This window comes from Castellaniella sp. (assembly GCF_047971665.1).
Classification (GTDB): domain Bacteria; phylum Pseudomonadota; class Gammaproteobacteria; order Burkholderiales; family Burkholderiaceae_B; genus Castellaniella.
On sequence record NZ_JBKEAA010000028.1, the window covers coordinates 1 to 55963 of the forward strand.

The 55963-nt window shown below is 65.6% G+C and carries 47 protein-coding genes, 1 tRNA gene and 1 pseudogene; 33 read left to right on the forward strand and 16 right to left on the reverse strand.

Features of this window, described 5'->3' with window-relative positions; translation table 11 throughout:
• Positions 1-800 (reverse strand): IS256 family transposase (locus ACK5JE_RS11350; protein ID WP_416801864.1); only part of this gene is annotated, 800 nt, incomplete at its 3' end.
• Positions 801-897: 97 nt separating this feature from the next.
• Positions 898-982: transfer RNA gene (locus ACK5JE_RS11355), tRNA-Leu, on the reverse strand.
• Positions 983-1094: 112 nt separating this feature from the next.
• Here ACK5JE_RS11355 and tig point away from each other — a divergent pair.
• From tig to lon, 4 genes are all read left to right on the forward strand, one after another.
• Positions 1095-2405, forward strand: coding sequence for a trigger factor (gene tig, locus ACK5JE_RS11360; RefSeq protein WP_416801821.1), 1311 nt, complete (start codon positions 1095-1097; stop codon positions 2403-2405).
• Position 2406: 1 nt separating this feature from the next.
• Positions 2407-3066 carry an ATP-dependent Clp endopeptidase proteolytic subunit ClpP gene (gene clpP / locus ACK5JE_RS11365; RefSeq protein ID WP_416801822.1) on the forward strand — a complete coding sequence of 220 codons (660 nt, stop codon included), beginning with the start codon at positions 2407-2409 and terminating at the stop codon, positions 3064-3066.
• Positions 3067-3076: 10 nt separating this feature from the next.
• Positions 3077-4369: an ATP-dependent Clp protease ATP-binding subunit ClpX gene (gene clpX, locus ACK5JE_RS11370; protein ID WP_416801823.1), complete on the forward strand. Its 1293-nt coding sequence runs from the start codon at positions 3077-3079 to the stop codon at positions 4367-4369.
• 195 nt (positions 4370-4564) lie between these two features.
• On the forward strand, positions 4565-7018 hold the full coding sequence (gene lon / locus ACK5JE_RS11375; protein WP_416801824.1) for an endopeptidase La: 2454 nt from the start codon (positions 4565-4567) through the stop codon (positions 7016-7018).
• Between the two features lie 134 nt (positions 7019-7152).
• Here the strand turns inward: lon and lexA are convergent, their stop codons facing one another.
• The gene (gene lexA, locus ACK5JE_RS11380; RefSeq protein ID WP_416801825.1) at positions 7153-7902 is read right to left on the reverse strand and encodes a transcriptional repressor LexA; all 750 of its coding nucleotides are present in this window, start codon (positions 7900-7902) and stop codon (positions 7153-7155) included.
• Between the two features lie 186 nt (positions 7903-8088).
• Complete coding sequence (locus tag ACK5JE_RS11385) at positions 8089-9288, reverse strand: aromatic amino acid transaminase (protein WP_416801826.1); 1200 nt, start codon at positions 9286-9288, stop codon at positions 8089-8091.
• 93 nt (positions 9289-9381) lie between these two features.
• Between ACK5JE_RS11385 and uvrB the strand changes: the two genes are divergently transcribed.
• The 6 genes from uvrB (at position 9382) to iscA (ending at position 14875) form a co-directional block, all read left to right on the forward strand.
• Positions 9382-11469: an excinuclease ABC subunit UvrB gene (uvrB, locus tag ACK5JE_RS11390; RefSeq protein ID WP_416801827.1), complete on the forward strand. Its 2088-nt coding sequence runs from the start codon at positions 9382-9384 to the stop codon at positions 11467-11469.
• A gap of 215 nt (positions 11470-11684) precedes the next feature.
• Positions 11685-12176 carry a low molecular weight protein-tyrosine-phosphatase gene (locus ACK5JE_RS11395; protein WP_416801865.1) on the forward strand — a complete coding sequence of 164 codons (492 nt, stop codon included), beginning with the start codon at positions 11685-11687 and terminating at the stop codon, positions 12174-12176.
• Between the two features lie 229 nt (positions 12177-12405).
• Positions 12406-12927 (forward strand): Fe-S cluster assembly transcriptional regulator IscR, encoded by a 522-nt coding sequence (iscR, locus tag ACK5JE_RS11400; RefSeq protein ID WP_416801828.1) that lies wholly within the window; start codon positions 12406-12408, stop codon positions 12925-12927.
• A gap of 15 nt (positions 12928-12942) precedes the next feature.
• Positions 12943-14154 (forward strand): IscS subfamily cysteine desulfurase, encoded by a 1212-nt coding sequence (locus ACK5JE_RS11405; protein WP_416801829.1) that lies wholly within the window; start codon positions 12943-12945, stop codon positions 14152-14154.
• Positions 14154-14543, forward strand: coding sequence for an iron-sulfur cluster assembly scaffold protein (locus ACK5JE_RS11410; RefSeq protein ID WP_416801830.1), 390 nt, complete (start codon positions 14154-14156; stop codon positions 14541-14543). Before ACK5JE_RS11405 ends, ACK5JE_RS11410 begins: the two co-directional genes overlap by 1 nt.
• Positions 14544-14551: 8 nt before the next feature.
• Positions 14552-14875 carry an iron-sulfur cluster assembly protein IscA gene (gene iscA / locus ACK5JE_RS11415; protein ID WP_416801831.1) on the forward strand — a complete coding sequence of 108 codons (324 nt, stop codon included), beginning with the start codon at positions 14552-14554 and terminating at the stop codon, positions 14873-14875.
• 111 nt (positions 14876-14986) lie between these two features.
• Here the strand turns inward: iscA and lysS are convergent, their stop codons facing one another.
• Both lysS and prfB read right to left on the reverse strand, forming a co-directional pair.
• Entirely contained in the window at positions 14987-16504 is a 1518-nt protein-coding gene (gene lysS / locus ACK5JE_RS11420; protein ID WP_416801832.1) for a lysine--tRNA ligase, read from the reverse strand.
• An 83-nt stretch (positions 16505-16587) separates the two neighbouring features.
• Positions 16588-17692 (reverse strand): peptide chain release factor 2 gene (gene prfB / locus ACK5JE_RS11425; protein ID WP_416801833.1). Its coding sequence is split into 2 segments (ribosomal slippage): positions 16588-17610 and positions 17612-17692, totalling 1104 coding nucleotides; the frame shifts between segments, so codons are not numbered across the junction.
• A 155-nt stretch (positions 17693-17847) separates the two neighbouring features.
• On the opposite strand from prfB, the gene ACK5JE_RS11430 reads away from it, so the two are divergent.
• Positions 17848-18939, forward strand: coding sequence for a tellurite resistance/C4-dicarboxylate transporter family protein (locus ACK5JE_RS11430; protein WP_416801866.1), 1092 nt, complete (start codon positions 17848-17850; stop codon positions 18937-18939).
• A 54-nt stretch (positions 18940-18993) separates the two neighbouring features.
• On the opposite strand, the gene ACK5JE_RS11435 is transcribed toward ACK5JE_RS11430, so the two are convergent.
• The 4 genes from ACK5JE_RS11435 to ACK5JE_RS11450 form a co-directional block, all read right to left on the reverse strand.
• Positions 18994-20271: a TRAP transporter large permease gene (locus ACK5JE_RS11435; protein ID WP_416801834.1), complete on the reverse strand. Its 1278-nt coding sequence runs from the start codon at positions 20269-20271 to the stop codon at positions 18994-18996.
• Positions 20268-20810: a TRAP transporter small permease gene (locus ACK5JE_RS11440; protein WP_416801835.1), complete on the reverse strand. Its 543-nt coding sequence runs from the start codon at positions 20808-20810 to the stop codon at positions 20268-20270. The genes ACK5JE_RS11435 and ACK5JE_RS11440 overlap by 4 nt, the downstream gene beginning before the upstream one ends.
• Positions 20811-20886: 76 nt before the next feature.
• Positions 20887-21891: a TRAP transporter substrate-binding protein gene (locus tag ACK5JE_RS11445; protein ID WP_416801836.1), complete on the reverse strand. Its 1005-nt coding sequence runs from the start codon at positions 21889-21891 to the stop codon at positions 20887-20889.
• Between the two features lie 256 nt (positions 21892-22147).
• Positions 22148-22621, reverse strand: a complete 474-nt coding sequence (locus ACK5JE_RS11450; protein WP_416801837.1) for a hemerythrin domain-containing protein — start codon at positions 22619-22621, stop codon at positions 22148-22150.
• Positions 22622-22833: 212 nt separating this feature from the next.
• Between ACK5JE_RS11450 and ACK5JE_RS11455 the strand changes: the two genes are divergently transcribed.
• The 4 genes from ACK5JE_RS11455 (at position 22834) to ACK5JE_RS11470 (ending at position 26362) form a co-directional block, all read left to right on the forward strand.
• The gene (locus ACK5JE_RS11455; protein WP_416801838.1) at positions 22834-23607 is read left to right on the forward strand and encodes an ABC transporter ATP-binding protein; all 774 of its coding nucleotides are present in this window, start codon (positions 22834-22836) and stop codon (positions 23605-23607) included.
• Positions 23604-24599 (forward strand): ABC transporter substrate-binding protein, encoded by a 996-nt coding sequence (locus tag ACK5JE_RS11460; protein WP_416801839.1) that lies wholly within the window; start codon positions 23604-23606, stop codon positions 24597-24599. Before ACK5JE_RS11455 ends, ACK5JE_RS11460 begins: the two co-directional genes overlap by 4 nt.
• Positions 24600-24735: 136 nt before the next feature.
• Positions 24736-25509: an ABC transporter permease gene (locus ACK5JE_RS11465; RefSeq protein ID WP_416801840.1), complete on the forward strand. Its 774-nt coding sequence runs from the start codon at positions 24736-24738 to the stop codon at positions 25507-25509.
• A gap of 85 nt (positions 25510-25594) precedes the next feature.
• Entirely contained in the window at positions 25595-26362 is a 768-nt protein-coding gene (locus tag ACK5JE_RS11470) for an ABC transporter substrate-binding protein (protein WP_416801841.1), read from the forward strand.
• Positions 26363-26415: 53 nt separating this feature from the next.
• Here the strand turns inward: ACK5JE_RS11470 and infA are convergent, their stop codons facing one another.
• Positions 26416-26682 (reverse strand): translation initiation factor IF-1, encoded by a 267-nt coding sequence (gene infA / locus ACK5JE_RS11475; protein ID WP_416801842.1) that lies wholly within the window; start codon positions 26680-26682, stop codon positions 26416-26418.
• A 391-nt stretch (positions 26683-27073) separates the two neighbouring features.
• Here infA and ACK5JE_RS11480 point away from each other — a divergent pair, with 391 nt between their 5' ends.
• The 3 genes from ACK5JE_RS11480 (at position 27074) to ACK5JE_RS11490 (ending at position 29444) form a co-directional block, all read left to right on the forward strand.
• Entirely contained in the window at positions 27074-27448 is a 375-nt protein-coding gene (locus ACK5JE_RS11480; RefSeq protein WP_416801843.1) for a hypothetical protein, read from the forward strand.
• Positions 27449-27514: 66 nt separating this feature from the next.
• Positions 27515-28423: a DMT family transporter gene (locus ACK5JE_RS11485; protein ID WP_416801844.1), complete on the forward strand. Its 909-nt coding sequence runs from the start codon at positions 27515-27517 to the stop codon at positions 28421-28423.
• Positions 28424-28484: 61 nt separating this feature from the next.
• A complete protein-coding gene (locus tag ACK5JE_RS11490; RefSeq protein WP_416801845.1) occupies positions 28485-29444 on the forward strand; it encodes a DMT family transporter in 960 nt (319 codons plus the stop codon).
• Between the two features lie 124 nt (positions 29445-29568).
• Here the strand turns inward: ACK5JE_RS11490 and recJ are convergent, their stop codons facing one another.
• Both recJ and ACK5JE_RS11500 read right to left on the reverse strand, forming a co-directional pair.
• Entirely contained in the window at positions 29569-31272 is a 1704-nt protein-coding gene (gene recJ, locus ACK5JE_RS11495; RefSeq protein WP_416801846.1) for a single-stranded-DNA-specific exonuclease RecJ, read from the reverse strand.
• On the reverse strand, positions 31257-32168 hold the full coding sequence (locus ACK5JE_RS11500; RefSeq protein WP_416801847.1) for a hypothetical protein: 912 nt from the start codon (positions 32166-32168) through the stop codon (positions 31257-31259). Before ACK5JE_RS11500 ends, recJ begins: the two co-directional genes overlap by 16 nt.
• Positions 32169-32209: 41 nt before the next feature.
• Between ACK5JE_RS11500 and ACK5JE_RS11505 the strand changes: the two genes are divergently transcribed.
• The 4 genes from ACK5JE_RS11505 (at position 32210) to ACK5JE_RS11520 (ending at position 37715) form a co-directional block, all read left to right on the forward strand.
• Entirely contained in the window at positions 32210-33481 is a 1272-nt protein-coding gene (locus tag ACK5JE_RS11505; protein WP_416801848.1) for a lipoprotein-releasing ABC transporter permease subunit, read from the forward strand.
• Complete coding sequence (locus ACK5JE_RS11510) at positions 33474-34205, forward strand: ABC transporter ATP-binding protein (protein WP_416801849.1); 732 nt, start codon at positions 33474-33476, stop codon at positions 34203-34205. Before ACK5JE_RS11505 ends, ACK5JE_RS11510 begins: the two co-directional genes overlap by 8 nt.
• 19 nt (positions 34206-34224) lie before the next feature.
• On the forward strand, positions 34225-35064 hold the full coding sequence (locus ACK5JE_RS11515; protein WP_416801850.1) for a TatD family hydrolase: 840 nt from the start codon (positions 34225-34227) through the stop codon (positions 35062-35064).
• An 89-nt stretch (positions 35065-35153) separates the two neighbouring features.
• Entirely contained in the window at positions 35154-37715 is a 2562-nt protein-coding gene (locus ACK5JE_RS11520; RefSeq protein ID WP_416801851.1) for a ComEC/Rec2 family competence protein, read from the forward strand.
• Between the two features lie 53 nt (positions 37716-37768).
• On the opposite strand, the pseudogene ACK5JE_RS11525 reads toward ACK5JE_RS11520, so the two are convergent.
• Both ACK5JE_RS11525 and ACK5JE_RS11530 read right to left on the reverse strand, forming a co-directional pair.
• Positions 37769-37975, reverse strand: a pseudogene (locus ACK5JE_RS11525) (hypothetical protein); the annotation flags it as partial.
• Positions 37942-38493 carry a sigma 54-interacting transcriptional regulator gene (locus ACK5JE_RS11530; protein WP_416801852.1) on the reverse strand — a complete coding sequence of 184 codons (552 nt, stop codon included), beginning with the start codon at positions 38491-38493 and terminating at the stop codon, positions 37942-37944. The pseudogene ACK5JE_RS11525 and the gene ACK5JE_RS11530, both read right to left, overlap by 34 nt.
• Positions 38494-38529: 36 nt before the next feature.
• Between ACK5JE_RS11530 and ACK5JE_RS11535 the strand changes: the two genes are divergently transcribed.
• The 10 genes from ACK5JE_RS11535 (at position 38530) to ACK5JE_RS11580 (ending at position 52953) form a co-directional block, all read left to right on the forward strand.
• Complete coding sequence (locus ACK5JE_RS11535) at positions 38530-39762, forward strand: 3-methyl-2-oxobutanoate dehydrogenase (2-methylpropanoyl-transferring) subunit alpha (protein ID WP_416801853.1); 1233 nt, start codon at positions 38530-38532, stop codon at positions 39760-39762.
• Positions 39763-39764: 2 nt separating this feature from the next.
• The gene (locus tag ACK5JE_RS11540; protein WP_416801854.1) at positions 39765-40802 is read left to right on the forward strand and encodes an alpha-ketoacid dehydrogenase subunit beta; all 1038 of its coding nucleotides are present in this window, start codon (positions 39765-39767) and stop codon (positions 40800-40802) included.
• Complete coding sequence (locus tag ACK5JE_RS11545) at positions 40802-42142, forward strand: dihydrolipoamide acetyltransferase family protein (RefSeq protein ID WP_416801855.1); 1341 nt, start codon at positions 40802-40804, stop codon at positions 42140-42142. The genes ACK5JE_RS11540 and ACK5JE_RS11545 overlap by 1 nt, the downstream gene beginning before the upstream one ends.
• A 5-nt stretch (positions 42143-42147) precedes the next feature.
• Positions 42148-43557: a dihydrolipoyl dehydrogenase gene (gene lpdA, locus ACK5JE_RS11550; protein ID WP_416801856.1), complete on the forward strand. Its 1410-nt coding sequence runs from the start codon at positions 42148-42150 to the stop codon at positions 43555-43557.
• 57 nt (positions 43558-43614) lie between these two features.
• Positions 43615-44574, forward strand: a complete 960-nt coding sequence (locus ACK5JE_RS11555) for an alpha/beta fold hydrolase (protein ID WP_416801857.1) — start codon at positions 43615-43617, stop codon at positions 44572-44574.
• A gap of 72 nt (positions 44575-44646) precedes the next feature.
• Entirely contained in the window at positions 44647-45477 is an 831-nt protein-coding gene (locus tag ACK5JE_RS11560; RefSeq protein WP_416801867.1) for a PHP domain-containing protein, read from the forward strand.
• A 34-nt stretch (positions 45478-45511) separates the two neighbouring features.
• The gene (greB, locus tag ACK5JE_RS11565) at positions 45512-46066 is read left to right on the forward strand and encodes a transcription elongation factor GreB (RefSeq protein ID WP_416801858.1); all 555 of its coding nucleotides are present in this window, start codon (positions 45512-45514) and stop codon (positions 46064-46066) included.
• Between the two features lie 65 nt (positions 46067-46131).
• Positions 46132-50181 carry a phosphoribosylformylglycinamidine synthase gene (gene purL, locus ACK5JE_RS11570; RefSeq protein WP_416801859.1) on the forward strand — a complete coding sequence of 1350 codons (4050 nt, stop codon included), beginning with the start codon at positions 46132-46134 and terminating at the stop codon, positions 50179-50181.
• Between the two features lie 155 nt (positions 50182-50336).
• Positions 50337-51797, forward strand: coding sequence for an IMP dehydrogenase (gene guaB, locus ACK5JE_RS11575; RefSeq protein WP_416801860.1), 1461 nt, complete (start codon positions 50337-50339; stop codon positions 51795-51797).
• 4 nt (positions 51798-51801) lie between these two features.
• Complete coding sequence (locus ACK5JE_RS11580; protein ID WP_416801861.1) at positions 51802-52953, forward strand: M20 aminoacylase family protein; 1152 nt, start codon at positions 51802-51804, stop codon at positions 52951-52953.
• 19 nt (positions 52954-52972) lie between these two features.
• On the opposite strand, the gene ACK5JE_RS11585 is transcribed toward ACK5JE_RS11580, so the two are convergent.
• The gene (locus tag ACK5JE_RS11585) at positions 52973-54253 is read right to left on the reverse strand and encodes a YbfB/YjiJ family MFS transporter (protein ID WP_416801862.1); all 1281 of its coding nucleotides are present in this window, start codon (positions 54251-54253) and stop codon (positions 52973-52975) included.
• Positions 54254-54371: 118 nt separating this feature from the next.
• Between ACK5JE_RS11585 and guaA the strand changes: the two genes are divergently transcribed.
• Positions 54372-55963 (forward strand): glutamine-hydrolyzing GMP synthase (guaA, locus tag ACK5JE_RS11590; RefSeq protein WP_416801863.1); only part of this gene is annotated, 1592 nt, incomplete at its 3' end.

Sequence of the window (55963 nt, forward strand, 5' to 3'; positions counted from 1 at the left end):
GGGAAGACCGCGTTGATGGCATCGGGCAGGCCCTTCAAGCCATCGACCACGGCAATCAGGATGTCCTGGCAGCCCCGGTTCTTGAGCTCATTGAAGACCTTCATCCAAAACTTGGCCCCCTCGGTTTGCTCGATCCACAGCCCCAGCACGTCACGCTCCCCATCAGCGTCGATCCCCAGGGCCAGGTAGACCGCCTTGTTGACCACCAGCCCGTCGGTGCGGATCTTCACGCGCAGGGCATCGAAGAACACCACCGGGTACATGCGCTCCAGGGGTCGGTTCTGCCAGGCCACCGTCTCGGCCATGACCTCGTCGGTGACCTCGCTGATAAGTTCGGGCGAGACATCCGTGCCATAGGTCTCAGCCAGGAATGCCTGGATCTCGCGCACGCTCATGCCTCGGGCGTACAGGGCGATGATGCGCTCATCGAACCCGGCGAAATGGCGCTCATGCTTGGGAATCAAGACCGGCTCGAAGGTACCGTCCCGGTCGCGGGGCAAGTGCACACGCATCGAGCCGTGTCTGGTCAACAGCGTTTTGGCGCTCACGCCGTTGCGCTCATCGGCCTGTTGGGCGGGCTTGTCTTCGCCGGCCCGGTAGCCCAGGTGGGCGTTCATCTCGCCAGCCATGGCCCGCTCGATGACCGCCTTGCCGAAGGCATCAATCAAGTCCTCGACCTCCATGGCCGACATCGGGCCTTCGACCAGGCCGTCCAAGAGGTGTTCAGGCAGCTTCGGGAACCGGGCTGTGCGGGCGGCCGCCTGGGCCGCAATCGATGGTTTCTTGTGTTTCACGGGCATATCCATGGTCGTTTCCTCTCATGTTATGCCTCGCCCACAAAATTCCGGACACTCTCGCGGGACCTTGAATCGATTCGCGCAGCAGCTTTCAGGGCCGTGGTGCGAACGGAGAGACTTGAACTCTCATGCCTTTCGGCGCCAGAACCTAAATCTGGTGCGTCTACCAATTCCGCCACGTTCGCCAAGCAAGCTGCGCATTATAACGTGAGTCGGCATGCGGCCCTGGGTGCCTACGAGGTGTCGTACTTTCCGCTAAAATAGCCCGTTTACCATCCATTATTCAATAGGTTCCGAATGCAGCCCGTGGTTGAAAAATTGTCCGGCCTGGAGCGCCGTGTTGATCTGACCGTCTCGGTCGCCGACATCGAAAAGGAAGTCCAGACGCAACTCAAGCGCGTCGCCAGGACCGCAAAGGTACAGGGCTTCCGGCCCGGCAAGGCGCCCCTGTCGGTCATCGAACGCAGCCATGGCCCGTCGGTTCGCTATGACGTCATCAACGCCCAGATCGGCAAATCCCTGGACAAGGTGATCGAGGAGGCCAAGCTGCGCGTGGCCGGCTCCCCCAGCCTGGAACCCAAGGTCGAAGGCGTCGAGGATGGCGTGATGGCGTTTTCCGCCACGTTCGAGGTCTATCCCGAGATCCAGCTGCCGGACCTGTCGTCCCTGAAAGTCACCCGCAACACCGTCGAGGTGGGTGATGCCCAGGTCCAGCAGACCATCGATATCCTGCGGCGTCAGCGTACGATCTTCAAGCCGGCCGCAGATCGCGCCGCCCAGAGCGGCGACCGTGTCACCCTGGATTTCGTGGGCACCATCGATGGCGTCGCCTTCGAGGGCGGCACCGCTCAGGATTTCCCCTTTGTGCTGGGCCAGGGCCGTATGTTGCCCGAATTCGAAGCCGCAGCCACCGGCCTGAAGGCCGGTGAGACCAAGGTCTTCCCGCTGGCGTTCCCCGAGGACTACGGCAGCCCCGCCGTGGCCGGCAGACAGGCCGAGTTCACCATCACTGTCAAAGAGGTCGCCGAGCCCGAACTGCCCGAGCTCGATGCCGATTTCGCCCGTGCGCTGGGCCAGGCCGAAGGCAACGTCGAGGCGCTGCTGGCCGATGTGCGCACCAATGTCGAACGCGAGGCCCTGGCCCGCGCCAAGAACCGCACCAAGGCCAGCGTCATGGACGCCCTGGCGGCTTCCTGCGACTTCGATCTGCCCAAGGCCCTGGTCGACAACGAAATCGCCAATCGCACGGCCGCCGCGCGCGAGGAACTGAAACAGCGCGGTCTGCCCAACGCCGACAGCATTCCCATCCCCGAGGACACCTTCCGTGCGGAGGCCGAGCGCCGCGTGCGGCTGGGGCTGCTGGTGGGCGAATTCATTCAGTCCGCCGACCTCAAGGCCAAGCCGGAGCAGGTTCGCGCCCGCATCGAGGATTTCGCCAAGAACTACGAGCAGCCCGCCCAGGTCGTGGCCTACTATCTGTCCGATCGCGAGCGCCGTGCCGAGATCGAGTCGCTGGTTCTGGAAGACAACCTCGTCGATCATGTCCTGGCCTCCGCGCAGGTGACCGACGAATCCGTCGATTTCGACACTTTGATGGGTACGCGCTGACATGTCCAGGTTTGCCGATTTCTACGCATCGATGTACGGTGGGGACTCGGTCGTCCCCACCGGACTGGGCTATGTGCCCATCGTGATCGAACAGTCCGGCCGCGGGGAACGATCCTACGACATCTATTCGCGCCTGCTGCGCGAACGGGTGATCTTTTTCGTCGGTCCCGTCAACGACCAGTCGGCCAATCTGGTCGTGGCGCAGCTGCTGTTCCTGGAATCGGAAAACCCCGACAAGGACATCTCGCTGTACATCAATTCCCCCGGCGGCTCGGTTTACGCCGGCATGGCCATTTTTGACACCATGCAGTTCGTCAAGCCCGAGGTCTCCACGCTGTGCACCGGTCTGGCGGCCAGCATGGGGGCGTTCCTGCTGGCTGCGGGAGCCAGGGGCAAGCGCTACGCGCTGCCCAACTCGCGCATCATGATTCACCAGCCCTCGGGCGGCGCGCAGGGCCAGGCCTCGGACATCCAGATCCAGGCCAAGGAAATCCTCAGCCTGCGCGAACGCCTGAACGGCATCCTGGCCGAACGCACGGGCCAGGACATCGCGCGCATCGCCGTGGACACCGAGCGTGACAACTTCATGTCCGCGGACGACGCGCGGGAATACGGATTGATCGACAAGGTATTGGTTTCGCGCACCGACGAAGCCAAGTGATTGGATAGCCATGACCGAAAAAAAAGGTTCCAGCGACAACAAGACGCTGCATTGTTCCTTCTGCAACAAAAGTCAGCATGAAGTCCACAAGCTGATCGCAGGGCCTTCCGTCTTCATCTGCGATGAGTGCATCGGCCTGTGCAACGACATCATCCGCGAAGAGTCCCAGGATGCGGCGCGGACTGCGGTGCGCAAGGAATTGCCCACGCCGCAGGAAATCAAGACCTTCCTCGATGGTTATGTCATTGGCCAGGAGGCACCCAAGCGCAATCTGGCGGTGGCGGTCTACAACCACTACAAGCGCATCCGCTATCAGGACGTCAAGGACGGCGATGTCGAACTGTCCAAGAGCAACATTCTGCTGATCGGCCCGACGGGTTCGGGCAAGACGCTGCTGGCCCAGACCCTGGCGCGCATGCTGGATGTGCCCTTCGTGATGGCCGATGCCACCACGCTGACCGAAGCCGGCTATGTCGGCGAGGACGTCGAGAACATCATCCAGAAGCTGCTGCAGAACTGCAACTACGAGGTCGAAAAGGCCCAGCGCGCCATCGTCTACATCGATGAAATCGACAAGATCGCGCGCAAGTCCGACAATCCGTCCATCACCCGGGATGTTTCGGGCGAGGGCGTGCAGCAGGCGCTGCTCAAGCTCATCGAGGGCACCGTCGCCTCGGTGCCGCCGCAGGGCGGGCGCAAGCATCCGAACCAGGATTTCGTCCAGGTCGACACCACCAATATCCTGTTCATCGTGGGCGGTGCCTTCGATGGTCTCGAAAAGATCATTCGCGACCGCAGCGAGCGCTCCGGCATCGGGTTTTCCGCGACCGTGCGGGCGCGTTCCGAGCGCGGCGTGGGCGAGCTGTTCGCCGATGTCGAGCCCGAGGATCTGATCAAGTTCGGCCTGATCCCGGAACTCGTCGGCCGGCTGCCGGTGGTCGCCACGCTCGAGGAACTGACCGAGGACACGCTGGTGCGCATCCTCACCGAGCCGCGCAATGCCGTGGTCAAACAGTTCCAGAAGCTGTTCGAGATGGAAGACGTCGAACTGGACGTGACCCCCGAGGCGCTGGCGGCGATCGCCCGCCGGGCGCTCAAGCGCCGCACGGGCGCCCGGGGGCTGCGCTCCATCGTCGAGCAGGCGCTGCTGAGCACGATGTACGAACTGCCCTCGCGCCTGGATATCAACCGCGTCGTCCTGGAAAAGGACGCGGTCGAGGGGCAGAGCGCGCCGACGCTGGTCGAGGGGCCCCGGCCCGAGCGCCAGACGGAAGAAAAGCCCCTGCGTTCCGCCGCCGCCTGACGCCGCCTCGGGGGCATTGCCCCTCCTGGCGGATGGGAAATGCCGGGTTGGCGACGCGCGGGGTTCCCGTATACTGGCGAGGTGACCCGGCTCTTGAAAAGTCTCCGTCCGGCACCATATTCATCAGCAGGCACTACACGAAAAAGGAAGCCTGCGCTTCCTTTTTCTCAGATTCAATAGCTTGAGGAATCAACCATGTCTGCTAGCCAGATTCTGTCCCGGGAACCTGTGGAACTGCCCCTGCTGCCGTTGCGCGACGTCGTGGTCTTTCCCCATATGGTCATCCCTCTGTTCGTCGGGCGGCCGCGCTCCATCAAGGCGCTTGAGCTCGCCATGGAGGCGGGCAGCAGTGTCATGCTGGTCGCCCAGAAATCCGCCGGCAAGGACGAACCCACGCCCGACGATCTGTACGAGATCGGTTGCGCGGCCAATATCCTGCAGATGCTGAAATTGCCCGACGGCACCGTCAAGGTCCTGGTCGAAGGTCTGCAGCGCGCCCGCATCCATGAGGTCACCGACGCCGAATCGCATTTTTCGGCGCAGGTTTCCGGCATTGACGAGGACAAGTCAGATCAGGCCGAAGCCGAGGCGTTGCGCCGCGCGGTCATGGCCCAGTTCGAACAGTACGTCAAACTGAACAAGAAAATCCCGCAGGAAATCCTGACCTCGCTGTCCGGGATCGAGGATGCCGGTCGTCTGGCCGACACCATCGCCGCGCACCTGCCCCTGAAGATCGAGCAAAAACAATCCCTGCTCGACATGTCCGGCGCGGCGCGCCGCCTGGAGGCGTTGCTGGCCCAGCTGGAATCGGAAATCGAGATCCTGCAGGTCGAGAAGCGCATCCGCGGCCGCGTCAAGAAACAGATGGAGAAGAGCCAGCGGGACTACTACCTGAACGAACAGGTCAAGGCCATCCAGAAGGAGCTGGGCGAGGGCGAGGAAGGTGCCGACATCGAAGAGCTCGAGCGCCGGATCGCGGCCGCGCACCTGCCCAAGGAGGCCCGCAAAAAGGCCGACGCCGAGTTGAAAAAGCTCAAGCTGATGTCGCCCATGTCGGCCGAAGCCACCGTGGTGCGCAACTACATCGACACGCTGCTGAGCCTGCCCTGGCGCAAGAAAAGCCGCGTCAACAATGCATTGCAGAACGCCGAGGAAGTGCTCGACGCGGACCACTACGGTCTTGAAAAGGTCAAGGAGCGCATCGTCGAATACCTGGCGGTGCAGCAGCGCGTGGACAAGCTCAAGGCGCCGATCCTGTGCCTGGTCGGCCCTCCGGGCGTGGGCAAGACGTCGCTGGGCCAGTCCGTGGCGCGCGCGACCAATCGCAAGTTCGTGCGCATGGCGCTGGGCGGCGTGCATGACGAGGCCGAGATCCGGGGCCATCGGCGCACCTACATCGGTTCCATGCCGGGCAAGATCCTGCAGAACATGGCCAAGGTCGGCGTGCGCAATCCGCTGTTCCTGCTTGATGAGCTCGACAAGCTGGGCGCCGATTTTCGCGGTGATCCGTCCTCGGCGCTGCTGGAAGTGCTCGATCCCGAACAGAACCATACCTTTCAGGATCACTACATCGAGGTCGATTTCGATCTGTCGGACGTCATGTTCGTGGCGACCAGCAACACGCTGAACATTCCGCCGGCGCTGCTGGACCGGATGGAGGTCATCCGTCTGTCGGGCTACACCGAAGACGAAAAGGTCCATATCGCCTTCGATCACCTGCTGCCCAAGCTGATGAAGAACAACGGCGTCCAGGACGGCGAACTGAGCATTTCCGAGGACGCAGTCCGCGACATCGTGCGTTATTACACGCGCGAGGCCGGGGTGCGGGCGCTGGAACGCGAGATCTCCAAGATCTGCCGCAAGACCGTCAAGCGCTTGCTGAGCAACCCGCCCGAAAAAGGCAAGAAAACCAACGACCAGGCGTCGATCGTGGTCTCCGCCGCCAATCTGAATGATTTCCTGGGGGTGCGCCGCTACAATTTCGGCATGGCCGAAAAGGAAGACAAGGTCGGTCAGGTGACGGGGCTGGCCTGGACGGAGGTCGGCGGCGATCTGCTGACCATCGAGGCGGCCGACATGCCGGGCAAGGGCGTGGTTCAGCGCACGGGTTCATTGGGCGACGTGATGAAGGAATCGGTCGAAGCCGCCCGCACGGTGGTGCGCGCCCGCGCCCGCCAGTGGGGTATTGCCGATCAGGCCTTCGAGAAGCGTGACCTGCACGTGCATTTCCCGGAAGGCGCCACCCCCAAGGATGGTCCCTCTGCGGGGGCCGCCATCACCACGGCCATGGTGTCCGCGCTGACCGGCATTCCGGTGCGCGCCGATGTGGCCATGACGGGCGAGATCACTCTGCGCGGCGAGGTACTGGAAATCGGCGGCCTCAAGGAAAAACTGCTGGCCGCGCATCGCGGCGGGATCAAGACTGTGATGATTCCCGAGGAAAACGTCAAGGATCTGGCGGAAATTCCGGACAACGTGAAAAACCACCTGGAAATCATTCCGGTGCGCTGGATCGACCGGGTGCTGGAAGTCGCCTTGCAGCACATGCCGGTCCCGCTGTCGGACGAAGAAGTCGCCCGTCTGGCGGGCGAGGCAGTGGCCGCCAGCAAGCCGACTGAGACCGGCAGCGGCGGGGTGCTCAAGCACTGATACAGGGGTTTTGCCGGCCCGCCGCTGTCCGTGCGGCCCCAGGGGTTTCCTGTTCAGGAAGCCCCTGTTTTTTGGGAGGAACATTCAGGCGCGCGCGAGAGCGGCCGGTCAGGGCGGCGGGAGGTGCCGCGAGTTCAGTGCAGCGCGCCGGTGCGGATCAGGCCGACGGCAATGCCCTCGATGGCAAAGTCGTCGCCCGGCCCCACGATGATCGGTCTGAAGTCGGGATTCTCGGGCAGCAGGCGGATCGTCTGGCCCTGATGATCCAGGCGTTTGACGGTGACGTCGTCGCCCAGCCGGGCAACCACGATCTGGCCATGGCGGGCGAGGGGCGTGCTGCGCACGGCCAGCAGGTCGCCATCCAGGATGCCGGCATCGCGCATGCTGCTGCCGCGCACGCGCAGCAGGTAGTCGGGCGCGGCCTCGAACAGATGCGGCGCCAGGGGAATCTCGCGTTCGACATGCTCGGCGGCCAGCACGGGGCTGCCGGCGGCGACACGGCCCACCAGCGGCACCAGATGGCTGTCGGAGGGGGCGATCCAGAGGGGCGCCCCGGGAAGCGGGCCGGGCGCGAGGGCCGGAGCGAAACCGGCCTGGGGGGATGTCGCGGATCGATCCGGCCTGGCGGGTGTCTGGGTCGGTGTGGCGCCGTTGACGGGGGGCTGATCCGGGTGAATGAGCTGGATGCCGCGCGAGGTGGCCGCCGACAGGCGGATGTAACCTTTGCGTTCGAGCGCGCGCAGATGGTCTTCGGCCGCGTTGGCGGAACGAAAGCCCAGTTCACGGGCAATCTCGGCGCGGGTTGGAGGGCGCCCCGTCTGCCGGATGGCTTGACCGATGAGATCCAGGATCTGGGACTGCCGGACGGTAAGTTTCAGTGCCATGTCGTGTCACTGGATGAAAACACAGTCTTCATTGTGACAGAGGGTTGCCACTGGCGCAAGCATGCCGCGCCTCGCATGCCGCGCCTCGAGGTCTGCCTTTGACCCGGATTCGTCGGCCCTGATTCGTCGGCCCTGATTCGTTGGCCCGGGCGCCGCCAGTGGAGACGGTCCTCGGGCCCGATGCGCTCAAATGACGCGGGCGATGGACTGGGCGACGTAATCGATGTTGCCGCTGTTGATCGCGGCCACGCAGATGCGGCCACTGCCGACGGCGTAGATGCCGAAATCCTCGCGCAGGCGATCCACCTGGGCCTTGGTCAGACCGGAGTACGAGAACATGCCGCGCTGGGTCTTGACGAAGCTGAAGTCCTGATCCACGCCCTGCGCCTGGATCTTTTCGACCAGTTGATGGCGCATGGCGCGGATACGGTCGCGCATGCCGGCCAGCTCGTCGATCCATTGCACGTACAGTTCAGGCGTGTTCAGCACGGTCGAGACCAGCGCGCCGCCATGGGTGGGCGGGTTGGAGTAGTTGGTGCGGATGAGGCGCTTGAGCTGGCTGAGCACCCGTGTGCCTTCCTCGTCGTCGCTGGTCACCAGCGTCAGGGCGCCGACGCGCTCGCCGTACAGCGAAAAGGACTTGGAGAACGAGGAGCTGATAAACATGGTCATGCCCAGTTCTGCGAACAGGCGCACCACGAAGGCGTCTTCTTCGGTGCCCGAGCCAAAGCCCTGGTAGGCGATGTCCAGGAAGGGCACCAGCTGGCCGGCCTGCAGCGTGCGGGCGATTTCCCGCCATTGTTCCGGGCTGGGATCGACACCAGTCGGATTGTGGCAGCAGGCGTGCAGCACCACGATGGTGCCCGCGGGCAGGGTGCGCAGCGAGGCCAGCATGCCTTCGAAATTCAGGCCGTGCGTGGCGGCGTCATAGTAGTCGTAGCTGACGACCCGGAAGCCGGCGTCGGTGAACAGGGCCTGGTGATTGGCCCAGCTGGGGTTGCTGATGGCGACCTGGGCATCGGGCAGGACCCGCTTGAGGAAATCGGCGCCGACTTTCAGGGCGCCGGTGCCGCCCAGGGTCTGAACCGTCAGCGAGCGGTGCTCGGCGATGAGCGGCGAGTCGGCACCCAGCAGCAGGGCGCACGCGCCGGTGTTGTAGCCGGGGATGCCGTCGATGGGCAGGTAATTGCGAGGCTCGGCCTGTTCGAACAGACGGGTCTCGGCCTGGCGGACGGCCTTGAGCAGGGGAATCCGGCCTGCGTCGTCATAGTAGACGCCGACACCGAGATTGACCTTGGTGGGCCGGGTATCGGCCTTGAATTGTTCGTTCAGGCCCAGGATGGGGTCGCGCGGGGCGAGTTCGACGGATGCGAAGATGGAGGACATGGTTACCGGGAGGACGAGAGAGAGGAGTCTTGGTCACGGGGGCCAACAGTGTGATAATAAGGGGTTTACCCGAACAGTGTCCAGTTAAGCGTCATGCTCCGCCAGGCCAGATCCACGGTCGGTTCTCCGGCCGATTCCGCATCCGCCGTCCCGGTTGTTTCCGAGGACGGGCCGGGGTTCGTCCAGTATCCGGACAGCCCTTTCCAGCTCTTTCAGCCCTATCCGCCGGCCGGGGATCAGCCCGCCGCGATCGACGGGCTGGAAGCGGGGGTGGGCGACGGGCTCATGTGCCAGACCCTGCTGGGCGTGACCGGTTCCGGCAAGACCTACACGATGGCCAATCTGATTGCCCGCACCGGCCGGCCGGCCATCGTGCTGGCACCCAACAAGACCCTGGCGGCCCAGCTCTATGCCGAGATGCGCGAGTTTTTCCCCCGCAACGCGGTGGAATACTTCGTCTCCTACTACGACTACTACCAGCCCGAGGCCTATGTGCCGTCGCGCGACCTGTTCATCGAAAAGGACTCGTCCATCAACGAGCACATCGAACAGATGCGTCTGTCGGCCACCAAGAGCCTGCTGGAACGCGCCGACACCATCATCGTGGGCACGGTCTCCTGCATCTACGGGATCGGCAATCCGGGCGACTACCATGCGATGGTGCTGACCTTGCGCAAGGGCGATCGGGTCGGCCGCCAGGAGGTTCTGGCGCGGCTGGTGTCCATGCAGTACGAGCGCAACGACATGGAATTCTCCCGGGGCACGTTCCGCGCACGCGGCGAGATCATCGATGTCTTTCCGGCCGAGCATGCCGAGCACGCGCTGCGCATCACGCTGTTCGATGACGAGATCGAGTCCCTGGAGCTGTTCGATCCCCTGACGGGCAAGCCGGTCCAGAGTCTGGTGCGGTTCACGATTTTCCCCAGTTCCCACTATGTGACGCCACGCGAGACCGTGCTGCGCGCCATCGAAACCATCAAGGAGGAACTGCGCGAGCGGCTGGCCGAGCTGACCGATGCGGGCCGGCTGGTCGAGGCCCAGCGGCTGGAACAACGCACCCGCTTCGATCTGGAAATGCTCCAGGAACTGGGGTTCTGCAAGGGGATCGAGAACTATTCCCGGCACTTGTCGGGCGCGCTGCCGGGCGAGCCGCCGCCGACCTTGATCGACTACCTGCCCGCCAACGCACTGATGTTCATCGACGAGAGCCATGTCACGATCGGCCAGCTGGGCGGCATGTATCGGGGCGATCGCTCCCGCAAGGAAACCCTGGTGCAATTCGGCTTTCGTCTGCCCTCGGCGCTGGACAATCGTCCCCTGCGGCTCGAGGAGTTCGAGGCGCGCATGCCGCAATGCGTTTTCGTCTCGGCCACGCCGGGACCCTACGAGGCCCAGCATGCCGATCAGGTCGTCGAGCAGGTCGTGCGCCCGACCGGCCTGGTGGACCCCGAAGTCGAACTGCGGCCGGCCGTCACCCAGGTCGATGACCTGTTGGGAGAGGCCAAGCTGCGGATTGCGCGCCAGGAGCGTGTGCTGGTCACCACGCTGACCAAGCGCATGGCCGAGGATCTGACCGAGTACCTGGCCGAAAACGGCCTCAAGGTCCGCTATCTGCATTCGGACATCGACACGGTCGAGCGGGTCGAGATCATTCGCGATCTGCGGTTGGGGACGTTCGACGTCCTGGTCGGGATCAATCTGCTGCGCGAGGGCCTGGATATCCCTGAAGTCTCCCTGGTGGCGATCCTGGATGCCGACAAGGAGGGCTTCCTGCGCTCGGAACGCAGCCTGATCCAGACGATCGGCAGGGCGGCGCGCAATCTGAACGGTCGCGCCATCCTGTATGCCGATCAGGTGACCGACTCCATGCGCCGGGCCATGGACGAGACGGCCCGCCGTCGGGAAAGACAGCAGGCATTCAATGCCGAGCATGGCATCACGGCGCGGGGGGTCAGCAAGGCCGTGCGTGACCTGATCGACGGTGTGGCCGTCTCGGCGGCATCGGCATCGGGCCGTGCCGAGTACGACGAGGCCGCCCTGCGCGACGAGAAATCCCTGGCGCGGGAAATCCGCCGCCTGGAGCAGCGCATGAACGAGCATGCCCGCAACCTGGAATTCGAACAGGCGGCCTCGGTGCGCGATGCCTTGCGCGCGCTGAAGGCACGGGTTCTCATGGAATGATCCGGCGTGGCCTGCCCGTCCCTTGGGGCGGGCCGGGCAGGCCGCCTGGCTGGGCCTCGCGGCAGGCCGGGCGGATCGCCTGGATTCGAAGCGCGGCAGGGGCGGGGCGCCCGGGCGCCGGTCTGACCGGAGGGGTGTTTCACACCTCAGGTTTTTTTGGGATTTTCCTCAGAAAATACTTGCCAATTTCCGGGTTTTCCCGCACACTTTCATTCATCATGCATAAGGTCCTTTTTGTCTGTACGGGCAACATCTGCCGTTCCCCCACCGCTCAGGGCGTTTTCCAGCATCTCGTCGACGAAGCCGGCTTGTCCGACTCGATCGGGGTCGACTCCGCCGCGACCCACCACTTCCATGTGGGCGAGGCCCCGGATGCGCGTGCGCAGGCCGCAGCGCACAAGCGCGGTTACGATCTTTCGGCGCTCGTGGCCCGCAAGATCCGCGCCGATGACTTCCGCGATGCCGATCTGATCCTGGCCATGGACTGGGAAAACCTGTCCGCGCTGCAGCAGCAGTGCCCCAAGGTCTATCAGCACAAGCTCATGCTGCTGATGCGCTTCTCGAACGAGTTCGAGGAGGCCACCGTGCCGGATCCCTATTACGGCGGTCCCGAGGGCTTCAATAAGGTGCTGGACTACATCGAGGACTCCTGCCAGGGAGTGCTCGAGCTGGTGCGCAAGCGCGCGCTGCAGTATCAGGCTGCCTGATCCTTTTCTTTCTCCGAACCAGGGGCGCCTGCCATGCGGGCGCCCCTGGTTTTTTTGCGCACGCGAGACCAATACCCTTGTTGTCCTGTCGGAATTGACAACCATCAAGTTTTATCAGTGCATAGAGGGGGCCACCAGCGATTTGGTCCGGCTGGAAGCGTATACTTGACTTAAATACTCGGGTATCCATTCTGCCCGGAAATTCTCCGCACCCACAGAGGACTTCATCATGCGTTTGACGACCAAGGGACGTTTCGCCGTGACGGCAATGATCGATCTGGCCTTGCGCCATCACAGTGGCCCGGTCACGCTGGCGGCGATCAGTTCGCGCCAGAATATTTCACTGTCCTATCTGGAACAGCTGTTCGGCAAACTGCGCCGGCATGAGCTGGTCGACAGCGTGCGCGGCCCGGGAGGCGGTTATACCCTGGCCCGCCAGGTACGCGACATTTCGGTCGCCGATATCATCTTTGCGGTGGACGAACCGCTGGACGCGACCAGTTGCGGGGGCAAGGAAGACTGCAACATCGGCCGCAACGGCCAGAGCGGCAAATGCATGACGCATGACCTGTGGGCGACTTTGAGTCGTAAAATGCTGGAATATCTGGACTCGGTTTCCTTGCAGGACCTGGTCGATCAGCAGCGGCTGCGCGAATGGCAGGAATCCGGCCATATGCGCAATGGCCGCGCGACGATCCCGATTACGCAGGTGTCGGCCGACACCCCCGTCCAGGAGTCTCTATCGGCCTGATTTTCCGGAGTTTCAATGTCACAGGGCCCGCTCCCGATCTATCTGGACTATTCCTCCACCACCCCCGTCGATGAGCGGGTTCTCCAGGCCATGCTGCCCTGGCTGACCGAGCGTTTCGGCAATCCCGCCTCCAACAGCCATGCCTGGGGCTGGGATGCGGAGGAGGCCGTCGAACAGGCCCGGCGGCAGGTCGCGGCCCTGATTCATGCCGACTCGAACGAAATCGTCTGGACCTCCGGCGCCACCGAGTCCGATAATCTGGCAATCAAGGGCGCCGCGCATTTTCATGCCGGCCGGGGCAAGCACATCGTCACGGTCCGCACCGAGCACAAGGCGGTGCTGGATCCCTGTCTGGAACTCGAACGCCAGGGCTTCGAGGTGACCCGGCTGGCGGTGGATGCCCAAGGCCTGGTCGGCACGGATGCGCTGGCCGCCGTCCTGCGCGCCGACACGATTCTGGTGTCGGTGATGCTGGTCAACAACGAGATCGGTGTCATCCAGGACATCGCCGCGCTGGCGGCGCTGTGCCGTGCGCGCAATATCCTGTTTCATACGGATGCAGCCCAGGCGACAGGCAAACTGCCGATCGATGTGGGTGCGCTGGATGTGGACCTGATGTCCCTGTCGGCGCACAAGACCTACGGCCCCAAGGGGATCGGAGCACTGTACGTACGGCGCAAGCCGCGCGCGCGCCTGGACGCGCAGATCCACGGGGGAGGACATGAACGTGGTCTGCGTTCGGGCACGTTGCCCACTCACCAGATCGTCGGCATGGGGGCAGCCTTTGCCCTGGCCGGCGAGCTGATGGAGACCGAGATTCCCCGGATCCGCGCCTTGCGAGACCGGTTGTGGGACGGCCTGCGCGACCTGCCGGACGTCTGCCTCAACGGCGATACGGACCAGCGTGTGGCCAATACGCTGAACATCAGCGTGGCGCATGTCGAGGGCGAGGCGCTGCTGATGTCCGTGCCCGAGCTGGCCCTGTCCTCGGGATCGGCCTGCACCTCGGCCAGCCTGGAGCCGTCGCATGTGTTGCGGGCGCTGGGACGCAGCGATACGCTGGCGCACAGCTCGTTGCGCCTGACCCTGGGGCGTTACAGCACCCAGGACGAGGTGGACCGGGCCGTGCAATTGCTGCGGGTCCAGATCGCGCGCTTGCGCGAACTGTCCCCGCTCTGGGAGATGCGCCAGCAGGGGACCCTGGGCGTCTGGGCGGAGCAGTGCTGATGGCCGGGCCGTCTTATGGGCCTCAGGTCCTCGAGCATTACCTGCATCCGCGCAATGTCGGCTCTTTCGATACCGAAGACCCTTGCGTGGGGACGGCGCTGGTCGGATCGCCGGAACTCGGTCAGATCCTGAAACTGCAGATCCGGCTGGATGGCGTTACCATAGAATCCGCCTGCTTTCGCGCATTCGGCTGCGGCGAGGCCATCGCGGCGGGATCGCTGGCAACCGAATGGCTGCGGGGGCGGGATCTGAATCAGGCGCTGGCCATCGGCAGCCAGGACATCGTCCAGGCGCTGGGCCTGCCAACCGACAAGCTGCATTGCGCGCTGCTGGCCCAGGATGCCATCCGGGCCGCCGTGAACGACTACACCGACAAACATCATTCCTGAGGCACATCATGGGAATCACGCTGACACAACAGGCCGCCGAGCACATCCGGCGCCATCTGGACAAACGCGGCAAGGGTCTGGGCCTGCGCCTGGGGGTCAAGCCCTCGGGGTGCTCGGGCATGTCCTACCATCTGGAATATGTCGATGATCCCGGCGCGGAGGACCTGGTTTTCGAGCAGTTCGGCGCGCGCGTGTACGTGGCGCCCGACAGCCTGCCCTATTTGCAGGGCACGGAACTGGACTACGCCCGGGAGGGCCTGAACGAGGGCTTCCGCTTCAATAATCCCAACGAAAAGGCAGCCTGCGGCTGCGGGGAGTCGTTCTCCATCTGAGGCGCGGCTTTTTTCTGCGGCCACGCGGGGCTGAGGAATCTCCCCGCGTGGCCGCTTGTCATGGGCTGAACGCCTCGCGCGCGCGGCCGTTCGCTATTGGAACGGCGCGGATCAGTCCTCGCGCCGCAGGTGCGGGAACAGGATCACGTCGCGGATGTTGGGGCTGTCGGTCAGCATCATCACCAGACGGTCGATGCCGATGCCGCAACCGCCCGTGGGCGGCATGCCGTATTCCAGGGCGCGCACGTAATCCGCATCGTAGTACATGGCCTCCTCGTCGCCGGCGTCCTTGGCGGCCACTTGCGCCTGAAAGCGGGCGGCCTGGTCTTCCGGATCGTTCAGTTCGGAAAAACCGTTGGCGATCTCGCGCCCGCAGGCGAACAGTTCGAAGCGCTCGGTGATGCCGGCCTGCGTGTCGGAGGCTCGCGCCAGCGGGGAGACTTCGACCGGGTAGTCGATGATGAAGGTGGGGTGCCAGAGCCTGGCCTCGGCGGTTTCCTCGAATAGCGCCAGCTGCAACGCCCCCAGACCGGCATGGGCCAGGACCGGGCCGTCGATGTCCGCGCCCAGGCGGCGCAGCTCGCTTCGCAGCCAGGCCTCGTCCTCGAGTTGCGTGGCGGCGTAGCCGGGGGTGTGCTTGAGGATGGTCTCGGCGATGGTCAGCCGGTCGAAGGCGCGTTCCAGGTCCAGGGCCTGGCCCTGGTAGACCAGGCTGGCGGTGCCGCAGGCGCGCCGGGCTGTCTCGCGGATCAGGGTTTCGGTGTAGTCCATCAGCCAGCGATAGTCCGTGTACGCCGCATAGAATTCCATCATCGTGAATTCCGGGTTGTGGCGCGGGCTGACGCCCTCATTGCGGAAATTGCGGTTGATCTCGAAAACCCGCTCGAAACCGCCGACGATCAGGCGCTTGAGATACAGTTCCGGCGCGATGCGCAGGTACATGTCCATGTCCAGCGCATTGTGGTGCGTGATGAACGGCTTGGCCGCCGCGCCGCCGGGGATGGGGTGCAGCATCGGCGTCTCGACTTCGAGGAAGCCGGCTTCCGCCATGACCTGGCGGATCGCGGTGACGATGCGGCTGCGCGCCAGAAAGGTCTCGCGCGTGCCCTCGGTCATGATCAGGTCGACGTACCGCTGGCGGTAGCGCAGTTCTTGGTCGGCCACCCCATGAAATTTGTCGGGCAGGGGGCGCAAGGACTTGGACAGCAGGCGCAGGGACTGCACACGCAGCGACAGCTCGCCCTTGCGCGTCTTGAACACCTCGCCTTCGGCGCCGATGATGTCGCCGATGTCCCAGGACTTGAAGGCGGCATAGGCTTCGTCGCCCAGGACGCCGCGGTCCAGGTACAGCTGCAGCCGGCCGGTGGCGTCCTGCAGGGTGGCGAAACTGGCCTTGCCCATGATGCGCTTGAGCATCATGCGCCCCGCAATGCGGGCATGCCGTCCCAGGGTTTGCAGGGCCTCCTCGTCCAGCGCTCCGCAATCCCGGTGCACCTCGGCGGCATGCGTATCGGGCCGGAAATCATTGGGAAAGGCGGGGCCGGCCTGGCGCAGCGCGTCCAGCTTGGCGCGCCGCTCGGCGATCAGGCGGTTCTCGTCGGGGGTTTGGAGGTCGGTCTGCGAAGTCATGTCGTGCAATCAGTGGTGAGGGGCGAGGGCGGTCTGATGGGCAGGCGGCCCGCAGCGGGCCGCCTGCCGGGGGCGAACAGGCGCTATACGCCCTGCTTGAGGCTGGCCGTGATGAAGGGGTCCAGGTCGCCGTCCAGGACTTTCTGGGTATTGGAAATCTCCACGCCGGTGCGCAGGTCCTTGATGCGGCTCTGGTCCAGCACATAGGAGCGGATCTGGTGTCCCCAGCCGACATCGCTCTTGGCGTCTTCCAGTTTTTGCTGCTCCGCCATGCGCTTGCGCATCTCCAGTTCGTACAGGCGAGATTTCAGCATCTGCATGGCTTCGGCGCGGTTGCGGTGCTGGGAACGGTCGTTCTGGCATTGCACGACGATGCCGGTGGGCTGGTGCGTGATGCGCACGGCCGAGTCGGTCTTGTTGATGTGCTGTCCGCCGGCGCCGCTGGCGCGGTAGGTGTCGATGCGCAGGTCCGCCGGATTGATGTCGATCTCGAAGGAATCGTCGATTTCCGGATAGACGAAGACGCTGGCAAAGGACGTGTGCCGGCCATTGGAGGAATCGAAGGGGCTCTTGCGCACCAGCCGGTGCACGCCGGTCTCGGTGCGCAGCAGGCCGTAGGCGTATTCGCCCTCGAACTTGATGGTGGCCGACTTGATGCCGGCGACTTCGCCCTCGGATTCTTCCAGGACCTCGGCCTTGAAATCCTTGCGCTCACCGTAGTGCAGGTACTGGCGCAACAGCATGGATGCCCAGTCCTGGGCCTCGGTGCCGCCCGCGCCGGCCTGGATGTCGACGAAGCAGTTCAGCGGGTCGGCCGGGTTGGCGAACATGCGGCGGAATTCGAGGGCCTCCAGGCGTTCGCCCAGCGCGGCGCAATCCTGTTCGATGGCGCGCAGGGTGGCGTCATCGTCATCGGCGCTGGCCAGCTCGAACAGGTCGCGGGCGTCGTTCAGGCCGCGCTCCAGTTCGGTCAGCGTGCCGACGACGGTTTCCAGGGATTTTTTTTCGCGGCCCAGGTCCTGGGCGTGCGGCGGATCGTTCCAGACGTCCGGGTTTTCCAGTTCGGCGTTGACGACGAGCAGGCGTTCGGCCTTGGCATCGTAGTCAAAGATACCTCCGCAACAGACCCTGGCGCTCGGCGTAGTCGTCGATGCGGGCAATGATCTGGTTCTGGTGTTCGGCTTCCATGGATGTATCCTGTATCGGTCGCGTGGCGTGACGCACGGATTGAAAAACGGGTAATCTGCCATTTTAGCGCGCTCTGAATCAGAGCGCCCGAGAACGGTGTACCACCCAAAGGAGGCCCCGCCATGCAAGCACCGGACCCGGACCGCCGTGTGCCCATCCCCGCCGCCGCGCGCGCGTTAAAGCCTGTGGAGGGGGCGTCGCCGCCCTGGTGGCATGAACTCCTGCGCGAGCTGTCTCCAGCCTATTTTGGCCTGGTGATGGCGACCGGAATCGTTTCGCTGGCGTCGAACATGATGGACTACCCGCAGCTCGCGCGGGCGCTGTTCGTCCTCAACGTGATCCAGTATGCGGTGTTGTGGCTGGTCTATCTGCTGCGCGCCTGTCTGTTTCCCCGGCGTTTTTTTGGCGACATGATCGATCATGCCCGGGGGCCCGGCTATTTCACGGTGGTGGCCGCCACGGGGATCCTGGCGAGCCAGTCCATCCTGCTGCATGAGGGGCTGCTGATGGGCTTTGGCCTGTGGTGGCTTGCCGTGATCCTGTGCGTGGGCCTGACGTATACGATCTTTACGACCTTCACGGTCAAAAAGGAAAAACCCCCCCTGGACAAAGGCATCAGCGGCGCCTGGCTGCTGGCGGTGGTGGCAACCCAGGCGCTGGCGGTCTCGGGGGCGTTGCTGGCCGCCCGGATCGGACAGCCGTTCCGGCTCGAATTGAACCTGGTGGCGCTGTCGATGTGGCTGTGGGGCGGAATGCTGTACATCTGGATGATGTCGCTGATTTTCTACCGCTATACTTTTTTCCCGTTCTCTCCGGGCGATCTGTCGCCGCCGTACTGGATCAACATGGGCGCCATGGCGATCTCCACGCTGGCCGGGTCGCTGCTGATCCAGAACGCGCCCCATGCGCCTTATCTCGTGTCGCTGCTGCCCTTTCTCAGGGGCTTTACCGTGTTCTATTGGGCGACCGGAACCTGGTGGATCCCGATGCTGCTGGTGCTGGGGATCTGGCGCCACGTCTTCCAGCGTTTTCCGTTCAGCTACGATCCGTTGTATTGGGGGGCGATCTTCCCCCTGGGGATGTACGCGGCCAGCACCTGGCAGATGAACCGCGCGATGGGCTTTGATTTTCTGGGCTTTTTGCCGGTGACGTTTTTGTATGTCGCCTGGTTCGGCTGGCTGGTGACGTTCATCGCCATGGTGCGCCGCCTGCTGCGTCTGGTGCGAAGGCGTGGCGCCCCGGCCTGAGCGGGATGATGGTTTGCGGTGAATGCCCGGCCCCGAAGGTCCGGGCTCGCCCGATCAGCTGAGCAGGTTCGGCAGCCAGAGGCTGACGGCGGGGACGTAGGTGATGAAGACCAGGTAGGTCACCAGCAGCATCAGCCAGGGGAAGGCGGCGCGGATGACCTGTCCGATGCTCATCCTGGTGATGCCGGCCGTCACGAACAGGTTCAGGCCCACCGGGGGCGTCACCATGCCGATTTCCAGGTTGACCACCATGATCACGCCCAGATGCACCGGGTCGATCCCCATTTGCATGGCGATGGGGAACAGGATCGGGGCCAGGATCAGGATGATGCCGGTCGGCTCCATGAAGGCGCCGGCCACCAGCAGCAGGATGTTGACCACGATCAGGAACTGCCAGTCGCTCATGTTCCAGGCGATGATCTGCTCGGCGATCGCCTGCGGAATGCGCTCGGTGGTCAGCACGTGCGCGAACAGCAGGGCGTTGGCGATGATGAACATCAGCATGATGGTCACCTTGGCCGCGTCGATCAGGACCTCGGGCACCTGTTTCATGCCGATATCGCGGTAGATGAAGACTGCGATGGCAAAGGCGTAGACGGCGGCCACGGCGGCGGCTTCGGTCGGGGTGAAAATCCCGCCGTAGATGCCGCCCAGAATGATGACGATCAGCAGCAGTCCCCAGATCGAGTCGCGGCCGGCCGTCATGACCTCGCCCAGGCTGGCGCGTGGCTGGCGCGGCATGTTGCGCATGCGGGCGACGAGATAGATCGCCGTCATCAGCACCAGGCCGAGCAGCAGCCCGGGGACGACCCCGGCCATGAACAGCGCGCCCACGGAAGTCTCCGTGACGGCGCCGTAGACCACCATGACGATGGACGGCGGAATCAGGATGCCCAGGGTGCCGGCATTGCAGATCACCCCGGCGGCAAAGGACTCCGTGTAGCCCGCGCGCACCATGCCGGCGATCACGATCGAACCGACGGCGACCACGGTGGCGGGCGAGGAGCCCGAAACCGCGGCGAACAGCACGCAGGCCATTACCGAGGCGATCGCCAGGCCGCCATGCAGATGGCCGACGGCGGCGATGGCGAAGCGGATCATCCGCCGGGCCACGCCGCCGGTGGTCATGAAGGCGCCGGCCAGCACGAAGAAGGGAATCGCCATCAGGGTGAAGTGCTCGGAGGTCTCGTAGAGCTTGAGCGACAGCGAAGCCAGCGAGTCCTGGCCGAAGGCCATGATGGTCAGCAGCGAGGACAGACCCAGGGCGACCGCCACGGGCATGCCCAGGAACATGAAGACGAACAGCAGGACGAAGAGGGCGATGGTAGTCATGCGGCGTCTCCCTTGGAATCGTCATCGCTGCGGTATTTCATGGCGTCGGCGACCTCATCGCCCAGCAGGGAGGCCTGGCCTCCCTGCAGCAGACGCCACAGGACCTCGCCCAGGCGCCAGATGAGCAGGATGTAGCCCAGCGGCAGCACGATGCGCGGCACCCATTGGGGAATGGGGATGTCCTGGGCCATGATGCCGATGGTGTAGATCTTGCTCACGTAGACCCAGCCGCCGTAGACGACGATGGCCGCGTAGAGGATGCACAGCAGCGTGCTGACGATGGCGAATTTGTGGGCAATCCGGGCAGGCAGGATGCGCACCAGGGCGTCCACCCCAATGTGCGCGCCGACCCGGACCCCGTAGGAGATGCCCAGGAAAATCAGGGCGCCGAAGAGATACATGGTCAATTCCAGCGCCCAGGTGAAGCTGTAATTGAAAATATAGCGGGCCACGACCTGCGCGAATGTCACCACGGTCATGGCGGCCAGGAGAAAGGCGATCAGACCTTCCTCGATGTGTTCCAGCCAGGATCTTGTCATGGCGGGGCCTCCTGTTCAGGATATGAAACGGCCGCTGGGAGGCGGCCGTTTTCAGGCGATCGGAAGTTCCGTGCCTTTATTGTTGGTTCGAAGCGACCGCCGCGTCGACGATGTCCTTGCCGATCTGATCCTGGAATTTGTCCCAGACCGGACGCAGTGCGGCGCGCCAGGCAGCGACGTCTTCCTTGGTCAGCGTCTGGATTTTCGCCTTGCCGGCCTCGGAGATCAGCTTGCGGTCGCGGTCGTTGATCTGGGCGGCCAGATTGTTGGCGTATTCCGTCGCGCCGGCCATGGCTTTTTGCAGGCCCGCGCGCACGTCGTCAGGCAGACCGTCCCACCAGCCGGCGTTGGTGATCACCATGTAGTCCAGGGCGCCGTGGTTGGTGACGGCGATGGTCTTCTGGACCTCGTAGAATTTTTGCGAGTAGATGTTGGACCAGGGGTTTTCCGCGCCGTCGACCACGCCGGTCTGCAGGGCCTGGTAGACCTCGGAGAAAGCGAGTTTCTGGGGGTTGGCGCCCAACTGGCGGAACTGGGCCTCCAGCACGTCGGACGACTGGATGCGGAATTTCAGGCCCTTGATGTCCTCGGGGCGGGTGAGCTTGTCCTGGTTGGTGGACAGCTGCTTGAGGCCGTTATGCCAGTAGGCCAGGCCCTTGATGCCCTTGGATTTCATGGAATCCAGGAGTTCCTGACCCTTGGGGCCGCTCTGGAAGCGATCCAGGGCCGCCATGTCGTCGAACATGAAGGGCAGGTCGAAGATCTGCAGTTTTTTGGTGTAGCGGTCGAACTTGGCCAGCGACGGGGCGATGATCTGGACGTCGCCCAGCAGCAGGGCTTCCATTTCCTTGCCGTCGCCAAAGAGCTGCGAATTGGAGAACACCTGGACCTCGACCTTGCCGGGCAGGGCGGCCTCGGCCAGCTCCTTGAATTTGAGCGCGCCCTGACCCTTGGGCGTGGTCTCGGCCACGACGTGGCTGAACTTGATGACGATCGGGGCCGCATGGGCGGTGGCAGCAGCCAGACCCAGCGTCAGAGACAGGCCGACGGCGGCAGCAAGACGGGTGGTCGTGAATTTCATGAGGGGGTCTCCGGAGTTGAAGTCACCATGAAGAGAGAATGCATGGTGCGCGGCTGACGATCAGCTGACTGTCCATCCGCTGAAACAGCGGGAGTATAGGCAAAAAACGGTGATCGCGTCGACACGGATAAACCATTAGAAATCGTCGTTCCGCTCGGGCGGGCCCACGATGGATGGATGCGTGATCGGGCAGGCCAGCGATCGGAGGGGACAGCGATCGGGGGGCAGCGATCGGGGGGCGCACCGTTCGGCGGCGTCAGCGATCGAGTCGGGCGCAGTCGCCGGCCAGTCCGTCCAGCGCCGCGTCATCCAGCAGGCGGGCCGCCATCGGCAGCAGTTCTGTATCGGCGCGTTCCAGCCAGGCCAGATAATCACCGGCCCAGGCGGCCAGCGCCTCCCGGGCGTCTGGCACGGCGGATGTGGGCGCGCAGGCCAGGGCGGGCCGGATGATCTGCCGCCAGCGCCGGTCCAGGTCGGCGCGGTCGCGCGCTAGCCCGCCGGTCATGCCCTGGAGGCACACGGCATCGGAGCCCGCCATGGATTCGATCAGCGCGGGAAACAGCTGCTGTTCGAGGATGTCGTGCGCGATGCGGGCCGGCCCCTCGATCCAGTCGGCAAAGGGCGGCGCCAGCGGGGTGTCATCGCGGGCGACCGCCTGGAGGTGGCGGCGGGTCTCTGCGTGGACGGCCAGCAGCCGGGCGATCGGATCAGAGAGGGACGGGCGGGGCATGTGCATTCCACAGCATGGAGATGACCTATCGTAGCGCCGCGACCCGGACTCGATCCAATGCCGGTCCGGTTTCATGGCGGCCTGCGATGATTTTATATTTCTCATGGCAATAAAGAAATGGTGAACAAATCGTTGTTGCGCATTAAGCACGGTCGTTAAAGTATTGAACATCTTGTCGAATCAGCCTTCTTTCAGCGGGTTTCCTTCTCTCTATGAATCTTTCTTTCAGACAGGTAGAAAAGCATTTCGGCGACCTGCGGGTGGTCGAACGCTTCGAGCGCGATATCGCCCCGGGCGAACTGGTCGCCCTGGTCGGGCCGTCGGGCTGTGGCAAGTCCACCTTGCTGCACATGGCCGCGGGGCTGGAAAAACCCTCGTTCGGCCAGGTGCTGGTCGACGGCCAGCCGGTGCGCAAACCCGATCCCAGCCGCATGCTGATGTTCCAGGAAAACGCGCTGTATCCCTGGTTGACCCTGGCGCAGAACGTGGCCATGGCGCTGGAATTGCAGAAAGTCGGCCGGGCCGAGGCGCGGCGCCAGGCGCGGTTGTGGCTGGACAAGGTGCGACTCAAGGGATTCGAGGATTATTTTCCGCATCAGGTGTCCGGCGGCATGCGTCAGCGCTGCGCGCTGGCGCGCGCCTTCATCACGCATCCCGAGGTGCTGCTGCTGGACGAGCCCTTCGGGGCGCTCGACGCGCTGACCCGCATGACCCTGCAGGACGCGTTGCGCACGCTGATCCGTGAGACCCGGCCCACGGTGCTGCTGGTGACCCACGATGTGGACGAGGCCCTGTTTCTGGCTGACCGCATCCTGGTCTTCAGCGCCCGGCCTTCTCGCGTCCTCAAGGAATTCCATCTGTCGGACGCCGAAAAGACCCATGATCTGTCGAATTTTGCCGCCATGCGCCGGGAAATCCTCGGCCTGCTGGGCATCGTCGACGACACCGAACCCTTACCTTCCATCCCCGAGGAACTTGCAGCATGAAATTCAGCCGTTTCCTGATTCCCGTTCTTGCCGCCCTGACACTGGCGTCCCAGGCACAGGCCGCCGATCCCCTGAAAATCGGCTACATCCGTGTGATGGACGATGCCCAGGCCATCGCCGCCTACGAGGGCAAGTTCTACGAAAAGCAGGGGCTGGACGTGCAACTGGTCGAGTTCAAGTCGGGGACCGACCTGATCAAGGCCATTGTCGGCGGTCAGCTCGATACTGGTGTGCTGGGCTTCACCAATGCCGCTTCCTGGTCCTCGCGCGGCGCGGATCTCAAGGTCGTGGGCGGGGCGCAACGCGGTTTTCATGCCCTGGTGGTGCGTGAGGACGCCGGCATCAAGGATGTGGCCGACCTCAAGGGCCATACGCTGGCTTCTCAAAAAGAGGGCAGCACTGCCGATACCGTCTTGCGTGGTGTGGTGCTGAAGAACGCCGGCGTGGCGCCCGAGGACGTCTCGATTCTGGGGGTGAGCCCGCAGGTGGCGGTCCAGTCTCTGGTCGGCAAGCGCGTGGATGCCGCCTTCCTGTTCGAGCCCCAGGCCAGCATCGCCCAGCTGATCGCGCCCGTGAAGCAGATCTACGAGGTCGGCGAGGTCTGGCCGTTCCCCTGCATGGTGACGATCACCTCGGGTGAGACCCTGAAAAACAAAAAGGAACTGGTCTGGAAATCACTCGATGCCCAGCGCGAGGCTATCGAACTGTTGCAGAAAAAACCCGACGAAGCCGCCCGGCTGATCGCCGGCTATTTCATCGCCGAGCCGACGCTCAAGACCCTGGCGCATGGCGAAGTGCCGCGCGAGCAGGTCATCAGCAAGGCGATCCAGACCCAGACCTTCAGCGCGGCGCTGACGCCGCAGGACCTGAAGCGCATGCAGGAAGTGGCCGACATCATGCAGGCCCGCGGCTCGCTCAAGACCAAGGACGGCCAGCCCTACGACGTGAAATCGATCGTCGATCTGGACTGGCAGCACGCCCGCAATCTTTGATGTGCGGGGCGAGGGGGTGCGATAATGGCGCCCCGCTCCCGGGGCCTTGCGCGCGGATCGCGGTTTGCCGCAGCGCGCGCAGAGGCTGAAATCCTGATGGCCGAGCTTGTGCTCGGCCATGCCGTGTCTGGAACTCATGAGTAAAAAACGACGTATTTCTCCCGCGGCCCGCAAGCTGGCCATGCTGATCGCCATCGCCGCCATTCTGCTGTTCTGGCAGATGGCCGCCTGGACCTTGCCGGATTTCCTGATGCCGGGAGTGCCCAAGGTGCTGGCGCGGGTGTGGAACGACATTCAGACCGCCGAATTCCGCGCCATCCTGGCCGGCAGCATGGGGCGGCTGGGCGTGGGCTACGGTTTCGCGCTGCTGTTCGGGATCGGGTTTGGCCTGGCCGGCGGGCTGCTGGTGTTTTTCCGCGAAGTGCTGAAGTCCGCCATCATCGTGCTGCAATCGATTCCGTCCATCGCCTGGGTGCCGCTGTTCCTGATTCTGATGGGTTTCGGCAATGTGCCCATCATCGTGGTCATCGCGCTGGCGGCGTTCTTTCCGGCCGCCCTGTCCGTCATGAACGCGACCGAGAGCGTGTTGCAGACCCATGTGTCGGCGGCGCGCGTCATGGGGGCCAATCCCTGGGACATGCTGCGGCGCGTGTATCTGCCCGCCGTCATGCCCGAACTGATCACCGGCGCCCAGCTGGCCTTTGGCAACGCCTGGCGGGCGCTGATTTCGGCTGAGATGCTGATCGGCTTCGGACAAGGGCTGGGGCGATCGCTGGCCTATGCGGGCGAGACCGCCGACATGGTGGGGGTGATGGCCAATATCCTGACCATCGCCATCCTGGCCACGCTGATCGATCAGGTCTTTCTGGAAAACATCAAGCGCAAAGTGCTGCGCTATCAATATGTGTGAGTCCCGGCTGGCAGCCTGGACGCGCAGCGTCATGAGAGCGCCCGCGCATTCATGCTTCTCATGCCTTCGGGTCGGTGTGGCGGTCATGCTGGCCGCCGGGACGCTGATCCTCCCGCGTGCCGGCGCGGCGGAATCGGTGGGTACCGTGACGGGACAGGCTTCGAGTGGTGACTGGCGCCTGGGTGTGGCCGACGTGCCCGCGCCGCAAGCGCCGGGCGCCAAGGTCCGCACCCCGGCCAGGATCGAGACGCTGGCCGGGCAGATGGGACAGGGCGCTGCGCCCCTGCAGGCGGTGGCGGCCGAATGGGCGGCGCAGCGGGTCGCCGAGGGCGCGCTGGATGCCTGGGTAGGGGTGTGGCCGGCCGGGCGCGCGCTGCCGCGGGAGGTGCGCCGGGCGGAACTGGACTGGTCCGCTGCGCCCATGGCGATCATGCGCACCGATACCGACATTCATGCGTGGTCGGATCTGAGCGGGCGGACGGTGTGCCTGAGCGCCGACAGCCGCTCACCGGGCGAATTGTCAGCGCGTTTCGGTGCGCTCGAACAGATCTATGCCTCGGCGACCGATGCCTTGCTGGCACTGAGGATTGGCCAGTGCGATGCCGCCGTGCAGGACGAGGATTTCATGAAGCAACTGCTGATGTTTCCGGAGTGGCGGAAATTCTCGGCGCAGTTGCAACCTTATCGGTCGCAGCGGCTGATGCGCCTGACACGAGAGGATCTGTCTGAGCCCCGCCGGGCCGCAGTGCGTCAGGCGACGTCACCGGACCGGCTGCATGAGCTGGCACGGCAACAAACCCGAGACATCGCCTTCGAGGTCTACCTGGACCAGACGGTGCCGGACTGTCATTGATGAGGTGATGAAGCACATCGGGCGGGCGCCGTGGCGCCGCCGGATGGGAAGGGTCAGTGCGAACGGCGCCGAGGCGCCGAGGCGTTGTTGCCCGGGCCCCGGTTCAGATGACGGAAGGTGATGCGTCCCTTGCTGAGGTCATAGGGCGACATTTCGAGGGTGACCTGATCGCCCGCCAGAATGCGGATATGGTGCTTGCGCATCTTGCCGCCGGTGTAGGCGATGACCGGGTGCCCGTTGTCCAGGGTCACGCGAAAACGGGAATCCGGCAGGACTTCCGTCACGGATCCATGCATTTCGAGCAATTCTTCTTTGGCCATTGTGGTGCGCTCCGGTAAGTGAAACAAAGAATCAGCGGGCACACGACGCTTTGTGGCGCGGCATGCGGGCGAGGTCGCGGGGACGATCAGAATCCAGGCAGGAGCGCAACGCTCCCGAAGGGAAGACGGGACAAATCCCGCTCGGACTGGCAAAAAAGCCGCCAGAATTGAAAACCGCTGATTATCAAGCACTTATATGATAATGCTTGAGACATCTTATGTCAAGAATCAGCCCTGTCCAACAGAATCAGCCCTGTCCAATATCAGATGAGTCTGAGCGGGATTCCGTGATTCCGACGCTCGATCCGGCCGTATCAGGCGCGAGGCGCGTGCGCGTATGGGCAGACGCTTTATCGAGGCTCCCCTGGAAATCCTGTATTGGGCTGACGACATGAGCGATCTGGCAGCCGGGCGTCGTGATGAATGGAAATGGCGTGCGCAGATCACGTTGCCAGTCTGGGTGGATTCAGAGCGCTTTGAGGCATCGGTTTCCGAAATGCGTCCTGAACTGGGTGATGAACCCGTCTTGCGCCGGGAGGCGGTGACTGAAGGAAAATGCGTTCAATTCCTTCATATCGGTAAAATCAGCGACCTGCCCATGATCTTGGAAAATTTCTACTCCAGTCATTTGTCTCAAGCAGGTCTTGAGCCAGCGGGCGCCTACCGCGAAATCTATCTTGATGACTGGAATCGCGCTGCGCCTGAGAAGCGCAAGGTCATTGTGCGACAGCCCGTACGAGAGTCTGCCGGCAGGCCTCGAGCTTGAGCCTCAGGGGCGTGGTGTGGCCCGGTGCGATTAGAATCTGCGCTGAACTCCGTTTTCTGATTGCACATGAACGAACGTCTGAATCCCGGCACATTGGCCCTGCTGCTGATCCCGCCCATGCTGTGGGCGGGCAATGCCGTCATCGGCCGGGCGGTGGCCCAGATGGTGCCGCCCCTGACCTTGAATTTCCTGCGCTGGGCGGTGGCGCTGGTGTTGCTGCTGCCCCTGGGCTATCACGTGCTGCGGAGCGGCAGCGACATCTGGCGGCAATGGCGACGCTATGCCCTGCTGGGGCTGCTGGGCGTCGGACTGTTCAATTCGCTGCAATATCTGGCGTTGCATACCTCGACGCCGATGAACGTGACGCTGGTGGCCGCCAGCATGCCGGTCTGGATGCTGATCGTGGGCCGGGTGTTTTACGGCGTGGCGATCCGGCCCGCCCAGGTGGCGGGCTCGGCACTGTCGCTGGCCGGTGTGGCCGTCGTCCTGTCTCAAGGGGATTGGGAAAAATTGCTGGCGCTGCATTTCGTGGCCGGCGATCTGCTGATGGTGCTGGCCACGCTCATCTGGGCCTTCTACAGCTGGCAATTGACCCGCGTACCGGCCGATGCGCCGGTGCGGGCGCATTGGGCCGGTTTTCTGCTGGGGCAGGTGGTCTATGGCGTCGTCTGGTCGGGCCTGTTCGCCGCTTTCGAGTGGGGCTTGACGGACTGGCGGGTCGATTGGGGCTGGCCCCTGGCGCTGACCGTGGCCTTTGTGGCCGTGGGGCCGGCGGTCATCGCTTTTCGCTGCTGGGGCGCGGGGGTGCAGCGCGTCGGACCGACGCTGGCGGGGTTTTTCAACAATCTGACGCCGCTGATTGCGGCCCTGTTGTCGCTGGGGCTGCTGGGCGAGCGTCCCAGGTTGTTCCATGCAGCGGCCTTTGCCCTGATCATCGGCGGCATCGTGCTGTCCTCGCGGCAGCCGCGCGCATGATCGTGCGGGCGCCCGCCGTGTGGATGAATCCATCCGGTCATCCGGGTGTCGGCATGACGCCATGACACCGGGCGCGCGAGACGAGGGCGGGGCGCCGCCGTGGCTTTCCTACGGCAGTCTGGCGATCAGCATGTTCGTGGTGGGCGCCTGTGTGGCCCTGAGCAAGCCGCTGGCGGCCGTGTTCTCGGTTTTTTTGCTGGGTTGGCTGCGCTTTGGCATCGGTCTTGTCGGGATGCAGCACTGGCTGCGCCGGCCGACGACGGAATCCCCGCTCTCCTCGCGCCTGCATCTGCTGATGTTTCTGGAGGCTTTCATCGGCAGTTTTCTGTTCACGGTGTTCATGGTGCTGGGCGTGAGCCTGAGCGGCGCCGTGGCGGCCGGGGTCGTCATGTCGGCCATCCCGGCCACGATCGCAGTGCTCAGCCGGCTGGTGCTGCGCGAAGCGATCCGTCCCCGGGTTCTGGCGGCCATTGCCTGTGCCGTGACGGGGATTGCCTTGTTGGCCCTGGTCGGTCCTGATGAATCAGGTGCTGGTCAGTCTGAAGCCAGTGGGCGGGGCCCCTGGCTGGGCTATGTGCTGCTGGGCGGTGCGGTGCTGTGCGAGGCGTGCTACGCCGTGATCGGCAAGCGCCTGACGGCCGTCCTGTCGTCGCGACGCATCAGTGCCTTGATGAATCTGTGGGGTTTCGTGCTGATGCTGCCGGCCGGCGTGTATGTGGCCTGGTCTTTCGATTTCAGAGGGGTCGCCGGGCCTATCTGGGGGCTGCTGGCGTTCTATGGGCTGGCGTCGAGCTGGACCATCTGGCTCTGGATGACCGGCCTGCGCCGGGTCCCGGCGTCGCGCGCGGGGGTGTTCACCGTGATGCTGCCGGTCGGGTCGGCCTGTGTCGGGGTCTGGATGCTGGACGAGCCGTTTGGTCTGTCCCGTGCGCTGGCCTTTGCCCTGGCTCTGGCGGGGCTGCTGCTCGCGGCGTGGCCCGCCAGGAGCAGCCAGCGGACGAGCCGTCCGCCGTCTTTGTGAACGATGGCGCCGTCGATGGCCGTTCGCCGGGATCGCCGCCTCGGCGGGATGACTGCCCTGACAGGACGAAGCGGGGCGGGATGGCGCAGAGCAGAGCAGAGCGCAGCGGGACGAGCCTGCGCGCTCAGGGTGTGGCGCGGGCGTCCTCGATCAGCAATTGCACGCTGCTGCGTCCTCCCCAGGTATTGCAGTCCAGCCGATAGACGGCTTCGATGTCCTCGGGCAGCGGCTCGGTGTGGTTGAACCAGACCGCGTCCAGGCGCAGGCCGTCGCGTTCCAGGAACAGTTTGAGGTGCTTGTCTTTCAGCAGGCGTTGATGCAGGACGCGGAATCGGTCCCGGAACAGGGGCGGCGGAAATCCGGCGCCCCAGATCTGTTCCGCCAGCAGCGTGGCGGTCTCCACGGTCAGGTAGTCCGGTTCCAGGGAGCCGTCGGTCTCCAGGCGCGGTTCGAAGGATTCGCGCGCGCCCAGGACACGCACGGCATCGTCGAACTGCTGCGAGAATTCATCGAAGGCGGCGGCCCTGAGGGTCAGGCCGGCTGCCATGGCGTGACCGCCGAATTGCAGGATGGCGCCCGGCAGCCGTTTGCTGACCAGGTCCAGGACGTCGCGCAGATGGACCTCGGGGATTGAGCGGCCCGAGCCGCGCAGGGTGTCGCCGTCGTCTGGCGCGAAGGCCAGGGCGGGCCGCCAGTAGGTTTCCTTCAGGCGCGAGGCCACCAGGCCGATCACGCCTTGATGCCAGCCGGGTTGCCAGACGCAGACGCTGGCGGCGCGTGTCAGGGCCTGCGCGTCCAGATGCGCCAGGGCCTCGTCGCGCATGACGGTTTCCCGCGCACGGCGCTCGCGGTTGATCTCGTCCAGCGCCTGGGCCAGTTCCAGGGCACGGGCGGCATCGTCTTCGAGCAGGCAGTGGATGCCCAGACTCATGTCGGCCATGCGGCCCGCAGCGTTGATGCGAGGTCCCAGGGCAAAGCCCAGGTCGTTGGTGTTCGCCCGCGCCGGATCCCGGCCGGCCACTTCGAACAGGGCGGCCAGACCTGCCTGCATGCGGCCCTGCCGGATGCGCCGCAAGCCCTGACCCACCAGCAGCCGGTTGTTGGCATCCAGGCGCACGACGTCGGCGACGGTGCCCAGGGCGACCAGATCGGCGCAGGCCTCGAGTTTCGGGCCGCCTTTGGGCGGCAGGACGCCACGAGCCCGCAAGGCGGCGCGCAGTGCCAGCATGACATAGAAAATCACCCCCACACCGGCCAGGTGCTTGGAGGGAAAGCCGCAACCGGTCTGGTTCGGATTGACGATGGCCAGTGCGTCGGGCAGTGCTGGGCCGGGCAGGTGGTGATCGGTGACAATGACCTCGATGCCGGCGGCCCGCGCAGCCGCGACGCCTTCGATGCTGGCGATGCCGTTGTCCACCGTGACCAGCAGGTCTGGTTTGCCGGCCGGGTGACGGCAGGCCAGTTCGACCACGGCCGGAGACAGGCCGTAGCCGGTTTCAAAGCGGTTGGGCACCAGGAAATCGACCTGGCCGCCCATCTCGCGCAGGGCGCGCACTGCGACGGCGCAGGCGGTGGCGCCGTCGCAGTCATAGTCGGCCACGATCAGCAGCCGCTGCCCGGCCTGGATGGCGTCGGCCAGCAGGGCACCGGCCTGGTCGACGTGGCTGAGCCGGTTCGGGGGGATCAGGGCAGCCCATTCGGTCGGCCCGGCCTGATCCAGCCCACGGGCGGCCCACAGGCGGGCCAGCAGCGGATGCGCGCCCGCAGCCGTCAGCGCCCGGGTCCGGGCCGGATCGGTGTCGCGTGTGAGGATCAGCGGTCGCACCACCAGCGCCTCCAGTCGTGTGGCCGCAGGCGGCGCAGCCAGCCCGCGCGGGCATCCAGCTCGACCGAGTGTTCGCGACCGGTCAGCACCAGAGTGGGGGCCGTGTCGGCCAGGGGGGCGAAGCAGCGTTGCTCCAAACCAGCCAGCGCCTCGATCCAGCCGCCCCAGTCCTGGGTGACGGCAGGGGTCTGCAAGGCGGTTTCGATGCGCAGATCGTCGGGCAGCGGGCGGCTCAGCTGGCTGCGCCGCGCGCCGCCGTACAGCCACAGGCTGTTGATCGGCGCGAGGCCGTCCTGCTGGCGCTGCCGATTGACCGGATGTTCATGCCAGGCCATCTGCAGGCCATTGATCAGGCGCCGCCAGGGGCGCGCGACCGGATCCTGAGGCCACCAGTCATTGACGGCGCTGAGGGCGACCAGGGCCGGACTGGCGCAAGCCAGCCGCACCGGTTCGGGCCAGCGCACCCGCCAGGTATCGGGAGTCTCCGGCGTCAGTCCGATGCCGCTTTCGTCGATCATCTCGCGCGCCGACGCCAGCAGCGCACCGGATTGTTCTGCCGTGATCGCCAGCGTGTCGGCCGGCAGCAGGGCCGCACCGTCGCGCGAGGGCGCCATGTGGATCAGCTCGGCCAGCCAGACGGGCTCGTCATCGGCGCCGGGCAGGCGCAGCGGCCCCAGACCTGCGCTAATATGCTCATCTTGTACAGGCGCGAATCCGCGGGCGTGCAGCAGCCAGTGTTCCAGCGGTGTACACCAGGCGTCCGCGGCCGGACAGGCCACTGCCCGGGGTGTGCCCAGGCCCATCCAGCGGGCCAGGGTGGGGGCGCGTTGCGCCAGATGGGACGCCAGTTCGGCAGCGACTTCAGGTTCGGGCAGCGCCCCGGGAATGACGATATGCATGGCAGGATTGTAGGATCAATCGGACAAGGGTGACGATTCGCATGGCGTATGAATGGTGGATAGGAGCGCGCTACGCGGGTCTGGCCCGCGCAGGACGGGGCGGACGCCGGGGCGACCGTTTCGTGTCCTTCGTGGCGGCCAGTTCCATGGCGGGCATTGCGCTGGGCGTGGCGGCCCTGATCATCGTCCTGTCGGTGATGAACGGTTTTCAGACCCAGGTGCGTGACCGTATGCTGTCGGTCTTGCCGCATATCGAGCTGTACGTGCCGGGTGCCGGCCACGAGCAGGTGCTCGAACATTGGCGGGAGCTGGCGGACGACGCCCGTCAGGATGACGCGGTCCGGGGTGCCGCGCCATTCGTCGCGGCTCAGGGCATGCTGGCGCGCGGCCAGGGCCTGAGCGGCATCCAGGTGCGCGGCATCGACCCCGCCATCGAGCCCGAAGTCTCCGACCTGGCCGGCCAGATGGCTTCGGGGACGCTCGACAGTCTGACGCCGGGCGCCTTTCACATGGTGGTGGGCAGCCAGATTGCCCAGTCCCTGGGACTCGTGGTGGGCGACACGGCGCTGCTGCTGGCGCCGCAGGGTTCGATTTCGCCGGCGGGTTTCACGCCGCGTATGCGCCAGTTCACCGTGTCCGGCATCTTTTCCTCGGGCTATTACGAGTACGACGCCTCGCTGGTGTTCATCGATGTGCAGGATGCCGCCCGGGTGTTTCGCGACAGCGGCGTGAGCGGTGTGCGCCTGCGCATCGCCGACATGCAGCGTGCGCCCCAGGTGGCCCAGTCGCTGCTGACGCGGATGCCGCCGGGCGTGCGGGCCATGGACTGGACCCAGAACAACCGTACCTGGTTCGCCGCCGTGAAGACCGAAAAACGCATGATGTTTCTGATCCTGGCGCTGATCGTCGCGGTGGCGGCCTTCAATCTGTTGTCCTCGCTGGTGATGGCGGTCAAGGACAAGCGCTCGGACATCGCCATCCTGCGCACCCTGGGCGCCACGCCGGCCGAAATCGCGCGCATCTTTCTGATTCAAGGCGCGCTGATCGGCGTGGTGGGTACGCTGGCGGGCGTTGCCCTGGGCACGCTGGTGGCTTACAACGTGGATGTCATCGTTCCCTGGATCGAGCGCATGCTGGGCGTCCAGTTCCTGCCGCAGCAGATCTATTTCATCAGTGAACTGCCCTCCAATCCGGAATTGGGCGACATTGTCGTGATCGGCGCGACGTCCCTGGTCCTGTCCCTGCTGGCCACGCTGTATCCCAGCTGGCGGGCGTCCCGTCTGCAACCCGCCCGAGTGCTGCGTCATGATTGATTCCATCTCCCCCGATGCCGTGCTGCGCGCCGAGCACCTGGCCAGGACCTATGACGAGGACGCCGGTCGGGTGGAAGTCCTGCGGGACGTCAGCCTGTCGGTGCATGCGCACGAAATGGTGGCCGTCGTTGGCGCATCTGGGTCGGGCAAGAGCACGTTGCTGCATGTGCTCGGGCTGCTGGATGAACCGGACGAGGGGCGATTGTGGATCGCCGGTCAGTCGGCTTCGGGGCTGGATGAGCGTCGCCGCAGCTGGTTGCGCAACCAGTCTCTGGGCTTTGTCTACCAGTTCCATCATTTGTTGCCGGAGTTTTCCGCCCTGGACAATGTGGCCATGCCCCTGATCGTGCGCCGTTGCGTGCGCGCGCAGGCCCGGGAGCAGGCGGCGGCGATGCTCGATCAGGTCGGGCTGTCGGCCCGGGCGACGCATTTCCCCGGTCAGTTGTCGGGCGGCGAGCGCCAGCGCGTGGCCCTGGCGCGCGCGCTGGTGACGCAACCGGCCTGCGTGCTGGCCGATGAGCCGACCGGAAATCTCGACCGCCACACGGCCGATGCCATGTTCTCGTTGCTCGTGCGCGTCAACCAGGCGTTGGGGACGGCCTTTGTCATTGTCACCCATGACCCGGCGCTGGCGGCGCTGGCACATCGACGCTTTCATATGCAGGCGGGGCGGCTCGCCGAGGCAATGCCTGACGAATCCGCGCCGCCGGCAAGCGGCGAGTAGGGCGGCGCCGCACTTCCCCATGCTGATCGACACCCACTGCCATCTGGATGCTTCGGAATTCGACGCCGACCGGTCGGCTGTGATCGAACGCGCACACCAGGCGGGTGTCGGTGGCATCGTGATTCCGGCTGTGATGCGCGCCCATTTTGCCGTCGTGCGCGATCTGGCGCATGCCACGCAAGGTGCCTGTTACGCCCTGGGCATCCATCCCCTGTACGTCGCGCAATCCAGCGAGGCCGACCTCGATGCGCTGGACGCTGCGCTGGAGGCGGCGAAAGACGACCCCAAACTGGTCGCCATCGGCGAGATCGGGCTGGATTTTTTCGTGCCGGCTGTGAGCACGCAGGAAGGCCGCGGCCGCCAGGAGAAATTCTACGTTCGCCAGCTGGATCTGGCGCGGCGCCACGGTCTGCCGGTGTTGTTGCACGTGCGCCGTTCCCAGGACGCGCTGCTCAAGCATCTGCGCCGCTGTCCGCGCATCGGTGGCATCGCCCATGCCTTCAACGGCAGCTTTCAGCAGGCGGAACAGTTCATCGCCCAGGGGTTTGCGCTGGGGCTGGGCGGCGCCATGACGTTCGAGCGCGCACTGCGGATCCGTCGGCTGGCGACCCGCTTGCCCGTCGAGTCACTGGTGCTGGAAACCGATGCGCCTGATATCCCGCCTGCCTGGTTGGGACGGGGGCCCGATGGCCAGCCGCAACCGGTGCGCAACGAGCCGGCAGAAACCGCCGGTATCGCCCGGGTTCTGGCCGGATTGCGTGGCATGGATGTCGAGCTGCTGGCCAGACAATGCGCCGCCAACGCCTTTCGCGTGCTGCCCCGGTTGCCGCGAGCCCTGGCGGCGGGGGCCGCTGCGTAGTTTTCCGCCTGGACCGAAAGACGCATGCCGGGGTCCGGCGATCTCTTTTTTCCCTAAGCTGAGAGCCGTGTTCATTTGCGGAGGCCGGCATGCTCGGGCGTGCAGTGGCGGCGGCGGGACTGGGCGGGGTGCTCGGCGCTCATCGGTTGGCCGACCTGCCGGATCATGGCGCGTTGGCATGGCTTTCCGGCGTGTTGTGGCTTTCTGGCCTGTTGGGGCTGGTCGTTTGGCGGGTCGGGCGCATTGGCCGGCTGCGCCCGCGGTTGCGCGGGCTCGTCGCTTGCTTGCTGGGCGCCTGGGCCGGGTTTTCATTCACGGCGCTGAGCGCCCAGGCGCGCCTGGGGCAGACGCTGGCCGAGGGCAATGTGGACCGGGTGTCGCGGGTGACGTTGCGCGTCGACAGCTTGCCCCGGTTGCGCCCGGACCGTCTGGATTTCGAGGCGGTAGTGCTGGGTTCCCGGCCCGCTGGCGTGCCCCCGCGCATCCGGGTACGCTGGTCCGCCTCTGGCTGGCGCGGCCCCTATGCTTCTGCGCGGCCGCCCGCCGATCCCTTGCCCGTGGTGCGTCCTGGCCAGGTCTGGCGCATGGCACTGGTGCTGCGGCCAGTTCGGACCGCGCAGAACTTCCACGCCTTCGATGGCGAGGCGCATGCCTTTGCCGCCGGCATCCGCGCACAGGGCACGGTGCGGGGGCGCCCCGAATGGCTGAGAGACGAGGACTGGGCCAGTCTGTCTGTCGTGACCGGCCGGGCGCGCCATGCGGTGCGCGAGGCCATGGCACCGCATGTGCGGGCGCTGCGCTACGGCCCGGTGCTGAGGGCGCTGGCCATCGGTGACCAGAACGGCGTGGACGCCGCCGACTGGGATATCTTCAACCGTACGGGAATCACTCATCTGGTCTCCATCAGCGGGTCGCACATTACCTTGCTGGCCGGCGCCGGCGCGCTGGCCGTGTCGACGCTGTGGCGCCGTCTGCGTTGGCGCGGCCGATGTCTGGCGGAACGCTGGCCCGCACGCCGGGCCGGCGCCGTGGCGGCGTTGCTGGTCGCCTGGCTGTATTGCCTGCTGGCCGGCTGGGGTGTGCCCGCGCAGCGCACCTTCATGATGCTGGCTGTCGTGGCGGGCGCGCAGGCCCTGCAATTACGCCTGAGTGGCGCCCGCGTCCTGGCGTTGGCCGCCGTTACGGTCGTGTTGATGGATCCCTGGTCCGTACTGGCGGGCGGATTCTGGCTCTCTTTCCTGGCGGTGGCTGTGCTGCTGGCCGTCGGCGCGCGCGCGGCGCAGGCGCCCTGGCCAAAGCGCCAGCGTGACCGCTGGCTGCGCGGCCTGAAACTGGCGGTGCGTCTGCAATGGGCGGTCACCTGGGCGCTGGCGCCGCCGCTGGCCTGGTCTTTTCACGAAGTGTCGCTGGTGTCTCCGCTGGCCAACGCCTATGCCATTCCGGTCATCGAACTGCTGGTGACGCCGCTGTCGCTGTTGCTGGCGGCGGTGGCGTTGGTGCCGGGCCTGACCTCCCTCGCGGCGGGTATCGCCTGGCTGGCGCATGGAATATTGGCCGGGATGATGCGGCCGACGGAATGGCTGGCCGCCTTGCCGGCCTGGCCGGTGCCGGCCGGGCCGGCGTGGTTGTATGTGCTGGCGCTGGCCGGGGTCGCCGTGGCGCTGTGGCCGGGCGGTCGCGCCGGACCGGCAGACGTGGCCGGCCGGACGCGGGACGGGCATGAGGCAGCGCGGCGTTGGGGCGACTGGCTTGGCTGCCGCCGCGCCTGGGCCTGGCTGGCACTGGCGCCGATGCTGCTGTGGCCGCCGGTCCGCCCGGCTGAGGGGGAATGGGACTTGCATGCGCTGGATGTGGGGCAAGGCAGCGCTTTGTTGGTCCGTACCGCCCGGCATGCGCTGCTGTTCGACGCGGGCGCGCGTCATGCACGGGACGCGGACGAAGGCGCCCGCACTGTCGTGCCGGCCTTCAAGGCGCTGGGCGTGCGCCGCCTGGATGCGCTGGTCGTCTCTCATGCCGATCTGGATCATGCCGGTGGCGTGCGCAGCGTGCTGGCGGCGGTGCCGGTGGCGCAAAGCTTCAGTTCCTTTGATCTGACATCCTGGCTGCGGAACGAGGCCCGCAAGCTGGCGACCGATGTCACGCTCCGGCCGCTGGCTGCCAGTCCCTGCCGTTTTGGCGACCGTTGGCGGATGGATGGTGTCGAATTCGAATTTCTCTGGCCGCTGGATGTGCGCGCCCGCCGGCGCGGTGTGGAAGCCAATGCCAATAGCTGCGTGTTGCGGGTGCGGGGCGCGCACCACAGCCTGCTGCTGACGGGGGATATCGAAACCCGTGCTGAATCGGCGCTGGTCGAACGCGGCCTGACGCCAGCGGATGTGGTCGTGGCCGCGCATCACGGGTCGCGGACCTCGTCGTCGACGGGGTTTGTCAATGCCGTGGCGGCGCACCACGTGATTTTTCAGGCGGGAGCCTGGAACCGCTACCGTCACCCCGATACCACCGTGCTGGAACGCTGGCGCGCGGCGGGTTCCACCCTGTGGCGCACGGATCTGCAAGGCGGGATCGAGGCGCGGTCGCGCGCGGCAGGACTCTCGTTGTCTGGCGCCCTGGCGTCATCCCGCCGCCATTGGCATGGACGGCGGGCGGACTGATCCAGGGCAGGTCCTCATTCGGCCCGTTCAGGCACCGGGAGCTGCACCCACTCTTCGGTCTTTACCGCATCCCCCTTGAATATGCCCTTGGCGTCCTGGGTGAAAACCGCGCCATAGACTTTCTGTGCATATTCGGGCGGCAGGAATTTCTGGTTGAGATCGTTTTCGATGGCCTCCGGTTTGCGGTCGATCGGATCGCCAAAGCCGGGACCGTCGCGCAAGTAGTTCAGGTACAGGTCGTGGTTGTCATAGCAGTCTTGACGTTGAGATGTTGAATGATCGTCTCGATATCGCCCGGACGGTCGCGCAGCGCGGGCAGGTGCAGACTGACCGCGCAGAGGCGGTGGTAGAGGTCCTCGCGAAAGCGCCCCTCGACGATCTTCTGCCGCAAATCCCTATTGGTGGCGGCAATCAGGCGCACGGAAATCTGGCCGAAAAATACGGCTGTCAGCCCAAGACATGGCGGCGGCCGCTCGCATGCCGGGCATTTCCCGAAGCACCTTGTACACCAAGCTGGCCGCAATCCGTGCGTCGGACGATCCGTAAAAATCCATCGGCCATTCGTCCGGGCACGCGTCATACGGGGTAATTGCCTGGTCGCGCGGCACCGGCCTGTCGTTGTACAGTGTCCTGGAGTCGTCCCGTCGTGTGGGGTAAGGGCGGCGTCCGTAGTGGTTTCTACGGTCTTGCGCGGCGGCGCGTGATCGGCGATGATGCGGCAGCCGTCCACAAGACGACTGTTGTCCCTTCGAAAACCTCCGGCTGCCGGAGGGTTCATGCGGACGTGTGAAAAATCCAAAAGATTTTTGCGACCATGACACAGACACCTCTGAAGTTCTACGTGCCCGAACCCTCGGGACGTCCCGGCCAGGCCACCGATTTTGGCTACCTGCGCCTGCAGCCCGCTGGTGCGGCACGCAAACCCCCCATCGACATCACGCCCTACGACACCCGCGATCTGGCCATCGGGCTGATCCGTGTGCTCGACGACCAGGGCGAGGCGCAAGGCCCCTGGGCCGAAGACCTCCCGGACGACGACTTGTTGCGCCGCGGCCTGCACGCGATGGTCAAGACGCGCATCTTCGACGCGCGCATGGTCATCGCCCAGCGCCAGAAAAAGACCTCGTTCTACATGCAATGCCTGGGCGAGGAGGCCATTGCCATCGGCCAGTCTCTGGCGCTGCGTGAAGGCGACATGCATTTCCCGTCCTATCGCCAGCAGGGTCTGCTCATCGCCCAGGATTACCCCCTGTTCGACATGATGTGCCAGATCTTCTCCAATGATCAGGACCCGCTCAAAGGCCGTCAGTTGCCGGTGCTGTATTCGGTGCCGGAAAAAGGCTTTTTCACCGTGTCGGGCAATCTGGGCACGCAGATTCCCCAGGCGGTGGGCTGGGCCATGGCCTCGGCCATCAAGGGCGACACCCGCATCGCCTGCGGCTGGATCGGGGACGGCGCCACGGCCGAGTCCGATTACCAGACGGCGCTGCTGTTCGCCCATGTCTACCGGGCGCCGGTGATTCTCAACGTGATCAACAATCAGTGGGCGATCTCCACGTTCCAGTCCGTCGCGGGCGGCGAGGGCATCACGCTGGCCGCGCGCGGCATCGGCTCGAATGTGGCTTCGCTGAGGGTGGACGGCAATGATTTCCTGGCCGTTCACGCCGTGTCGCGCTGGGCCGCCGAGCGGGCGCGCAACAACCACGGCGCCACGCTGATCGAATGGGTCACCTACCGGGGCGGGCCGCACTCCACCTCCGATGATCCTTCGAAATACCGGCCGGCCGACGACTGGTCGCGGTTCCCGCTGGGCGATCCGATCGCACGGCTGAAGCAATACATGCTGCAACGCGGCATCTGGTCCGAGCAGGAACACCAGGAATTGCAGAAGACCTGCGAGGCCGAGGTCGTCGTTGCCCAGAAAAAAGCGGAGGCCCACGGCACCCTGGCCTCGGGGCGCACCAGCAGCGTGGCGACCATGTTCGAGGATGTCTACAACGACATGCCGACGCATCTGCGTCGGCAGCGTCAGGAACTGGGGGTGTGAGCATGGCACAAGAAAAAAACAAGACTCGTCCCATGACGATGATTCAGGCCCTGCGCTCGGCCATGGATGTGATGCTGGAACGGGACGATGACATCGTCATCTTTGGCGAGGACGTCGGCTATTTCGGCGGCGTGTTCCGCTGCACAGAGGGCCTGCAGGCCAAATACGGCAGCTCGCGCGTGTTCGATGCGCCGATCTCCGAGAGCGGCATCGTCGCGGCGGCCATCGGCATGGGCGCCTATGGCCTGAGGCCGGTGATCGAGATCCAGTTCGCGGATTATTTCTATCCGGCCGCCGACCAGATCTTTTCCGAAGCCGCGCGTCTGCGCTACCGGTCGGCAGGCGGCTATACCGCGCCGCTGACGATCCGCATGCCCTGCGGCGGCGGAATTTTCGGCGGCCAGACCCACAGCCAGAGCCCCGAGGCCCTGTTCACGCACGTCGCCGGCCTGCGCACCATCATGCCGTCCAATCCGTATGATGCCAAGGGGCTGTTGATCAGCGCCATCGAAAATGACGATCCTGTCATCTTTCTGGAACCCAAACGCCTGTACAACGGACCTTTCGACGGTCACCACGATCAGCCTGTCGTGCCCTGGTCCAAGCACCCGCTGGGCAATGTGCCCGAGGGCTACTACACCGTGCCGCTGGATACCGCCAAGCTCTATCGCGAAGGCCGGGACCTGACCGTGCTGACCTACGGCACCATGGTGTATGTGGCGGAGGTCGCCGCCCGCGAGGCCGGCGTCGAGGCCGACATCCTCGATCTGCGCAGCCTCTGGCCGCTGGACATGGATGCGATCCTGGCCTCGGTGCGCAAGACCGGCCGCTGCGTGGTGTTGCACGAGGCGACCCGGTCCAGCGGGTTCGGCGCCGAACTCTGCGCCCTGGTTCAGGAACATTGTTTCTATCATCTCGAGGCCCCCGTGGAACGCATCACGGGGTGGGACACGCCGTATCCCCATTCGCATGAATGGGCTTATTTCCCCGGCCCCAAACGGGTCGCGGAGGCGTTCAAGCGCGTGTTTCGGGAGGCATAATGGGTATTCATATCATCAAGATGCCGGACATCGGCGAAGGCATCGCGGAAGTCGAACTGGTGGAATGGCACGTCCAGGCGGGCGATGCCGTCGTCGAGGATCAGGTGCTGGCCGATGTCATGACCGACAAGGCCACCGTCCAGGTGCCGTCGCCGGTCCACGGCCGCGTCATGTCGCTGGGGGGCAAGGTCGGCGACGTCATGGCCGTGGGGACGGAACTCATCCGGCTGGAAGTCGAAGGCGAGGGCAACGAAGGTGCGATCGGGACGACAACCCGCGCCGAGACGCCGGCGCCTGCCGCCGCGTCCGCCGCGCCGTCATCGGCGCCTGTTTCCGGACCTGAGCCTGACATGCGCGAGACGGCTCCGTCCGGGCCCGCGCCTGTGGCCGCTGCGCCGACGCCCGCGCGGGCCGTGCTGGCGCCGCATGCCGCCTCGCATGCGCCGTCGCGTCCCGAAGGACAGCGCCCGCTGGCCTCACCGGCCGTGCGCCGCCGGGCCTGGGACCTGGGCATCACCCTGCAATATGTGCCGGGCACCGGCCCCATCGGCCGGATCACGCACGGCGACCTGGACGCCTGGCTGGCGCGCGACCGCAATGCGACTTCGCATCGCACCACCGGGACGCTCTATGCCGCCCGCGACGAGGAAACCGAGATTCCTGTCATCGGCCTGCGGCGCAAGATCGCCCAGAAAATGCAGGAATCCAAGCGCCGCATTCCGCACTTCACCTATGTCGAAGAAATCGACGTGACGGAGCTCGAATCGCTGCGCGCGCGCCTGAACGTCCAGCACAGCACCGAGCGGGGCAAGCTGACCATGCTGCCTTTCCTGGCCCGTGCCATGGTGCTCGCCTTGCGCGAATTCCCGCAGATCAATGCCCGTTTCGACGACGAGGCGGGCGTGGTGACCCAATACGGGGCTGTGCATCTGGGCGTGGCGGCGCAGACGCCGTCGGGGCTGATGGTGCCGGTGCTGCGCCATGCCGAGACGCTCGATCTCTGGTCGTGCGCGGCGGAAGTCGCGCGCCTGGCCGAGGCTGCCCGCCAGGGCAAGGCCGCGCGCGACGAGCTGAGCGGCTCGACCATCACCCTGACCAGCCTGGGGGCGCTCGGAGGCATCGTCTCCACGCCGGTGATCAATCATCCGGAGGTCGCCATCGTCGGCGTCAACCGCGTGGTCGAACGGCCGGTCTTCCAGGAAGGCCGGGTCGTGGCGCGCAAGCTCATGAACCTGTCCTCGTCATTCGATCATCGCGTGGTCGACGGCATGCATGCCGCCGAGTTCATCCAGTGCATCCGGCGTTACCTGGAGTGCCCGGCGCTCTTGTTCGTGGAGTAAGCAGCATGTCCAATCCCACCCATACCACTTTGCTCATCATCGGCGGCGGCCCCGGCGGCTACGTGGCGGCCATCCGTGCCGGCCAGCTGGGCATTCCCACCGTGCTGGTCGAAGGCGATGCCCTGGGCGGCACCTGCCTGAACATCGGCTGCATTCCGTCCAAGGCGCTGATCCACGTGGCCGAGCAGTTCCATGCGCTGCAAGGCTATGCCGGCGACTCGCCGCTGGGCATCCACGCTCAGGCGCCCGAACTCGATCTGGCGCGCAGCATCGCCTGGAAGGACGGCATCGTCAAAAAGCTGACCGCCGGCGTCGGCGCGCTGCTGAAAAAGCACAAGGTCACGGTCGTCCAGGGCTGGGCGCGCATCGTCGACGGCAAGACCGTGGACGTCGATCCTGTCGTCAAGGGCAAGGCCGGCGCGCCTCAGCGCATCCGCTGCGAGCACCTGCTGCTGGCCACGGGGTCCGAGCCGGCGGCGCTGCCCTTCATGCCTTTCGGTGATCCGGTGATTTCCTCGACCGAGGCCCTGTCGCCCAAAAAACTGCCAAAATCCCTGGCCATCGTCGGCGCGGGTTATATCGGTCTGGAACTGGGCACCGTCTACCGCAAGCTCGGCGTCAAGGTCGACGTGATCGAAGCCCAGGACCGCATCCTGCCAGTGTACGACGCCGATCTGGTCAAGCCGGTGCATGCGGCGCTGAAATCCCTGGGCATCGGCCTGCACTTGCAGACTCAGGTCCTAGGACTGGCCGAAAACGGCAAGGGCCTGCGGGTCCAGTCGGGCAAGACCGAGGATGTCCTGCCCGCGCAGCAGGTGCTGGTGGCCGTCGGCCGCAAGCCCCGCAGCCGGGGGTATGGCCTCAGTTCCCTGATGCTCGACATGGACGGCCTGGCGGTGCGCGTGGACGATCGTTGCCGTACCTCCATGACCGGCGTCTGGGCCATCGGCGACCTGACGGGCGAGCCCATGCTGGCGCACCGCGCGATGGCGCAGGGCGAATGCGTGGCCGAACAGATCGCCGGCCATACGCGGCATTTCACGCCGATGGCGATCCCGGCCGTGTGCTTCACCGATCCGGAAGTCGTCACGACGGGGCTGTCGCCGCAGCAGGCGGCGGACGCCGGCATCGATGCCATCGACGCGTCCTTTCCGCTGGCCGCCAATGGCCGGGCGATGACGCTGGAATCGACCGATGGGTTCGTGCGGGTCGTGGCGCGGCGCGACAATCACCTGATCCTGGGCTGGCAGGCCGTGGGGCGGGGCGTGTCGGAATTCGCCGCCGCCTTTGGCCAGTCCATCGAGATGGGCGCGCGGCTCGAGGACGTGGGCCATACGATCCATGCCCATCCCACCCAGGGCGAAGCCATTCAGGAAGCCGCGTTGCGGGCGCTGGGGCGGGCGCTGCACGTCTGATCCACGGGGAAGGCGCGATTACAATACACGTGTCTGTCCCCGACACGAGGTGACTTCATGTCTTCCGTTTCCACTGCCGTTCAGTTCCAACCGGCCGATGAGCCGCGCCTGGATTTCGTCGCCTGCGCCAGTCTGGCCGGCCTGCACCGCATGGCGTACTGGGAATGGGGCGATCCGGACAATGACCGGGTTCTGGTCTGCGTGCATGGCCTGACCCGCACGGGACGGGATTTCGATCCGCTGGCGCGCGCGCTGAACCGTGAATATCGTGTGGTCTGCCCGGATATCGTCGGCCGGGGCCGCTCGGATTGGCTGATCGATCCGTCCGGCTATGTGATTCCCCAATACGTGGCCGATCTGGTGACGCTGGTCGCCCGGCTCCGGCCTGCGCGGCTGGACTGGGTCGGTACGTCCATGGGCGGGCTGATCGGACTCGGGCTGGCGGGCATGGCGGCGGTGTCGCCCGCGTTGCGGCCTTCTCGCGGGCCGTGGGGGCTGGATGCGGCGGCCGATGTGCCGCTGGGCCGCATGGTATTCAACGACATCGGCCCCGCGCTGGATGTCGACGGCCTGGCGCGGATCGGCGAGTACGTCGGCCAGGATCTGCGGTTCGACCGCTACGAACAGGCGGTGGATTATGTCCGGACGGTGTCCGCCGGCTTCGGACCGCACGACGCCGCCGGCTGGAACGCGCTGACCCGGTTCGTGTTCCGCGAGCAGGAGGGTCAATGGGTCAAGCACTACGACCTGCGCCTGGCGCAGCCTTTCGCCCTGCAGACGCCCGAGGCCACGACGGCCGCCGAGGCGTTGTTGTGGCAGGCCTGGGATCATCTGCCCGTGCCGTCCCTGATTCTGCGCGGCGCGCAGTCCGACATCCTGAGGCAGACCACCGCGCAGCAGATGGTCGAGCGCAATGCGCAGGCCCGGCTGGTCGAATTCGACGGGGTCGGGCATGCGCCCACACTGCGGTCCGACGATCAGATCGCCGCCGTGCGCGATTTTCTGCTGACTCCCTGAGCGGTTGGGCCATTCTCTGACTTCCGCGTCGCGCCTTCGTGCCTTTGCGTCCCTGTCTTTCACTTCATGTCGCTGAATGTAGACCTGCACAGCCATTCCTCCCGCTCCGACGGCGTCCTGCCGCCGGCGCAGGTGGCGGCCCGCGCGCATGCCCAGGGGGTGGACTGGTGGTCCCTGAGCGATCACGACGAGACGTCCGGGCTGGCCGAGGCGGCGGCGGCCGCGCGTGAGCTGGGCCTGGGTTTCATCCCCGGGGTCGAGATTTCCGTCACGTTCTGTGAACAGACGGTTCACGTGCTGGGCCTGAACATCCATCCAGAGCAACCCGACCTGCAGACGGGGCTGGCCGGCATCCGGCAGATCCGTTTCGAGCGCGCCCGAGGCATCGCCGCCCGGCTGCAGGACTGCGGTATTGCCGGTGCTTATGAGGGCGCCCTGCGGCACGTGGACAATCCGCAACTGATCGGCCGGGTGCATTTCGCCCGTCATCTGCTGGAGCAGGGACATTGCAAATCCCTGCAACAGGCCTTCGACCGCTATCTGGGCGAGGGCAAGCGCGCTTTCGTACCGATGCGCTGGCCCGATCTGGCGTCGGCGGTGGCCTGGATCCATGCTGCCGGCGGCAAGGCGGTGATCGCGCATCCCGGCCGCTATCGTTACACGCCGCAGCAGTTCGACGCACTGTTCGACGCGTTCAAGGCGCAGGGCGGAGAAGGCCTGGAGGTCGTCTCCAGCGGTCATACGCCCGCCCAGTGCGACCGCTATGCCCGCGTGGCGCGGGCCTACGGGTTCGAGGCTTCGCGTGGCTCGGATTTTCATGCCCCCCATATTCCCCGCACGGAACTGGGCAGGGTGCCGCAGCTGCCCGACGATCTGATGCCTGTCTGGCGGGATTGGGTTTAGGATCCGTGCATACGGATCGAGGAGTCGCAACGCCATGAACAAGGCCTTTGTCAAAGAGTCGGACAACGACGAGGACGACGACCTGCCCGGATCCCCGGCCTTGCCCGCCGGGACCAAGAACTACATGACCGTGACCGGTTATCGGGCGCTGAACGATGAACTGATGCATCTGATGAATGTCGAGCGTCCCGAGGTGGTGTCTGTCGTGTCGTGGGCGGCGTCCAATGGGGATCGATCGGAGAACGGCGACTACCTGTACGGCAAGAAGCGGCTGCGGGAAATCGACCGGCGCATCCGCTACCTGACCCGCCGCCTGGAGACTGCCGAGGTCGTCGACCCGGCCCGGCAGCCCAATCGCGATCAGGTGTTCTTCGGGGCGACCGTGCAGTATTGCGACAGCCGGGGCGAGACCTTCACCGTCACCATCGTCGGCGTGGATGAGGCCGAACCCCTGGCCGGCCGGATCAGCTGGGTGTCGCCCGTGGCCCGGGCGCTGATCAAGGCGCGGGAGGGCGACACCCTGACGTTGCGCACGCCTTCCGGGATCGAGGAACTCGATATCCTGGAGATCCGTTACCCGGACGCCTGAGGATGATCCCGCGACGTGAAGGCAGCTAAAATAGATGGTTTTCCATGCCTTCGAGCTGTGCCTCCGTGACTACCGTACTGATCATCCCCGGTTCATCCGTTCTGTCCGACTTCCGCCGGGAGCGCCTGTTGGGCGCGCTGGCCGCCCGGGATCTGCCGGTGGCCGATGTGCATGCGCAAGCCTGCTATTTCGTCGGGCTCGATGGCACGCTGGATGAACCAGGCCAGGCCCGGCTGCAAGCGCTGCTGGATGATGGCCGCGCCTGCGAGGACACCGACGCTGGACGGCATGCCGCGCGTTTCCTGGTGATTCCGCGCCTGGGGACGGTCTCCCCCTGGGCCAGCAAGGCGACCGATATTGCCCGGCATTGCGGCCTGCCCCAGGTGCGCCGCATCGAACGCGGTGTGCGCTACACCGTCGTGCCGGAGCGTCGCCTGCTGGGCGCCCGCGCGCTGGATGCGGATCAGCTGGCCGCTGTGGCCGCCTGCGTGCATGACCGCATGACCGAGACCGTGGTGGCCGACGATTTCGACGGGCAGGCGTTGTTCACGGCCCTGGAGGGCCGCCCCGTCCAGGCCATCCCGGTGCTGGCCGAAGGCCGCGCCGCGCTGGAGACCTGCAACGCGCGTCTGGGCCTGGCGCTGTCGGACGATGAGATCGACTACCTGCTGCGCGCCTACGGTGATCTGGCGCGCGATCCCACCGATGTGGAACTGATGATGTTCGCCCAGGCCAACAGCGAACACTGCCGGCACAAGATCTTCAATGCCCGCTGGACGGTGGATGGTCAGGCGCAGCCGCGGACGCTGTTCGACATGATCCGCGCCACGCATGCCGCCCAGCCCGAGGGCACGGTCGTTGCCTATTCGGACAATGCCGCCATCATGGCGGGCGGGCCGGCGCGGCTCTTTCATGCGGGCGAGGGCGGCGATGCCGTCTATCGGCGTCATGACGCCGTGGCCCACACCCTGATGAAGGTCGAGACCCACAATCACCCGACGGCGATCGCGCCTTTCCCGGGCGCGGCGACCGGTGCGGGGGGCGAGATCCGCGACGAAGGCGCGACCGGGCGCGGTTCCAGGCCCAAGGCCGGTCTGACGGGGTTCACGGTGTCGAATCTGCGCGTGGACGACGCCGTCGAGCCCTGGGAAGACGAGGGCGGCGCCCCCGATCGCATCGCCACGCCCCTGGACATCATGATCGAGGGGCCCATCGGTGGCGCCGCGTTCAACAATGAATTCGGCCGGCCGAACCTGCTCGGCTATTTCCGCAGCTTCGAGCAGGCCGCCGATGGCACGCGCTGGGGGTATCACAAGCCCATCATGCTGGCGGGCGGCCTGGGCCAGATCGATGCGCGACTGACGCACAAGGACCCGCTGCCTCCGGGGGCGCTGCTGGTGCAACTGGGCGGCCCGGGCATGCGCATCGGCATGGGCGGCGGCGCGGCATCCAGCATGGGGGCGGGCACCAATCAGGCCGAACTCGACTTCGATTCCGTGCAGCGCGGCAATCCGGAAATGCAGCGCCGCGCCCAGGAGGTCATCGACCGGTGCTGGCAACAGGGCGAATCCAATCCCATCCTGGCGATTCACGACGTCGGCGCGGGCGGCCTGTCCAATGCCTTTCCGGAACTGGTCAATGATGCCGGACGGGGCGCGGAATTCGAATTGCGACGCGTGCCGCTCGAGGAGTCCGGCCTGTCGCCCGCCGAAATCTGGAGCAACGAATCCCAGGAACGCTATGTGCTGGCCATTCAGCCGGACGATCTGGCGCGTTTCGCCCGGATCGCCGACCGTGAGCGCTGCCCTTACGCGGTGGTCGGCGTCGCAACCGAGGCGCGCCGTCTGCGCGTGACGCTGGGCGAGGGGCTGGCCGGCCAGGACCGACCGGCGGGCGAGGTGGCGGCCAACGGCCTGCGGCCGGTGGACGTGCCGGTGGATGTGATCCTGGGCAAGCCGCCGCGCATGGAACGCAACGCGGATCGCGTCGCCGTGGCCGGGGATGCGCTGGATCTCAGTGGCATCGACCTGTCCGAGGCCATCGAGCGCGTCTTGCGCCATCCCACGGTCGCCAACAAATCCTTTCTGATCACCATCGGCGACCGCACCGTGGGAGGCCTGACGGCCCGCGACCAGATGGTGGGGCCCTGGCAGGTTCCGGTGGCCGATTGCGCCGTCACCCTGCGCGATTATGAGGGCGTGGCTGGCGAGGCGATGGCCCTGGGCGAACGCAGCCCGATCGCGATCCTCGATCCGGCCGCGTCCGGCCGCATGGCCGTGACCGAGGCGCTGACGAATCTTGCCTCGGCCGGCGTCGCCCGTCTCGAAGACATCAAGCTTTCCGCCAACTGGATGGCGGCCTGCGGAGCACCGGGCCAGGATGCCGCCTTGTACGATACCGTGTCCGCCGTCAGCGACTGGTGCCAGAGCCTGGGGCTGTCGATTCCGGTGGGCAAGGATTCCCTGTCCATGCGCACCGCCTGGCGCGACGAGGCGGGCGATCATCAGGTGGTGTCCCCGGTGTCGCTGGTGGTCACGGCCTTTGCGCCGGTGGCCGATGCGCGCGCGACCCTGACGCCGCAGCTGCGTAACGGGACGGACGGGTCCGTGCTGTTGCTGATCGATCTGGGCGAAGGGCGCCAGCGCCTGGGCGGATCGGTGCTGGCCCACACCTACGGCGGCATGGACGCCGAAACCCCCGACCTGCACGATGCGGCGCTGCTGCGCGCCGCGTTCCTGACGCTGCGTGAGCTGGCGGCTCAGGGCTGGGTTCTGGCCTGCCATGACCGTTCCGACGGCGGCCTGCTGGCGGCGGCGGCCGAAATGGCCTTTGCCGGACGCCAGGGCGTATCCCTGAATCTGGATATGCTGACCATCGATCCGCACACGGCCGATGCGGGTGACTACAAGATTCGTGCCGACCAGGTGGCCGTTCAGCATCACGAGCGCAATCTGTCGGCCCTGTTCAACGAGGAGGCCGGCTGGGTGCTGCAAGTGCCGCGCGCGCATCGCGACGATGTGCTGCGTCACCTGCGCCAGGCGGGCCTGTCGCATTGCGCGCATGTAGTGGGCATGCCCAATGCGCGTGGAGAATTTCAGGTGTTCCGCGACGGGGCCATCATCTATCAGCGTCCCCTGGCCGAACTCGGACAGACCTGGAGCGAGACCAGCCGGCGCATCATGGCGCGACGAGATCACCCCGATTGCGCCCAGGCCGAATACGACACCTGGCTGGATACCGAGGATCCAGGGTTGTCACCGCAGGTGGATTTCGATCCGCAGGACGATGTGGCGGCCCCCTTCATCGCGACGGGCGCGCGGCCGCGCATGGCCATTCTGCGCGAGCAGGGCTGCAACAGCCAGGTCGAGATGGCCTGGGCCTTCGATGTGGCTGGTTTCGAGGCAGTGGATGTGCACATGACCGATCTGCTGTCCGGCCGTGTGCGTCTGGAGGGCATGAACGGTCTGGTGGCCGTGGGCGGCTTCAGCTATGGCGACGTGCTGGGCGCAGGCGAGGGCTGGGCGCGCACCATCCGCTTCAATGCCGCGCTGGCCGATCAGTTCGGCGCTTTCTTCGCCCGCCCGGACAGTTTCGCCCTGGGCGTGTGCAACGGTTGCCAGATGATGGCGGCATTGGCCGACTTCATCCCCGGCGCGGATGCCTGGCCTCGGTTCACGCGCAACGTCTCCGAGAAATACGAATCACGCCTGTCGCTGGTCGAGGTCCTGGATTCCCCCTCGATTTTCCTGACCGGCATGCGGGGCGCACGCGTGCCCATCGCCGTGGCGCATGGCGAGGGGTTTGCCGATTTCAGCCGTCAAGGCGATGCCACCCGGGTGGTCGAGGCCATGGCCTTCATCGACCATCGGGGCGCGCGCACGCAGGCCTATCCCGCCAATCCCAACGGCAGTCCCGCCGGCCTGACCGCCGTCACCACCCCGGATGGCCGCTTCACCGCCATGATGCCGCATCCCGAACGCGTCACGCGCAACGTCATGATGTCCTGGCGCCCCGAGCGCTGGGGCCCCCTGGATCAGGGCGGAGACGCCACCCCGCACGGCGGCTACACCCCCTGGATCCGCCTGTTCCGCAACGCAAGGGTTTGGATGAGATAGGACACAGAACAGTCCCAATGGACTGTTCTGTACCTATCGAATCCGAGCACCCTGCAGGGTGCGAGGTGGAGAATCCGAGCGTGGAGAATCCGGGCGCCGGGCAGGCGCGGCCCTTCGCGGAGACGTTATAATCGATCTTTGTGCGGAGTTCATTCATGCGTCTGATCAAGAAAGCCCTGACCTTTGACGACGTCCTCCTGGTCCCGGCTTATTCCCAGGTTCTGCCGCGCGACACGCGTCTGACCACACAACTGACCCGGGGCATCCAACTCAACATCCCCCTCGTGTCCGCCGCCATGGACACCGTGACCGAGTCGCGCCTGGCCATCGCCATGGCCCAGGAAGGCGGCATCGGCATCGTCCACAAGAACCTCAGCGCCGACGAACAGGCGCGCGAAGTCGCGCGTGTCAAACGCCACGAATTCGGCATCGTGATCGATCCGGTCACCGTCACCCCCACGATGAAGGTGCGCGACGCCATTGCCCTGCAACGCCAGCACGGCATCTCCGGCCTGCCCGTCGTCGAGGGCGGCAAGCTGGTGGGCATCGTTACCAACCGCGACCTGCGTTTCGAAGATCGCCTGGACGTATCCCTGCGCGAAATCATGACGCCTCAAGAGCGCCTGGTCACTCTGACCGAGGGTGCCACCCTCGAAGAAGCCCAGACCCTGATGCACCGCCATCGTCTGGAGCGCGTGCTGATCGTCAACGACAAATTCCAGCTGCGCGGCCTGGCGACCGTCAAGGACATCGTCAAGAACACCGAGCATCCCCTGGCCAGCAAGGATGCCCAAGGCCAGCTGCGCGTCGGCGCCGCCGTCGGCGTGGGCGAGGGCACGGACGAACGTGTCGAAAAACTCGCCGCCGCCGGCGTGGACGTCATCGTCGTCGATACGGCGCATGGTCATTCCTCCGGCGTGATCGATCGCGTCCGCTGGGTCAAAAAACACTACCCCAATATCCAGGTCATCGGCGGCAACATCGCCACTGCCGCCGCCGCGCGCGCGCTGGTCGAGGCCGGCGCCGACGCAGTCAAGGTCGGCATCGGTCCCGGCTCCATCTGCACCACCCGCATCGTGGCCGGCGTGGGCGTGCCGCAGATCACCGCGATTGCCGATGTCGGCCAGGCGCTCGAAGGCACCGGCGTGCCGCTGATCGCCGACGGCGGCATCCGCTATTCCGGCGACGTCTCCAAAGCCCTGGCTGCGGGCGCGTCGACCTGCATGATGGGCGGCATGTTCGCCGGCACCGAAGAAGCCCCCGGCGAGGTCGTCCTGTTCCAGGGCCGTTCCTACAAATCCTATCGCGGCATGGGCAGCCTGGGCGCCATGGCGGAAGGCTCCGCCGACCGCTATTTCCAGGATCCCAACAACAATGTCGACAAGCTGGTGCCCGAGGGCATCGAGGCGCGCGTGCCTTACAAAGGCAGCGTCATCGCCATCATCTATCAGCTGGTTGGCGGTATCCGGGCCTCGATGGGCTACTGCGGCTGCGCCACGATCGCCGACCTGCACGAACGGGCCGAATTCGTCGAAATCACTGCTGCCGGCGTGCGTGAATCTCACGTTCACGACGTGCAGATCACCAAAGAAGCCCCCAACTACCGGGCGGACTGAGCGGGTGCGGATCAGCGACGACCTGGCGCAGGCCATGCAGGCCTGGCGCCGGGATTTTCATCAACATCCCGAACTGGGCCACCAGGAACACCGCACGGCGGCCCGTGTCGCCGAGTTGCTGCGTTCCTGGGGCCTTGCCGTGCACGAAGGCTACGGCGGCACCACCGGCGTGATCGGGGTGCTGGACGGACGCCTGGGCGCGGGACCGACCCTGGGTCTGCGCGCCGACATGGATGCGCTGCCCATGCAGGACGCGGGCGCGCACGACCACCGGTCAGTCCATGGCGGCGTCGCGCACGCCTGCGGCCACGACGGCCACACAGCCATCCTGCTGGGGGCCGCCTGCCATCTGGCGGCGCAGCCTGACTTTGCCGGCCGGGTCGTCTTTATTTTCCAGCCCGCCGAAGAACCCCTGACAGGCGCCCAGGCTCTGACCGAGGCGGGGCTGTTCCGCGATTTTCCCTGCGACGAGGTCTACGGCCTGCACAACAACAATTGCATCGGCCCGGGGCAGATCGGTGTGCGCACTGGGGCCATCCTGTCGGCGTGTGACCTGTTCGAGATTCATATTCAGGGCGTCGGGGGGCATGCCGCCATGCCGCACCAGGCCGATGATCCCATCGTGGTGGGCGCGGCGCTGGTGCAGTCCCTGCAGTCCATCGTCAGCCGCAACGTCAGCCCCTTTGACACCGCCGTGCTCAGCGTGTGCCAGTTCCAGGCGGGCAGTGCGATCAACGTCATTGCCGATCATGCCGTGCTGCGCGGCACCGTGCGCACACTGTCGCGCGAAGCGCAGGCCCGTGTGCTGACGCGCCTGCGCGATCTGTGCGACGGCGCGGCGCGCGGTTATGGCTGCGCCATCGAATTCCGTCATCTGCTCAGTTCGCCGCCCACCATCAATGAGGCCGATCCAGTGGCGCATGTCAAACGCGCCGCCGCCGCCGTGCTGGGCGCCGAGCGGATCGTCGATCCCGTGACGCCGCTGATGGCGTCCGAGGATTTTGCCTACCTGCTGGATCACTGTCCCGGCGCCTATTTTTTCCTGGGACACGACGGCCGGACCTGCCACCACCCCGAATTCGATTTCGATGACGCCTTGCTGGCGCAGGGCGCGGCGATCTTCGCCACCCTGGTCTATCAGCGTCTGACGGCTTGAGCGCGGAAATCCGGGGGCGTCACCGCGGTGCCTGCGACGGGCTTTCCAAGGCCGGATAGCGCAGCCGCAGAATGGGGATGGTGCCCGCCAGCAGCCCCAAGGCGCCCAGCACCAGGGCGAATTCCAGCGGCGCGCCGAACCACGCGTGCGTCAGGCTGAAGAAAATCGGACCGATCAACTGGCCCAGCGCGAACGACGCCGTCATGGCCGCCATCTGACGCTTGGCGCCGTCCTGGCCGACGGCCGCCTGAGCCTCCTGCAGGCCGACCATGGTGATCACCATGAAGGTGCTGCCCACGCAACAGGCGGCCAGCAGAATCGCCGGCAGCGCATGCCAGAGGACCGGCAGCAGCACCCCCGCAGCCATGACGACCTGAGCCCCCGCCCAGATCTGCGGGCGGGTGTAGCAGCGCGCCAGGCGGCTGGCCATTATCGTGGAGACCGCGCCCGCCAGTCCGAAGACCGGCCAGGCCAGGCTGAACAGCCAGGGATCGGGCACCAGCAAACGGGCTTGCGCAGGCAGAAAAGTGGCCGGCAGGATATAACCGAAACCATAGACCCCATAGCACAGGATCAGGCCCCAATGCAGCGTGGGCGCCGATGCGGCCTGGGCGGGCAGGGGAGACTCGCCGGGACTGTGCCGGTCAGCGGTCGCTGCGTGGGACGCCGGGCTGTTGTTCGGTGCGCCAGCGTCTTTGACCGAGGCTGCGTCCGAGGTCGTGGCGACCGGCGCGACCTCGGACGTTCGCCACAGCATCGACGCCCCCATCAGACCGCCCAGCGCCGCCAATGCCAGCCAGAGCCAGGCGTGCGAGGCCGTCGTTCCCGCCAGGGTGAGGCCCATGCAGGCCAGTCCGGCAAACATGATGCCGCAGCCCACCCCCGCGAATACGATACCGCTGCGCTCAGTCTGGCCCGTGGCATTCAGCCGCGCGATGCACAGGGCGGACGTGCCGATCAGCACCCAGGCGCTGGCCACGCCGGCCAGCAGCCGCCAGCCCAGCCAGCCCATCCAGTGACCGTCCAGCCCCATCGCCGCCGTCATCAGCACCACCATCCACAGACCGCGTCGCAGCAGTGCGGCGGGTGGCCAGCTCATGTGTGTGACCAGCAGCGCGCCCAGCAGATAACCCAGATAGTTCGCGCTGGCCAGCCAGCTGCCCTGGGCCAGGCTCAACCCCAGGTCCGCCTGCATCATCGGCAGGATGGGTGTGAACGCGAAACGACCGATGCCCATGGCGACGGCCAGGGCCAGCAAACCCGCCAGGGGCAGGGGAATGCGAGAAGAGCGGGATGCCATGGACAGTGATCTCCTTGAGCCTTCTACTGTAACCGGCTTGCCCGGATCGAACCAGAATGTCTGGACGAGCATCCTGGGTTACATTAACGCCTTGAACAGCCCTCCCGTATCACCCATCATGCACCAGCGCATCCTCATCCTGGACTATGGCTCCCAGGTGACCCAGCTCATCGCCCGACGCGTCCGCGACACCGGTGTCTATTGCGAAATCCACTCCGGAGATGTGGGTGACGACTTCATCCGCGATCAGCAGAGCCAGCCAGGACTCAAAGGCATCATCCTGTCCGGCAGCCACGCCTCGGCCTACGCCGAGGAATCCCTGAAAGTCCCCGCCGCCGTCTTCAAGGCCGGCGTGCCGGTGCTGGGCATCTGCTACGGCATGCAGTCCATGGCCCTGCAACTGGGCGGTCAGGTCGAGTTTTCCGATCATCGTGAATTCGGCTACGCCGAGGTCCGCGCCCACGGCCATACCCGCCTGCTGACCGGATTGCAGGACTTCGAGACCGCCGAAGGCCACGGCATGCTGAAAGTCTGGATGAGCCACGGTGACCGCGTCACGGCGCTGCCCCCAGGCTTCAAACGCATGGCCTCCACGCCCTCGTGCGAGATCGCCGGCATGGCCGACGAGGAACGCGGCTTCTACGCCGTCCAGTTCCATCCCGAGGTCACTCATACCGTTCAGGGGCAGGCTATCCTGGAGCGTTTCGTCACCGAGATCTGCGGCTGCGCGCGGGACTGGAACATGCCCGACTACGTGGCCGAGGCCGTCGCCCGCATTCGCGAGCAGGTCGGCGATGACGAGGTGATCCTGGGCCTGTCCGGCGGGGTGGATTCCTCTGTCGCTGCGGCGCTGATCCACAAGGCCATCGGCGACCAGCTGACCTGCGTGTTCGTCGATCACGGCCTGCTGCGCCTGAATGAGGCCAAGCAGGTCATGGACACCATGTCCCGCCACCTGGGAATTCGCGTCATTCATGTGGATGCCAGCGAACAGTTCATGGGCAAGCTGGACGGCGTTGCCGACCCCGAGGCCAAGCGCAAGATCATTGGCCGCGAGTTCGTCGAGGTGTTCCAGGCGGAATCGGCCAAGCTGAAATCCGCGCGCTGGCTGGCCCAGGGCACGATCTACCCCGACGTGATCGAATCCGCAGCCTCCAAGACTGGCAAGGCCATCGCCATCAAGTCGCACCACAATGTCGGCGGTCTGCCCGAGACCCTGAGCCTGAAGCTGCTGGAGCCTTTGCGCGAGCTGTTCAAGGACGAGGTCCGCCACCTGGGCCTGGCCCTGGGGCTGCCGCCTGAAATGGTGTTCCGCCATCCGTTCCCCGGCCCTGGCCTGGGCGTACGGATCCTGGGTGAGGTCAAGCGCGAATACGCCGACCTGCTGCGCCAGGCCGATGACATTTTCATCGCGGAACTGCGCAATACCATCGATCCTGAGTCCGGCAAGTCCTGGTACGATCTGACGTCCCAGGCGTTCACCGTGTTCCTGCCGGTGAAGTCGGTCGGCGTCATGGGAGATGGACGGACTTACGATTATGTGGTGGCCCTGCGCGCCGTGCAGACCACGGATTTCATGACGGCGGATTGGGTCGAGTTGCCTTATGCGCTGCTGAAAAAGGTCTCGTCACGGATCATCAACGAGGTGCGCGGCATCAACCGAGTCACATACGATGTGTCGAGCAAGCCGCCGGCTACGATCGAGTGGGA

What these genes read in the sequence shown, in the direction of transcription:
- clpX (WP_416801823.1), top strand. Translation starts at nt 3,077, where the DNA reads ATGACCGAAAAAAAAGGTTCCAGCGACAACAAGACGCTGCATTGTTCC.
- ACK5JE_RS11505 (WP_416801848.1), top strand. Translation starts at nt 32,210, where the DNA reads ATGGCGTATGAATGGTGGATAGGAGCGCGCTACGCGGGTCTGGCCCGC.
- ACK5JE_RS11520 (WP_416801851.1), top strand. Translation starts at nt 35,154, where the DNA reads ATGCTCGGGCGTGCAGTGGCGGCGGCGGGACTGGGCGGGGTGCTCGGC.
- ACK5JE_RS11540 (WP_416801854.1), top strand. Translation starts at nt 39,765, where the DNA reads ATGGCACAAGAAAAAAACAAGACTCGTCCCATGACGATGATTCAGGCC.
- iscA (WP_416801831.1), top strand. Translation starts at nt 14,552, where the DNA reads ATGGGAATCACGCTGACACAACAGGCCGCCGAGCACATCCGGCGCCAT.
- ACK5JE_RS11585 (WP_416801862.1), bottom strand. Translation starts at nt 54,253, where the DNA reads ATGGCATCCCGCTCTTCTCGCATTCCCCTGCCCCTGGCGGGTTTGCTG.
- ACK5JE_RS11405 (WP_416801829.1), top strand. Translation starts at nt 12,943, where the DNA reads ATGTCACAGGGCCCGCTCCCGATCTATCTGGACTATTCCTCCACCACC.
- lpdA (WP_416801856.1), top strand. Translation starts at nt 42,148, where the DNA reads ATGTCCAATCCCACCCATACCACTTTGCTCATCATCGGCGGCGGCCCC.
- infA (WP_416801842.1), bottom strand. Translation starts at nt 26,682, where the DNA reads ATGGCCAAAGAAGAATTGCTCGAAATGCATGGATCCGTGACGGAAGTC.
- ACK5JE_RS11445 (WP_416801836.1), bottom strand. Translation starts at nt 21,891, where the DNA reads ATGAAATTCACGACCACCCGTCTTGCTGCCGCCGTCGGCCTGTCTCTG.
- ACK5JE_RS11450 (WP_416801837.1), bottom strand. Translation starts at nt 22,621, where the DNA reads ATGCCCCGCCCGTCCCTCTCTGATCCGATCGCCCGGCTGCTGGCCGTC.
- ACK5JE_RS11435 (WP_416801834.1), bottom strand. Translation starts at nt 20,271, where the DNA reads ATGACTACCATCGCCCTCTTCGTCCTGCTGTTCGTCTTCATGTTCCTG.
- ACK5JE_RS11545 (WP_416801855.1), top strand. Translation starts at nt 40,802, where the DNA reads ATGGGTATTCATATCATCAAGATGCCGGACATCGGCGAAGGCATCGCG.
- ACK5JE_RS11410 (WP_416801830.1), top strand. Translation starts at nt 14,154, where the DNA reads ATGGCCGGGCCGTCTTATGGGCCTCAGGTCCTCGAGCATTACCTGCAT.
- uvrB (WP_416801827.1), top strand. Translation starts at nt 9,382, where the DNA reads ATGCTCCGCCAGGCCAGATCCACGGTCGGTTCTCCGGCCGATTCCGCA.
- ACK5JE_RS11510 (WP_416801849.1), top strand. Translation starts at nt 33,474, where the DNA reads ATGATTGATTCCATCTCCCCCGATGCCGTGCTGCGCGCCGAGCACCTG.
- ACK5JE_RS11440 (WP_416801835.1), bottom strand. Translation starts at nt 20,810, where the DNA reads ATGACAAGATCCTGGCTGGAACACATCGAGGAAGGTCTGATCGCCTTT.
- ACK5JE_RS11470 (WP_416801841.1), top strand. Translation starts at nt 25,595, where the DNA reads ATGCTGGCCGCCGGGACGCTGATCCTCCCGCGTGCCGGCGCGGCGGAA.
- lexA (WP_416801825.1), bottom strand. Translation starts at nt 7,902, where the DNA reads ATGGCACTGAAACTTACCGTCCGGCAGTCCCAGATCCTGGATCTCATC.
- ACK5JE_RS11465 (WP_416801840.1), top strand. Translation starts at nt 24,736, where the DNA reads ATGAGTAAAAAACGACGTATTTCTCCCGCGGCCCGCAAGCTGGCCATG.
- greB (WP_416801858.1), top strand. Translation starts at nt 45,512, where the DNA reads ATGAACAAGGCCTTTGTCAAAGAGTCGGACAACGACGAGGACGACGAC.
- ACK5JE_RS11480 (WP_416801843.1), top strand. Translation starts at nt 27,074, where the DNA reads ATGAGCGATCTGGCAGCCGGGCGTCGTGATGAATGGAAATGGCGTGCG.
- ACK5JE_RS11460 (WP_416801839.1), top strand. Translation starts at nt 23,604, where the DNA reads ATGAAATTCAGCCGTTTCCTGATTCCCGTTCTTGCCGCCCTGACACTG.
- clpP (WP_416801822.1), top strand. Translation starts at nt 2,407, where the DNA reads ATGTCCAGGTTTGCCGATTTCTACGCATCGATGTACGGTGGGGACTCG.
- ACK5JE_RS11500 (WP_416801847.1), bottom strand. Translation starts at nt 32,168, where the DNA reads ATGCATATCGTCATTCCCGGGGCGCTGCCCGAACCTGAAGTCGCTGCC.
- iscR (WP_416801828.1), top strand. Translation starts at nt 12,406, where the DNA reads ATGCGTTTGACGACCAAGGGACGTTTCGCCGTGACGGCAATGATCGAT.
- guaB (WP_416801860.1), top strand. Translation starts at nt 50,337, where the DNA reads ATGCGTCTGATCAAGAAAGCCCTGACCTTTGACGACGTCCTCCTGGTC.
- ACK5JE_RS11455 (WP_416801838.1), top strand. Translation starts at nt 22,834, where the DNA reads ATGAATCTTTCTTTCAGACAGGTAGAAAAGCATTTCGGCGACCTGCGG.
- ACK5JE_RS11485 (WP_416801844.1), top strand. Translation starts at nt 27,515, where the DNA reads ATGAACGAACGTCTGAATCCCGGCACATTGGCCCTGCTGCTGATCCCG.
- ACK5JE_RS11555 (WP_416801857.1), top strand. Translation starts at nt 43,615, where the DNA reads ATGTCTTCCGTTTCCACTGCCGTTCAGTTCCAACCGGCCGATGAGCCG.
- ACK5JE_RS11515 (WP_416801850.1), top strand. Translation starts at nt 34,225, where the DNA reads ATGCTGATCGACACCCACTGCCATCTGGATGCTTCGGAATTCGACGCC.
- ACK5JE_RS11490 (WP_416801845.1), top strand. Translation starts at nt 28,485, where the DNA reads ATGACACCGGGCGCGCGAGACGAGGGCGGGGCGCCGCCGTGGCTTTCC.
- lon (WP_416801824.1), top strand. Translation starts at nt 4,565, where the DNA reads ATGTCTGCTAGCCAGATTCTGTCCCGGGAACCTGTGGAACTGCCCCTG.
- lysS (WP_416801832.1), bottom strand. Translation starts at nt 16,504, where the DNA reads ATGACTTCGCAGACCGACCTCCAAACCCCCGACGAGAACCGCCTGATC.
- ACK5JE_RS11530 (WP_416801852.1), bottom strand. Translation starts at nt 38,493, where the DNA reads ATGAACCCTCCGGCAGCCGGAGGTTTTCGAAGGGACAACAGTCGTCTT.
- ACK5JE_RS11535 (WP_416801853.1), top strand. Translation starts at nt 38,530, where the DNA reads ATGACACAGACACCTCTGAAGTTCTACGTGCCCGAACCCTCGGGACGT.
- tig (WP_416801821.1), top strand. Translation starts at nt 1,095, where the DNA reads ATGCAGCCCGTGGTTGAAAAATTGTCCGGCCTGGAGCGCCGTGTTGAT.
- ACK5JE_RS11385 (WP_416801826.1), bottom strand. Translation starts at nt 9,288, where the DNA reads ATGTCCTCCATCTTCGCATCCGTCGAACTCGCCCCGCGCGACCCCATC.